Raw genomic sequence first — 56,254 nt, forward strand, 5'->3', positions numbered from 1 at the left:
GATGCGCACCCAGCGCTCCACGTTGCCCTCGTTGCCGTGCAGTCCGGGGATGCGCCAGTGGGAGTCCACCTCGGTGACCCGCGCGTCGGGGAACCGGGCGCTGATCTGACGCCCGCGCGGGGACGCGGCGGCCGCGGGCTCGGCGTAGATCTGCCGCACGGGCAGCAGCCGGCGGGCCGCGGCGGAGGTCCGGAAGGACGAGTCCGTGCCGGGAGCGGCGGGGGCGGCGGGGCCGGGGGTGAGGGCGTCGAGCCCGAACAGTGCGCCGGAGTCGTCGTCGGGGCTGCCGGACGGGTGGTGCATGGGTGCTCCCGTACGGATGCGTGGGGGACGGTGAGGCGCTCGCCGGGATCATCTCCGGGGCCGCCGCGGATTCCGCCCTGGCGGTGGTGGCCACCGATGTGCGGGGCCGGACCTGGCCTCCAGCTTACTGGCGCCACACCTGGTCGAGCCGGGTCCTGGGCGGGCAGCACGGCGGCGGGTTCGTCGTGCGATGCGGTTCATGGCGTCCTCAGGACGCAGGTCGCTCCGGCGTTCTCACCGAGCCGCGATGGACCTGCCGCCGGCGCCCCCGGGTCATCGACGCGTTGTATAAAAACCAGCGAGTTGGTTTCATTGCGTCGCCATCAGAGCCCTGCAGGGGAGCCACGGGTGACCAAACAGGACCGGGCCGTCCGGACCCGTCTCGCGCTGATCCGGTCGGCGGCCGCACAGTTCGAGGCCCATGGGTACGTCCGGGCAGGTCTGGCGCGGATCAGCGCGGGAGCCGGCGTCAGCTCCGGTGCGCTGCACTTCCACTTCGCCGACAAGGCCGCGGTCGCCGAGGCCGTCGAGGACGCTGCCGCCCGGGCCTTGCGCGAGGCCGCGGTCCGCGGCCACGGCGGCGACGTCTGCGCCCTGCAACGCCTCGTGGACGTCACGCACCGCGTCGCCCGGCTGCTGTGCGCAGACGTCGTGGTCCGGGCGGGGCTGAGGCTGAACGGGGAAGGGGCGGCCGGGCGGGTGCGGGACCTGCGCCGGGAGTGGCGGGAGTGCGTGCAGGGGCTGCTGGCCGAGGCGGAGCGCAGGGGGGAACTCGCCGCCGGTGTGACGCCGCAGCGCACCAGCGCCGTCGTCCTCGCCGCCACGACCGGCATCGAGGTGCTGGCCCGGGAGGACCACGAGTGGCTCGCCCGGCCTTCGCTGACCGACCTGTGGCGGTTACTGCTGCCGTGCCTGGCGGCGCCGCGGCTGGCCGGGGTGGTGGATCCGGCGGGGAGCGAACCGGTGAGAAGTGATCCTGCGGTCCGTGGACCGGTCGCCCGGGACGGGCAGGCAGAGGCCGAGGCGGGCAGGGCGGGGCTCGCGCTGCGATAGTCACCCACCCTTGGCCGACAGTGGGTGGAGCCAAGGCCCAAACAAACCGGATGCCAAGTTTTTTACGTCCCCGGATCGCACGATGGTCCCCCAGCCTCTGGACCGAGGAGCGATGAGCCATGGCAGAACAACAGGCCTGCCCCTTTTTGTCGATCGACCCGTCCGGTCAGGACCTCTACGGCGAGATATCCCGGATCCGTGCCCAGGGCCCGGCCGTGGAGGTCGAACTCCCGGGCGGCGTACGGGCGTGGTGGATCACCGGTCTGGAGCTGAACAAGCGGCTCCTGGCCGGCTCCGAGACGAGCAAGGACGCCTTCCAGCACTGGCCTGCCTGGATCAACGGGGACATCTCCCGCACCTGGCCGCTCGCCATCTGGGTCTCGGTGCGCAACATGGTCACCGCCTACGGCCCCGACCACACCCGGCTGCGCAAACCGATGGCCGCCGCCTTCACCAAGCGTCGCGTCGACGCGCTGCTGCCGCGCGTCCAGGAGATCGTCGACCGGGCACTGGACGCCCTGGAGCGGATCCCCGAGGGCGAAGTCGTCGACCTGCGGGCGGCGTTCGCGGCGCCCGTTCCGCACGAGGTCGTCTGCGAGCTCTTCGGCGTACCGCCCGGCCAGGACGGCCCCCGCGCGGCCCTCTACCGCATCATCAGCTGCTTCTTCGACACCGCGATCTCCCTGGAGGACGCCCAGGCCAACGCCGTCGACCTCTACGGCACGCTGGCCGCGTTCCTCCAGCACAAGCGCGAGCACCCGGCCGACGACCTGACGACGGCGCTCATCGCCGCGCGCGACGAAGGCAGCCTCAGCGAACAGGAGTTGATGGACAACCTGATCCTGCTGCTCACGGCGGGCTTCGAGACGACCGTCAACCTCATCGACAACACCGTGCACAGCCTGCTCGCCCATCCCGGGCAGCTCGACCTCGTCCGCTCCGGCCAGGTGACCTGGGAGGACGCCTTGGAGGAGTCGCTGCGCTTCGAGGCGCCGGGTGCCATGTCGGGCCTGCGCTACGCCGTGGAGGACATCGAGATCGAGCCGGGTCTGACCATCCCCGCGGGCGACCCCCTCGTAGTCTCCTTCGCCGGCGCCGGGCGCGACCCCGAGCGGCACGGGCCGGACGCCGAACGGTTCGACGTCACGCGCGCCACCAGCCGCGACCACGTGTCCTTCGGCCACGGCGTGCACCACTGCCTGGGCCGGCCCCTGGCGATGGCCGAGGCGACCGTGGCCCTGACCTCGCTGTTCGCGCGCTTCCCGCGGCTGGCCCTGGCCGATCCGTCGTGTCCGCCGAAGCGGCTGCGGTCCATCATCTCCACCGGCCACGAGGAGCTGCCGGTGCTGCTGCACGGCCGGGATCCGGGCTCGCGCCCGCGGGAGGCCTAGGGCGTGTCTGACAAATGATCACCTGGTCGATTCACGAAGCCAGAGAATCAGCGAGACCAGGATGACTCCGGCGCGGTAGCGAGTGGCGAGCTTGTCGAACCTGGTGGCGATCGCACGGAACTGCTTGAGACGGGAGAAGCATCGCTCGACCACGTTGCGGTCGCGGTAGACCTCTTTATCGAAGACGGGTGGGCGGCCGCCGAGGTTGCCGCGTCGACGGCGGTTGGCGATCTGGTCGCGGCGTTCGGGAATCGTGGCAGTGATGCCCCGACGCCGCAGCAGGTGGCGGATCGCCCGGCTGGAATAGGCCTTGTCGCCCAGCACCCGCGTCGGCGTCGTGCGCGGGCGGCCCGTGACGATGCGTGGGATGCAGATCTCGTCAAGGACCTGGGTGAACGCGGTGGCGTCGTTGACATTGCCGGGCGTGAGCACGCTCGACAATGGCAGGCCCCGGCCGTCGACGGCGAGGTGGACCTTGGTGGTCAGCCCGCCTCGGGAGCGACCAAGGGCCTGGCGTGCCTGTGAGCGGCCCGGATCTTCCAGATTGTCCCGGCCTGCTGCCCCCTTTTGCGTGCGCCGGCGGCGTGCTGATGGGCCCGGTTGATCGTGGAATCGACGGCGACTGTCCATTCCACCCGGTCCATCGCGTCGTCGCGGACCTGGACGTGCTCCAACAGTCTTGCCCAGGTGCCGTCCGCCTCCCAGCGGGCGAACCGCTCGTAAACGGTCTGCCACGGCCCGTACCGCTGGGGCAGGTCGCGCCAAGGAGCCCCAGTCCGCAGCCGCCACAACACACCATTGACCACCTGCCGGTGATCACGCCATGGACGGCCACGTCCGTCCGCCTGCGGCAGCAGGGGCTCTATCCGCTCCCACGCCGCGTCTGTCACCTCGCCTCGAGCTGCCACAAGATTGATTATCGGACCGGCTATAAGGTCCTCCCTGTGGCGAATCATCAGGACGAGACCAGGGCGGCCTACGACGGAGTCGTTGAGCTGTACGCATCGCTGTTCGCAGACCGGCTGGAGACGCAGCCGTTCGCCCGGGCCATGATCAGCACTTTCGCCGAACTGGTGCGCGCGACGGGCAACCTGCGGGCAGCGGACGTTGGATGCGGGCCCGGACATCTGACGGCCATGCTGCACGAATTGGGCCTGGACGCCTTCGGACTCGACCTGTCCCACGGCATGGTCGACCACGCTCGACGGGCCAACCCGGCGCTGCGCTTCCAGGAGGCGCGGATGGAGTCCTTGCCGATCGAGGACGGCGTGCTCGGCGGCGTACTGGCCCACTACTCAATGATCCACACCCCACCGGACGAACTGCCAGAGCTGCTCGCCGAGCAGGTCCGCGTCCTGGCGCCGGGTGGCGTGCTCCTGGTCTCCTTCTTCGGGACCGACGGACCGGAGCCGGTCCAGTTCGACCACAAGGTCGCACCTGCCTACAGCTGGCCGGCGGACCACCTCGCCGAACTGCTGACCGATGCCGGGCTCGTTCCTTTCGCTCGGCTGCTCCACGACCCGGCCTCCGAACGGGGCTTTCTCGACGCACACCTGCTGGCCCGCCGCCCATAGGTTCTGCCCGGCAAAAGGTGCGAGCTGGTCGGCGTGCCTCCGGACCGCCTACTCAATGGGCGCTCGCTGATTCGACAAGAATTGTCAGACAGGTCCTAGCAGGAGGAGGTCAGGAGACTTTCCGGCCGTCGAGGAACGCGCGGTACCAGGGCGCCGCGCGGGTGAACGCGGCCGCGAACCCCTCACCGGGCGAGCGGTCGAGGTCCTTCCAGAACGCGTCGTCCACGAACCAGTGGTCGACGGTGAGCATGCCGAGGTGATGGAGGGCGAGCGGTGACCCGGCGGCCCGGTCGAGGGCGGTCACGACGTCCACGGCCGCGCCGCCGCCGGGCTCCCCCAGTTCCCGGGACACGGCGGCCAGCAGGTCGGCGACCGCCACCGGCTCGGGGTGGTTGACGTGGTGCACACCGCCGCCGGGCGCGGGGGAGAGCGCGGCGGCCACCACGGCACGTCCCAGGGTGTCGACGTCGATCATGGACTGGAGCGCCTCGCAGCCGGTCAGGGTGGCGGACAGTTCCTTCATCAGCCACACCAACCCGGGGATCACCCAGCGGTCGCCCTCGCCGTACACGAGGTGCGGGCGCAGCACCAGGCCGCCCGCGTCGAGGACGTGCCGTTCGGCGGCGGCCCGGGTGCGGCTGGTGGGTGACGTGGGCGCGACCGGTACTTCCCCGGGGCGTACGCCGCGGAAGGGGCCCCGGCCGTGGACGGCGGCCGTACTGACGTACACGATCCGGTGCACTCCGGCGCGCACGGCCTCCTCGACCAGGGCACGGGTGCCGTGGTCGTTGACCGCCTGGACGGTCTCGGCGTCGCCGCCGACCCGCGTGGCGCAGTGCACCAGGACATCGGTGTCGGCGCAGGCCCCGCGCAGGGAGGGCGGGGCGCAGAGGTCGCCGTGGACGTACTCGGGGCCCTGTGGCGCGTGCCGGGACAACAGGCGTACGTGGACGCCGGGTTGCCGTTGTGCCGTGGCGGCGACCCGGCTACCGACGAAACCGCTCGCGCCCGTGATGAGGACCTTGACCGTCACGACGGGGACCGTACCGGCGCCGGGCGGGCGGAGGTCAGGCTGGCGGTGAAGACGGGCGCGCCGTCCTGCCGCCCCGAGACCCGTACGGTCACCTCCCCGGGGCGCTCGTCGACGACCTCGGTCTCGATCCGGCACGGGCTGTGCAGCTCCGCGTAGTGGGCGAACTCGGCCGTCAGGGTGCCCGGCAGGAAGGGGCGCACGCCGGACGCGGCGGTCGCGGCCTGGCGGGCCGCCTCGAACAGGACCATGCCGGGGACGTGGTCGTTGGGTCGCGGGAAGAGGACCGGGTGGCCGGTGTCGACGCGCAGGTTCCAGACGCCGGGGCGGTCGGCGGGGGCGAGGACGACGTCCTCGGCGCGGGCCCGTCCCGCGGACCGCGGGGCTATGCCCGCCAGGAGCGGAACCGGTGTGTCCAGGGCGTTCAACTTGCCTGCCCGCAGGCGGCGGTAGGCGCGCGGCGGGGTGCAGCCGGTGCTTCCGGTGCCGCGGGCGACCAACCGTCCGGCGCGGCGGAACTCCATCGTCGTCCGCATGCTGCGCAGCCCGCGGCCGCGACGGCGGATCTCGGAGCACACGACGTCGAACTCCACCGGCTCGGCGGCGTCCGCCAGCAGCAGCGCGTCCGGGTCGACGCGGACGGTCAGGTCCCACATGACGAAGTGGGTGTCGGCCGGGGCGCCGAACTCGGCGTGGGCCAGCACCATCGAGGCCTGCCGCAACGTTTCGCCCACGATCATCGGATCCTGGTGCCGGTCGTCGACGGGGCCGAAGAAGGGGTGGGCGGCCGGCCAGTGCGCGGTGAACCGGAAGCGGGTGTCGGAGATTCGGGTCCACCGGGCGGGGAAGACGTCCGTCTCGGTGGGGCGATGAGCGAGTTCCGTGGTGACGGCGGTGGTGTGCGAGTGGAGGGCGGGGCGGGCGGTGACGGGAGACGACGGCGCTGCGGGGTCGGCGGAGGGGGTCGCCGAGGACGCGGGTTCCTCGGCGGCGGTCGCAGCGGGCGCGGCTTCCTCGGCGGCGGGACTCGGGGGTGCCATGTCTCGGGGGAGGGCGTGGTGTGGCGGGTTCTCGACGGTCGTAGCGGTTCCGTTTGCCGGACGGCCCCCGCGTCCGGTCTGATCCTCCGTGAGTGCGCTTAAAGGCCCTGTCTGCGGCATGAGAACCCCCAGGATCGGCTGCCTGGCCGCGATCGACGCTTGACTAAGATACGGACGAGCCGGTTTTTTTCAAAGGGTGAGCCAAGCTGCCGGTACAGGCCCTCGCGCCCTCGCCACACAGCGACTTCACAGGGATCGACCAAGCTCAGGAGGCACCCGATGGCGCGACAGGAGCGCGCGATCCGCACCCGGCGGACCATCCTGGAGGCGGCGGCGGCCGTCTTCGACGAACGCGGCTACACCTCGGCGACCATCGGCGAGATCCTGGACCGGGCAGGCGTCACCAAAGGCGCGCTGTACTTCCACTTCGGCTCCAAGGAGGAGCTGGCGGTGGGGGTGTTCGAGGAGCAGCTCGCGATCGCGCTCCCGCCGCAGTCCAGCAAGCTCCAGGAACTCGTCGACTCCGGACTGGTGATGGCTCGCCGGCTGCGGTCCGAACCGCTGGTGCGGGCCAGTGTGGGGCTCGCTCTCGACCAGGGGGCCATGGACCTCGACCGCACCCCGGCCTTCCGGATGTGGATCGACCAGAACACGCAGTTGCTGACCGAGGCGAAGGCCCGCGGCGAGCTGCTGCAGCACGTCGACGTGGCGGAGACGGCGGAGCTGCTCGTCGGCAGCTTCTCCGGGGTGCAGCTGCTGTCCCAGCTGCGCTGCCAGCGGCAGGATCTGGAGCGCCGCGTCGTCGTGCTGTTCGAGCACTTCCTGCCCAGCATCACCGTGCCCGCGGTGCTGGCCCGGCTCGACATCTCCGTGGACCGGGCCGAGCGGCTGCTGGCGCAGGTGCGTCTGGAGGAGGAAGCGGCCGTGGCCGTGGAGGCCTCGGTGCCCTCGGGGGCGTAGCGCGCCACCACGGCACGGGCCCGGCACGGATTGTCCACAGCTGTGGACTTGTCCACAGGGTCTGACGCGTTTCGGCCGCCGGTTGTACGGTCGGCACGAGGTTGATGTTCGTGCGCGTGCGGGGGAGGCGGTCGGGATGACCAAAGCCGGTGCTCAGGACGAGAGCGGGGCCACGGCGAGGGACGGGGCGCAGCGCCGGCTGCCCAAGGTGCGTGGCTTCGCCGAGTGGCCCGCCGAGGGCTCGCCCAAGGACGAGGGCAAGGCCCTGCGCAAGCAGATCCCGCGCAGCGCACACGCCACGCTCGACCTGGACGCGCACCGGCCCGACGCGGTGAGCGCCGTCGAGGAGTCCGGCCGCGGTCGGCTGCCCGAGCTGGCCCCCATCCGGGTCGGCCGCATGACCGCCACCCCGTTCGCGTTCATGCGCGGCTCGGCGGGCCTCATGGCGTACGACCTGGCGCGCACGCCCATGACCAGGATCCGGGCCCAGCTGTGCGGCGACGCCCACGCGGCCAATTTCGGCCTGTACGGCGACGCCCGCGGCGGCCTGGTCATCGACCTGAACGACTTCGACGAAACGGTGCCCGGCCCCTGGGAGTGGGACCTCAAGCGTCTCGTGGCCTCCCTGGTGCTCGCGGGCCGGGTGGCGGGCGCCGACGAGGACCAGTGCCGCAAGGCGGCGTACGACGCGGCGGGCGCCTACCGCAGGACCATGCGGCTCCTGGCCAGGCTCCCGGTGCTGGACGCGTGGAACGCCATCGCGGACGAGGAGCTCGTCTCCCACACGGACGCCCACGATCTGCTCGGCACGCTGGAGCGGGTCTCCGAGAAGGCCCGCCACAACACCAGCGGCCGCTTCGCGGCCAAGTCGACCGAGACCACCGAAGACGGCGGGCGCCGCTTCGTCGACGCCCCGCCGGTGCTGCGGCGGGTCCCGGACGCCGAGGCCGCGGCGGTCGCGGCGTCCCTGGAGGAGTACGTCGGCACCCTGCAGGAGGACCGCCTGCCGTTGCTCGCCCGGTACGCGGTGCAGGACGTGGCCTTCCGCGTCGTCGGCACGGGCAGTGTCGGTACCCGGTCCTTCGTCGTACTGCTCCTGGACCACCGGGGCGAGCCGCTGGTGCTCCAGGTGAAGGAGGCGCGGGCGTCGGCGCTGGTGCCGCATCTGCTGACGGCCGGATTCGAGAAGCCGGAGCCCGGCCACGAGGGGCGGCGGGTCGTGATGGGCCAGAAGCGGATGCAGGTCGTGAGCGACAACCTGCTGGGCTGGACGACGGTCGACGGCCTGCCCTTCCAGGTCCGCCAGTTCCGCAACCGCAAGGGCAGCGTCGACCCGGCCGCACTGGCCGCCGACCAGATGGACGACTACGGCCGCATGACCGGTGCGCTCCTGGCCCGCGCCCACGCGCACAGCGCCGATCCGCGGCTCATCGCCGGGTACTGCGGGAAGAACGAGGAGCTGGACGAGGCGATGGCGGACTTCGCCGTGGCCTACGCCGACCGGACCGAGGCCGATCACGCGGAGCTGGTGGCCGGGGTGCGGGCGGGGAAGGTCGCGGCGGAGGTGGGGGTGTAGAGCCTGCGGGATCTCGGGTGTGGTGGCCGGCCTGCCCTTCGGGGAGGGGGCGGGGCCGGGCCGTCACCTAGGCTGGTCGGGTGACGACCCCGGAAGCTGAGCAGGATGGCGGCGACGCCGCGCGGCCCGAGGCGCGGCTGGAGCGGGCCGTGCGGGCCGCCGAGCAGGCGTTGATCGAGTACGAGATCGCGGTGGAGACCTTCCGCGTCGAGGTCGAGAACTTCTCCCGGCTGCACGAACAGAAGCTCGGCCCGCTCTACGCCCGGCTGGAGGAGCTGGACGCCCGGATCCTGGAGGCCAGAGCCGCCCGCAGCGGTGACCCCGCGGACCGGCAGCGGGCGGAGGAGGCCAGGGCGCGGCTCGCTCCCATCCCCGGTGTCGAGGATCTGCTGCACGGCTGGATGGACGGCAGCGGTCTGTTCCCGGAGGCCTCGGCGATGCTCACGGACCAGCCGGTCCGGCCCCCGCAGCGGGTCCGCCCCAGCGAGGAGGCCCGCAAGCTCTACCGCGACCTCGCCCGCAAGGCCCACCCGGACCTGGCGCAGGAGGAGAAGGAACGCGCGCGGCGCGAGGAGTTCATCACGCGGGTCAACGCCGCCTACGCCCGGGGCGACGAGGCCGAGCTGCGTGAACTCGCCGAGGAGTGGGCCAGGGGACCCGAGCTCAAGCAGGGCCCGAGCCGCGCCGAGGAGCTCTACGCCCGGCTCGAATGGCTCGCCCAGCGCAAGGAGCTGCTCGGTCTGCTCGCCAGGGAACTGGAGGACAGCGCCATCGGCCACATGCTCCAGCTGGCCCCGGACGACCCGGACCGGCTCCTGGACGAGATCGGGCAGGGGCTGCTCGCCCAGGTCGCCGAGCGGGAGACGGAGCTGGCCGCGCTGCTGGGCGAGGGAGATGGCCAGGGCGAGGACCAGGCCTGAGCCGTGCCCCGGCCGGCGTCCGGTGCGGTTCCGGTAGCGTCGGACGCATGAGTTTTGGAGCTGGTGTGCCCACGGTTGCGGTCGCGGACCTCAAGGACGGCGACTTCCTGCTGGACGTCCGGGAGGACGACGAGTGGAAGGCCGGACACGCCGAAGGGGCGCTGCACATCCCCATCAGCGAGTTCGTGGCCCGCTACGGCGAGCTGACCGAGGCCGCCCCGCAGGACGGCCGGGTCCACGTGATCTGCCGCTCCGGAGGCAGGTCCGCCCAGGTCACGATGTACCTGGCCCAGCAGGGCATCGACGCCGTGAACGTCGACGGCGGCATGCAGGTGTGGGAGGCGGCGGGCCGTCCCGTCGTGACGGACGACGGGCAGCAGGGGTTCGTCCTCTAGTTCCGCCCGGACCCGCTGGACCCGCCCGTTCCCGTCAGGACAGCGGGTGGGCCGCCAGGAGGTCGCCCAGGGCCTCTTCGTGTGCGGAGGCCGGGCCGAGTGACAGTTCCAGGTGCTTGGCCCAGGCGTGGTAGCGGTGCAGGGGGTAGTCGACGTCGGCGCCGAACCCGCCGTGCAGGTGCTGCGCGGTCTGCACGACCCGGCGTACGCCCTCCGATGCCCAGATCTTCGCGACGGCCACGTCCCCGGTGGCGGGCAGCGGGCCCGGCGCCCGGGAGGCGATCCGCCACGCGGCCTGCCACAGCGTGGCCTCCATCGCGCGCAGGTCGATGTAGCGGTCGGCGGCCTGCACGGCGACGGCTTGGAAGGTCGCGATCGGGAACCCGAACTGCTCCCGCTTGCCCGTGTAGTCCCCGGTCATCCGCAGCACGCGTTCCCCGAGGCCGAGCGCCAGCGCACACGTCCCGGTGGCCAGCAGATCCCGCAGCCACTCCCACGCCCCGTCGGCGTCGATCACGTCCCGGGCGGCGAGCCGTGCCGACTCCAGCCGCAGCTCGCCGAGCCGCTCGCCGCTGGTGGAGAACTGCTCGGCGAGAACGGTTCCCTCGTGGCCGCGCGGCACCAGGGCCAGTACGGTCCGGCCGGTCCCGGTGTGCGCGGGGACGAGGATGACGTCCGCGTCGTGGGCCCACGGCACCGCCGTCTGCACCCCGTCCAGCACCCAGGCCCCGTCGTCCTGCCGGCTGGTCACGGCCTGCTCGGCCGGGTCGTGGCCGGTGCGGCCGTGCGCGGCGACGGTCAGCACGGTCTCGCCCCGGCCGGCCCGGGCGAGCAGGTCCGCCTTGGCCTCTTCACCGCCGTAGGCCTGGACGGCCGCCGCTGCCGCGCTGCTCTCCAGCAGGGGCACCCTGGCCAGGACCCGCGCCGACTCCCGCAGCACCAGGCAGAGCGCGACGGCGTCCAGGCCGGCCCCGCCGTACCGGGTGTCGAGCAGGAGGCTCAGCAGGTCCGCGTCGGCGAGTGTGGCCCACAGGGCCCGGTCGTAGGTCTCGGCGACGGCGCCCGGGGTGAGGGCCGGGCTGGGTACGGCGTCGGGCGCGACCCCGGCGAACACGCCCCTCGCCGCCTCGGCCGCCGCCTGCTGCTCCTCGCTGAAGGTGAAGTCCACGGTGGCTGTCCTTCCGGCGATCCCGTTGAGCTGACGGGGCGTCAAGATAGAACAGGTTCTAGAAAAAGGGAATGGGTGTACGGGCGGGCGCCGTAGGGTGTCCCTCCCGTGGGACGACCGGCCGGGGCGCCCTGTGGATAACCTGCGGGGGTCTCCTGTGGACCAGGGGGACCGTGGTCTCGGGAGGTCGCGCTCGCCGTACGGTCGGCCTCCGCGGTGTGGCGACGGCCACGGCGGGAGCGGCGGACAGGGGCTGTGCCGGGGTGGGTGTCCTGAGTACCGTGCCCGTGCCGACGCCGCGCCTCGCCGCGCGGGCGGTACGACGCCCTCGCGGCCGGCCGGGCGGACGGAACGACGGACCGGGATCGTGGAACGGGGCGGAATGGACGCGAACGACGAGGGCTCGGACGCCCGGCACGACCCGGACGCGCCCAGCCGGCCGGCCCCGCCCGGGGAGCCGGGCGCACGGGTGGAGTCCCCCGATCCTGACGCCCCGACCGGGTCCCCCGATCCCGGCATGCGATCCGAGCCGGCCGGACCGTCCGGGCCGGCTGAGGCTGTCGGGCCGACTGAGCTTGTAGGGCCGCCCGAGCCGGCCGGTTCGCCCCGGTCGGCCGGTTCGCCCTGGCCGGCGGTGCGGTCACGGCCGTCGGAGCCGGTCGGGTCGCCCTGGCCGGCCGAGCCCTACCCGCCCGGCGAACCCCGTACCGGCGTCGCCGCGCTCTCCCTCCGTTACCGGATCGGGGTCGCCCTGGCGCTGGCGGTCGTCGCCGTCGGGGTGTGTGTGCATCTGGGGATGACCTTCCTGCACGTCGCTCCGGCCAACACGGTCACCAAGGCGCACGGCAAGGCCGTGGACGACTGGATCTATCCGGAGTTCGAGCAGAACTGGAAGCTCTTCGCGCCGAACCCGCTGCAGCAGAACATCTCGATCCAGGTCCGCGCCGGGATCCGGGGGCCGGACGGCATGACGGTGACCACCGGCTGGTACGACCTGTCCGCCGAGGACGGCCGCGCCATCGACGGCAACCTGCTGCCCAGCCACACCCAGCAGAACGAACTGCGCCGCGCCTGGGACTTCTACGTCGCGACGCACGACGGGGAGAACCGCCCGGTGGGCCTGCGCGGCTCGCTCTCGGAGTCGTATCTGCGCCGGATCATGGTGCTGCGCCTCGACCGTGACGACGCGGTACGGGCCGCGACCGGGGGTGCCGGTGTCATCGAGCGGGTGCAGGTGCGCTCCCGGACCAGCAACGTGCCGCCGCCCGAGTGGAGCCGGGAGAAAGTCTCCATGACGCCGTCGTACCGGGAGCTGCCGTGGTGGAAGGTCCCGCAGGACGAGGCCGCGGGAGGCGTGCGGTGAACCGCTTCTCGCTGGCCGTCTCGGGCGGTATCGCCCGTGTCACCGAGGCCGCCCTGGGCCCTTACCAGACGGCCGTCGTCCGTATCGGCTTCAGCGCCACCTGGCTGCTGTTCCTGCTCCGCGAGCTTCCCCACCGCCACGAGCTGTACGGTCCCGACGGCCCCTGGAGCTGGGATCTCGCCCAGCAGCTGATCGCGTCCAACGGTTCCTTCACCACGCTGATGTGGTCGGACGGCCGGGTCTGGTTCGAGGTCGTCTACGCGCTCGCCGTCCTCTCCAGCGCCCTGCTGATGCTGGGCTGGCGCACCCGCACCATGTCGGTGCTGTTCATGGTCGGCGTGCTGTCGCTGCAGAACCGCAGCGTCTTCATGGGCGACGGCGGCGACAACGTGCTGCACCTGATGTCGATCTACCTGGTGTTCACGCGGTGTGCCCAGGTGTGGTCGCTGGACGCCCGGCGGGCGGTGCGGGACCGGGCGGCGCGGGCGCGGGGCGAGCGGGTCACGGACCGGACGGGACCGGCCCTGTGGGGCGTGCTCGGGCTCGTGCTGGCCGCCGTCACCCTGGTCGGCCGCATGGAGGGCGACCGGCTGATACCCGCACTGCTGTGGACGGTGTGGGTGGCGCAGGGCCTGTGGTGGCTGGTCGGGCAGCGCGCCCGGACCGGTGAGCCGCGGATCATGCTGGACGTGATCGCCAACGTCGTGCACAACGGCGCCCTGCTCGTGATCATGGCCGAGGCGTGCCTGATCTACGCGACGGCCGGCTGGTACAAGGTGCAGGGCTCCCGCTGGCAGGACGGCACCGCCGTCTACTACCCGCTCCACCTGGAGTACTTCTCGCCCTGGCCGGCGCTCGCCGATCTGCTCTCCGCCAGCGGCACGATGGTGATGCTGGTGACCTACGGGACGGTCCTGGTGCAGGTCGCCTTCCCGTTCACCCTGTTCAACCGGCGGGTGAAGAACGTTCTGCTGGCGGTGATGATGACCGAGCACGCCGTGATCGCCGTGGTCCTCGGTCTGCCGTTCTTCTCGCTGGCGATGATCGCGGCGGACGCGGTGTTCCTGCCGACGGGCTTCCTGCGCCGCCTGGGCGGCCGGGCGGCACGCGCGCGGGACCGGCTCGCGCGCCGGGGCGGGCGTGCGTCCCTGCCCGGGCAGCGCACCCAGGAGAACCCCGAGGCCGAACACGTAGGCTCCGGGGCATGACCGACCCCGCGACCCTCTGGCACCGGCTCGCCGGCGACACCGTCCTGCTCGACGGGTTCCACGCCCTCAAGCACGCGCTGCGCTTCGGCGCCGAGGTGCCGGTGGCGGTCACCGCGGACCGGGCGGCCGCGCTCGCCCTCGCCGGCGAACTGGCCCCGGACGTACGGGACGCGCTGGCCGGGCTGCTGACGGAGGTGCCGTACGAGACGTACACGTCGTTCGTGCCCCGCCCGCACCCCACGGCGGTGGCGGCGCTGGCGGTACGGCCCTCCCGCGCCTCCAGCCTCGCGAAGCTGGCCCGCACGCCCCGTTCGGCCCCGGTCGTCGTCCTCGACAACCCGCGCAACCTGGGCAACGCGGGAGCGGTGATCCGACTGGCCGCCGGTTTCGGGGCGACCGGTGTGGTGACGACCGGGACGCTCGACCCCTGGCACCCGACGGTCGTGCGCGGCGGGGCGGGTCTGCACTTCGCGACGACGGTGGAGCCGCTGACCGCCGGTGAACTGCCGCCGGGCCCGCTGTTCGCCCTGGACCCGGAGGGCGACGACATCCGGGGCGTCAAGCTCCCGGACGACGCCGTCCTCGCGTTCGGCTCCGAGCGCACCGGCCTGTCGGCGGAACTCCGCGCCCGCGCGGACCACTTGCTGTCCCTGCCGATGCGCCCTCAGGTCTCCAGCTACAACCTCGCGACCAGTGTCGCGATGACCCTGTACCACTGGAGCTGCGGTGCGCCCCTTCAGGGGCGCGGGGAACTGCGCGGGTAACCACAACCGGCCGGTACCCGCGCGTCACGCGAACCCCCGAGCTCTCAGGCGTCCCGCCGCACCTCGACCACCCGGAACCGGTTGGCCACGAACGCCCCGTCACACAGCGCCGCGCTGGCCGCCGGATTGCCGCCGGACCCGTGGAAGTCGGAGAAGGCGGCCGTCTGGTTCACGTACACCCCGCCCGTGAGGTTCAGCGACAGCTGCGCCGCCTCCTCCAGGCAGACCTCCTGCACGGCCTGCTCGACCTCGGGGTCGGTCGTGTACGCCCCGACGGTCATCGCGCCCTTCTCGCGGACGGTCCGCCGCAGCAGCTCCGCGGCGTCCTCGGCGGAGTCGACCGCCACGGCGAAGGACACCGGCCCGAAGCACTCGCTCATGTACGCGGCCTCGTCGTCCGGCTTGGCACCGTCCAGCTTGACGATGACCGGTGTGCGGACGACCGCCCCCGGGAAGTCCGGGTTGGTGATCTCGCGGGAGGCCAGCGCGACCTCGCCCAGCCCCGCCGCGGCTTCCAGCCGGGCCTTCACGTCCGGGTTGACGATCGCGCCCAGCAGCGCGTTCGCCCGGGCGTCGTCGCCCAGCAGGCCGTCCACCGACTTGGCGAGGTCGGCGACCACCTCGTCGTAGGACTTGGGGCCCTGGTCCGTGGTGATGCCCTCGCGGGGGACCAGCAGGTTCTGCGGGGTCGTGCACATCTGGCCGCTGTACAGGGACAGCGAGAACGCCAGGTTGGAGAGCATGCCCTTGTAGTCGGACGTGGAGTGGACGACGACCGTGTTGACGCCGGCCTTCTCCGTGTAGACCTGCGCCTGGCGGGCGTTGGCCTCCAGCCAGTCGCCGAACTCGGTCGAGCCCGTGTAGTCGATGATCCGGATCTCCGGGCGCAGGGCGAGCGTCTTGGCGATGCCCTCGCCGGGCCGCTCGGCGGCCAGCGCCACCAGGTTCGGGTCGAAGCCGGCCTCGGTGAGCACCTCGCGCGCGACCTGCACGGTGAGCGCGAGCGGCAGCACCGCGCGCGGGTGGGGCTTGACCAGGACCGCGTTGCCGGTGGCGAGGGAGGCGAACAGGCCCGGGTAGCCGTTCCACGTCGGGAAGGTGTTGCAGCCGATCATCAGGGCGATGCCGCGCGGGACGGGCGTGAACTGCTTGTTCATCGCGAGCGGGTCGCGCTTGCCCTGGGGCTTGGTCCACTCGGCGTTGTCGGGCGTGCGCACCTGCTCCACGTACGCGTACGCCACGGCCTCCAGGCCGCGGTCCTGCGCGTGCGGCCCGCCCGCCTGGAACGCCATCATGAATGCCTGGCCGGAGGTGTGCATGACCGCGTGCGCGAACTCGTGCGTCCGGTCGCTGATGCGCTTGAGGATCTCCAGGCAGACCACCGCGCGCTGCTCCGCGCCCGCGTCCCGCCAGGCCCGCTGCCCGGCCTTCATGGCGGGCAGCAGCACGTCGAGGTCCGCGTGCGGGTACGTCACGCCGAGGTCGACGCCGTAGGGGGACGTCTCGCCGCCCACCCAGTCGTCCGTGCCCGGCTGGCCGAGGTCGAGGCGGGAGCCGAGCAGCGCGTCGAAGGCGGCCTTGCCCGCCGCCGCGTCCAGGCTGCCGTTCTCCCCGTAGGCCTTGGGGTGCTCGGGGTGCGGGGACCAGTACGCGCGTGTGCGGATCGCTTCCAGCGCCTGGTCGAGGGTGGACCGGTGCCGGGCGATCAGCTCGTGCGCCGAGAGTGCGGCGGTCATGGGTGACCAACTCCTCGTCTCAAGAACTCCTCGTCGAGTTCATGACCTGGGCAGAAACCTGGGCAGGAACACTCGGACAGAGCTAGAGTAACCGAACGATCGGTCGGTTCAAGGGGGTCCGCCGCATCTGTGGAAAACCCCGTGCGGGAGGATCGCGCACATGACAGCACTCGACCTCAGCAGCCCCGTGGCCGTCGTCGGCACCGGCACCATGGGCCAGGGGATCGCCCAGGTCGCGCTGGTCGCGGGCCATCCCGTACGGCTGTACGACACCGTCCCCGGGCGGGCCCGGAAGGCGGCCGAGGCGATCGGTACCCGGCTGGACCGGCTCGTCGAGAAGGACCGGCTCACCGGCCCCGACCGGGACGCCGCCCTCGCCCGGCTGCTGCCCGCGGAGAGCCTCGCCGAGCTCGCCGACTGCGCCCTGGTCGTCGAGGCGGTCCTGGAGCGGCTGGACGTCAAACAGGAGCTGTTCCGCGACCTGGAGGGCATCGTCTCCGACGACTGCCTGCTCGCCACCAACACCTCGTCGCTGTCCGTCACCGCCATCGGCGGCGCCCTGCGCGCCCCCGGCCGCTTCGTCGGCCTGCACTTCTTCAACCCCGCGCCGCTGCTGCCGCTGGTCGAGGTCGTCTCCGGGTTCGCCACCGACGTCACGTACGCCACGCGCGCGTACGAGACGGCCCGGGCCTGGGGCAAGACGCCGGTCGCGTGCGCGGACACCCCCGGCTTCATCGTCAACCGCATCGCCCGGCCCTTCTACGCCGAGGCCTTCGCGGTCTACGAGGCCCAGGGTGCCGACCCGGCCACCATCGACGCCGTGCTGCGCGAGTCGGGCGGCTTCCGGATGGGCGCGTTCGAGCTGACCGACCTGATCGGCCAGGACGTCAACGAGTCCGTCACGCAGTCGGTCTGGCGGTCCTTCTTCCAGGACGTGCGCTTCACGCCGTCCCTCGCCCAGCGGCGCCTGGTCGAGTCCGGGCGGCTGGGCCGCAAGACCGGCCACGGCTGGTACGACCACGGCGACGGGGCGGAGCGCCCCGAGCCGGACACCGCCGAGCGGCGGGAGCCGCCCGCGTACGTCGTCGTCGAGGGCGACCTGGGCCCGGCCGCCGAGCTGCTCGCGCTGATCCGCGAGGCGGGCATCCCGGTCCGCGACGAGGACGTCGACGAGGAACAGGGGGCGTGTCTGCTGCTCCCGAGCGGCGGCCGGCTCCTCCTCGCCGACGGGCAGACCGCCGTGGAGTTCCCGGACCTCGTCTACTTCGACCTCGCCCTGGACTACCGCCGGGCCACCCGCATCGCCCTGTCCGCCTCCCAGGACACCTCCGCGCAGACCCTCGCCGAGGCCACCGGCCTCTTCCAGGCGCTCGGCAAGCAGGTCAGCTTCATCGGCGACGTGCCCGGCATGATCGTCGCCCGCACGGTCGCGCGGATCATCGACCTGGCGTACGACGCGGTCGCCAAGGGCGTGGCCACCGAGGAGGACATCGACACCGCGATGCGCCTCGGCGTCAACTATCCCCTGGGCCCTTTCGAGTGGAGCCGCCGCCTCGGCCGCACCTGGGCCTACGTGCTCCTGGACGACCTGCACCGGCGCGACCCCTCGGGCCGCTATGCGCCGTCCCTGGCGCTGTACCGCCACGCCCACGCCCCCGACTCGCGGGAAGGCACCGCCTCATGACCACCGCCAAGCGCGACACCTACACCCCGGACACGCTGCTGTCCGTCGCCGTCCAGGTGTTCAACGAGCGTGGCTACGACGGCACCTCCATGGAGCACCTCTCCAAGGCGGCCGGCATCTCCAAGTCGTCGATCTACCACCACGTGGCCGGCAAGGAGGAGCTGCTGCGCCGGGCGGTGAGCCGGGCCCTGGACGGGCTCTTCGGGATCCTCGACGAGGAGCACGCGCGCGTGGGGCGGGCCGCCGACCGCCTGGAGTACGTCGTCCGGCGCATGGTCGAGGTGCTCATCACCGAACTGCCCTATGTGACCCTCCTGCTGCGGGTGCGGGGCAACACCGACACCGAGCGGTGGGCCCTGGAGCGGCGCCGCGACTTCGACCACCGCGTCGCCGACCTGCTCAAGGCCGCCGCGGCGGACGGGGACGTGCGCGCCGACATAGAGGTCCGGCTGGTGACCCGGCTGGTCTTCGGCATGATCAACTCGATCGTCGAGTGGTACCGGCCGGACGGCCGCGGCATGAACGAGCGCGAGGTGGCCGACGCGGTGGTGCAAGTGGCCTTCTCAGGGCTGCGCGAAGCCGCCTGACGGGGACCTCACCCCTGCGGCTCCAGGTCCTCCTCCTCGAACACCAGCAGTGTGCGCGTGCTGAGCACCTGCGGGATCGCCTGGAGCCGGGTCAGCACCAGCTCGCGCAGCGCCCGGTTGTCGGACACGTGCACCAGCAGCAGCACGTCGAAGTCGCCGCCCACCAGGGCGATGTGGGAGGCACCGGGCAGCTGTCTGAGCTCCTCGCGGACCGTGCGCCAGGAGTTCTGCACGATCTTCAGCGTGATGTACGCGGACGTGCCCTGCCCCGCCCGCTGGTGGTCGACGCGTGCGCCGAAGCCGCGGATCACGCCGTCCTCGACGAGCCGGTTGATGCGGGCGTAGGCGTTCGCGCGCGAGACGTGGACCCGGTCGGCGACGGACCTTATCGAGGCGCGGCCGTCCGCCTGGAGCATGCGCAGGATGTCCTGATCTATGGCGTCCAGAGGTCGCGGCGGCGGGAGCACGCCGCCGTCGTCCTGTCGCTCGGCCATTTGTTCAGATGCCACCTGCGCCGACCTCCCTACCATGGACGTACTGCGTCCATCTCAGGCTGTGGAGAACCGTTTGTCCACAGCCTGAGGCCACCCATAGCCAAATTGTGCCGTCGACCGAACAATCGGTAGGTGAGGCGGGTCACAGCCGACGCGTCTCTTCGAGCCGCTCCCACGAGGAGGTGCCGTCATGACGGTCATGGAGCAGCGGGGCGCGTACAAGCCGACCCCGCCGCCCGCCTGGCAGCCCCGGACGGATCCCGCGCCGTTGCTGCCCGACGCCGAGCCGTACCGCGTCCTCGGCACCGAGGCGGCCACGAAGGCCGACCCCGAGCTGCTGAGGACGCTGTACGCGCAGCTGGTGAAGGGCCGCCGCTACAACGCGCAGGCCACCGCCCTCACCAAGCAGGGCCGTCTCGCGGTCTACCCCTCCACCACCGGCCAGGAGGCCTGCGAGGTCGCCGCCGCGCTGGTGCTGAAGGAGCAGGACTGGCTCTTCCCCAGCTACCGCGACACCCTCGCCGTGGTCGCCCGGGGCGTGGACCCGGTCGAGGCGCTCACGCTGCTGCGCGGCGACTGGCACACCGGGTACGACCCCTACGAGCACCGGGTCGCCCCCCTGTGCACCCCGCTCGCCACCCAGCTGCCGCACGCCGTCGGTCTCGCGCACGCCGCCCGCCTCAAGGGCGACGACGTGGTCGCGCTGGCCATGGTCGGCGACGGCGGCACCAGCGAGGGCGACTTCCACGAGGCGCTGAACTTCGCCGCCGTCTGGCAGGCGCCGGTCGTCTTCCTCGTGCAGAACAACGGCTTCGCGATCTCCGTCCCGCTCGCCAAGCAGACCGCGGCCCCGTCGCTGGCCCACAAGGCCGTCGGCTACGGCATGCCCGGCCGCCTGGTCGACGGCAACGACGCCGCGGCGGTCCACGAGGTGCTCTCCGACGCCGTACGCCACGCCCGCGCGGGCGGCGGCCCCACCCTCGTCGAGGCGATCACCTACCGCGTCGACGCCCACACCAACGCCGACGACGCGACCCGCTACCGCGGCGACGCCGAGGTCGAGACCTGGCGCGAACACGACCCGATCCAGCTCCTGGAGCGCGAGCTGACCGGACGCGGCCTGCTCGACGAGGCCGGCATCGAGGCCGCCCGCCAGGACGCCGAGACCATGGCCGCGGCCCTGCGCGAGCACATGAACCAGGACCCGTCCCTCGACCCCATGGACCTCTTCACCCACGTCTACGCCGAGCCCACCGGGCAACTGCGCGAGCAGCGGGACCAGCTGCGGGCCGAGCTGGAGGCCGAGGCCGACACCGAGCCGGAAGGCGGCACGCACCGATGACCACCGTCGCCGTCAAGCCGGCCACCATGGCACAGGCCCTCACGCGCGCCCTGCGCGACGCCATGGCCGCCGACCCCGCCGTGCACGTCATGGGCGAGGACGTCGGCACCCTCGGCGGCGTCTTCCGCGTCACCGACGGACTCGCCAAGGAGTTCGGCGAGGACCGCTGCACGGACACCCCGCTCGCCGAGGCGGGCATCCTCGGCACCGCCGTCGGCATGGCCATGTACGGCCTGCGCCCGGTCGTCGAGATGCAGTTCGACGCGTTCGCCTACCCGGCGTTCGAGCAGCTCATCTCGCACGTGGCCCGGACCCGCAACCGCACCCGCGGCAAGATGCCCCTGCCGATCACCATCCGCGTCCCCTACGGCGGCGGCATCGGCGGCGTCGAGCACCACAGCGACTCCTCCGAGGCGTACTACATGGCGACTCCGGGGCTCCATGTCGTCACGCCCGCCACGGTCGCCGACGCCTACGGGCTGCTGCGCGCCGCCATCGCCTCCGACGACCCGGTCGTGGTCCTGGAGCCGAAGCGGCTGTACTGGTCGAAGGACTCCTGGAACCCCGACGAGCCGACGCCCGTTGAACCCATCGGCCGCGCGGTGGTGCGGCGCTCCGGCCGGAGCGCCACGCTCATCACGTACGGGCCGTCCGTGCCCGTCTGCATGGAGGCGGCCGAGGCGGCCCGGGCCGAGGGCTGGGACCTCGAAGTCGTCGATCTGCGCTCCCTGGTGCCGTTCGACGACGAGACGGTGTGCGCCTCGGTACGGCGGACGGGCCGCGCGGTCGTCGTCCACGAGTCGGGTTCCTTCGGCGGCCCGGGCGGGGAGATCGCGGCCCGGGTCACGGAGCGCTGCTTCCACCACCTGGAGGCGCCGGTGCTGCGCGTGGCCGGGTTCGACATCCCGTACCCGCCGCCGATGCTGGAGCGCCACCACCTGCCCGGCGTGGACCGGATCCTGGACGCCGTGGGGCGCCTGCAGTGGGAGGCCGAGAGCTGATGGCACAGGTGCTGGAGTTCAAGCTGCCCGACCTCGGGGAGGGGCTCACCGAGGCGGAAATCGTACGGTGGCTCGTCGAGGTCGGCGACGTGGTCGCGATCGACCAGCCGGTCGTCGAGGTCGAGACGGCCAAGGCGATGGTCGAGGTGCCGTGCCCCTACGGCGGCGTGGTCACGGCCCGCTTCGGCGAGGAGGGCACGGAACTGCCCGTCGGAGCACCGCTGATCACGGTGGCGGTGGGAGAGAAGCCCGCCGCCGGCACCGGCGGCACCGGTTCCGAGGGCTCGGGCAACGTCCTGGTCGGCTACGGCACCTCCGAGGCGCCCGCGCGGCGCCGCCGGGTCCGGCAGGAGCGGCCGGGGTCCGGCGCGTCCGCGGCAGCCGGGCGGGCCGGTGCCGCGGGGGCGGTGAGCGGACGGGCCGATGCCGCCGCCCCGGCAACGGTGAACGGGCAGGCGGGCGGCCTGGCGACGGAGGACGGACCCGTCCCCGTGATCTCGCCCCTGGTGCGCAGGCTGGCCCGGCAGAACGGCCTTGACCTGCGGGAGCTGACCGGGTCGGGCCCCGACGGGCTGATCCTGCGGGCGGACGTGGAGTACGCCCTGCGCGCCGCCGGCCGGGGGGCCGCGGCGGCTCCGGCGGCCGAGCCGCACCCGCGCGTGCCGCAGGCGCCGAGCCCGGCGCTCGTGCCGGGGTCCTCGGTGACAACGGCCCCCGCGGAGATCCGCACCCCGCTCAAGGGCATCCGGGGCGCCGTCGCCGACAAGCTGGCGCGCAGTCGCCGCGAGATCCCGGACGCCACCTGCTGGGTGGACGCCGACGCCACGGAGCTGATGCGGGCCCGCGCGGCCATGAACGCGGCCAGCGGACCGAAGATCTCCCTCCTCGCCCTGCTGGCCCGGATCTGCACCGCGGCCCTCGCCCGCTTCCCCGAGCTCAACTCCACGGTCGACGCCGAGGCCAGGGAGGTCGTCCGGTTCGGGCACGTTCACCTGGGCTTCGCGGCGCAGACCGACCGGGGCCTGGTCGTCCCGGTCGTACGGGACGCGCACGCGCGCGACGCCGAGTCGCTGACCGCCGAGTTCGCCCGGCTGACCGAGGCGGGCCGGACGGGGACGCTGACGCCGGGCGAACTCACCGGCGGCACGTTCACGCTGAACAACTACGGTGTCTTCGGCGTCGACGGCTCCACCCCGATCATCAACCACCCCGAGGCCGCCATGCTCGGCGTCGGCCGCATCGTCCCCAAGCCGTGGGTGCACGACGGCGAGCTCGCGGTGCGGCAGGTCGTCCAGCTCTCGCTCACCTTCGACCACCGGGTGTGCGACGGCGGCGTGGCGGGCGGCTTCCTGCGGTACGTCGCGGACTGTGTGGAACAGCCCGCCGTGCTGCTGCGGACGCTGTGATTCCTGTTCCTCGTCCGAGCCGGCGTTCGTGATCGCGTCGCTTCCCCCGCGTTCCGTGTGATCGCGGGGGCACGCATACTCGGGGGGTGACCGCCTACCAGCCCCCTGGTGAACCCGGCGCCGCCACCGGCCCCGCACACGGGTCCGGCCCCGCCCGGTACGACGCCGTCGTGCTCGCCGGCGGTGCCGCCCGGCGCCTCGGCGGCACCGACAAACCCGGCGTGCGGGTGGGCGGGCGGCCCCTGCTCGACCGGGTGCTCGCGGCCTGCGCCGGCGCTCGCACCACCGTCGTCGTCGCCGCGCCCCGCCCGACCGCACGGCCCGTGACCTGGGCCCGCGAGGAGCCGCCCGGCGGCGGACCGCTCGCCGCGCTGGACGCCGGGCTCCACCACACCACGGCCGAGCACGTCGTGGTGCTCTCCGCCGACCTGCCGTTCCTCCACGAGACGACCGTGGACCGCATGCTGGGCGCGTTGCGGACGAGCGGCCGCGACGGCGTGCTGCTGACCGACCCCGGCGGCCGCGACCAGCCACTCGTGGCCGCATACCGCGCGCCGCGGCTGCGCGAGGAACTCGCGCTCCTCGCCGGCCGGCACGGCGCCCTCGCCGGCCTGCCCCTGCGGCGCCTCACCGCCGAACTGGATCTCACCCGCATCTCCGACCCCGTCGCGTCCTTCGACTGCGACACCTGGGACGACATCGCCACCGCCAGGGCACGTATCAGGGAGCATGGGCACGTGTTGGATGAATGGATTTCCGCCGTCAAGGACGAACTGGGGATCGACCTCGATGTCGACACCCGCGGCCTGCTCGACCTCGCCCGCGACGCCGCCCACGGTGTGGCCCGGCCCGCGGCGCCGCTGACCACCTTCCTCGTCGGCTACGCGGCCGCGCAGGCCGGTGGCGGCCCCGAGGCCGTCGCCGAGGCCGCCCGCAAAGCTGTGGCCCTCGCCGCCCGCTGGGCGCAGGAGAGCACCTCGGAGGACCGGCCCTCCGCCGACGAGCAGCAGGCCCCCCAGGGTGACGTCGCCCCCGACGCCACCCCCGACACCCGCCCGGACGCCGGATGACCCCGCACGGCGCCCGTGCCGGTGAGGACGCCGAGGACCTCGACGTCGAGGAGGTGCTCGCCCTCGTGAAGAACAGCAACGGCAGCCACCTGCCCGACCCCGCGGCACGAGGCGGGACGGACAGCGCCCGCGCCTCCCACCAGCCGGATCCCTCCGCCCGGCCCGACACCCGCCACCGCGCCACTGCCTGGCCCGAGGCCCGGGCCCTCGCGGAACGCGCCGGCCGCCATGCCACCCGGGCCGCCCGCCGGGCCACCGTCTCCGTGCCCCTCGACACCGCCCTCGGCCTGACCCTCGCCGCCCCGCTCGACGCCCTCACCGACCTGCCCTCCTTCGACACCTCGGCGATGGACGGCTGGGCGGTCTGCGGCCCCGCTCCCTGGCACGTACGGGACGAGGGCGTCCTCGCCGGGCACGCCGCCCCCGTGTCCCTCACCGACGGCGAGGCCGTGCGGATCGCCACCGGCGCCCGCGTCCCCCCGGACACCACCGCCGTCCTGCGCAGCGAGCACGGCCGCACCGACGCAAAGGGCCGCCTGTACGCGACCAGGGACGTCGTCCCCGGCCAGGACATCCGCCCGCGCGGCCAGGAGTGCCGCACCGGCGACCAGCTCCTCGCCGCCGGCACCCTCGTCACCCCGGCCGTCCTCGGGCTCGCGGCGGCGGCCGGATACGACACCGTCACCGCCGTCCCCCGGGCCCGCGCCGAAGTCCTCGTCCTCGGTGACGAGTTGCTCACCCAGGGCCTGCCGCGCGACGGCCTGATCCGGGACGCGCTCGGCCCCATGCTGCCGCCGTGGCTGCGGGCGCTCGGCGCCGAGGTCAGCGCCGTCCGGCGCATCCGCGACGACGCCGACGCCCTGCACGAGGCCGTCACCGCCTGCGACGCCGACGTCATCCTCACCACCGGCGGCACCGCGGCGGGCCCCGTCGACCACGTCCACCCCACGCTGCGCAGGATCGGCGCCGAACTCCTCGTCGACGGCGTCATGGTGCGCCCGGGCCACCCCATGCTGCTGGCCCGCACCACGGAGACCCAGCACCTCGTCGGCCTGCCGGGCAATCCGCTCGCCGCCGTCTCCGGCCTGCTGACGCTCGCCGAGCCGCTGCTGCGGATCCTCGCGGCCCGCCCGGCCCCGGAGCCGTACACGCTGCCGCTCCGGGACGCCGTGCACGGGCACCCGCACGACACCCGTCTCGTCCCCGTCGTCCTGCGCGGCGACGAGTGCGTGCCGCTGCACTACAACGGCCCCGCCATGCTGCGCGGCATCGCGGCGGCCGACGCACTGGCCGTCGTACCGCCCGGCGGCGCACGTTCGGGGCAGGAGGCGGAACTGCTCGACCTCCCCTGGGCGTCCGGAGGAATCGGGGTGTGTTTCACGTGAAACTTCCGGGCCAGGACGCGATCGCCCGCCAGGCCGACGAGCATCTGGTGACCCATCGGGTGAAACTCCCGAGGAAGGTGGTGGAGCACCCGTTCCGCCAGGTCGCCAAGCGGCTCTCCATCGCCCTGCTGGTGCTCGTCGTGACCGCGCTGATCGTCTACGCCGACCGGGACGGCTACAACGACAACGCGGGCGGTGGCGTCGACCTTCTCGACGCCTTCTACTACGCGACCGTCACACTCTCCACCACCGGCTACGGTGACATCGCGCCGGCCAGCGACGCCGCTCGGCTCACCAACATCCTCCTCATCACGCCCCTGCGCGTGCTGTTCCTGATCATCCTGGTCGGCACCACCCTCGAAGCCCTCACCGAACGCACCCGGGAGGAGTGGCGACTGACCCGCTGGAGGTCCACGTTGCGCGATCACACCGTTGTCATCGGCTTCGGCACGAAGGGCAGGTCGGCGATCCGGACCGTCTGCGCGACGGGCCTGAGGAAGGAGCAGGTCGTCGTGGTCGACCCCAGTTCCAAGGTGGTCGACGCCGCGACCGCCGAGGGCTACGCGGGCATCGTCGGGGACGCGACCCGCAGCGAAGTGCTCAAGCAGGCCGAGGTGCACAAGGCGCGTCAGATCATCATCGCGACCCAGCGCGACGACACAGCGGTCCTGGTGACGCTGACGGCCCGGCAGCTCAACCGCGGGGCGAAGATCGTGGCGGCGGTGCGGGAGGAGGAGAACGCGCCGTTGCTCAAGCAGTCCGGGGCCGACGCGGTCATCACCAGCGCCAGCGCCGCCGGCCGGCTGCTCGGCCTCTCCGTCCTGAGCCCCTCCGCGGGCATGGTGCTGGAGGACCTCATCCAGCAGGGCAGCGGCCTCGACCTCGTCGAACGGCCGGTCGTCAAGGCCGAGGTGGGCAAGACGCCGCGGGAGGTCGCCGACCTGGTCGTGAGCGTCATACGCGGTCACCGGGTCCTCGGCTACGACGATCCGGCCGTCGGGAGACTGGAGCTGACCGACCGGCTCATCACGATCGTGCGGAAGACCCCGGCCACCCAGGTCGCGCCCGACATCCGGCCGATGCCCCCGATGCCCCGCAACAACTGAGAACCGGGCAGAAACACGCCGGCCGCCGCGCACCACCCGGTGCGGGACGGCCGGCGAGGCGCTTCAATGCGCTACTTCCGGTTGTACAGCCGCATCGTGACCGGCCCGAAGACCAGCACGAACAGCCCGGCCCAGCCCAGCGACCAGGCGACCTCGTCGGCCGGCCAGTCGCCGCCCATCAGACCGCGCACCGCCGACGCCAGATGGGTGATGGGGCTGTTGTTCACGAACGCCTGCAGCCAGCCCGGCATCGTCTTCGGGTCCACGAACACGTTGGACAGGAAGGTGAGCGGGAAGATCACCATCATGCTGACGCCCATTACCGACTTCTCGGTGCGCAGCATCAGCCCGAACATCGTCCAGATCCACGAGAAGGAGAACGAGAAGGCCACCAGCAGGGCGATCCCGGCGAGCACACCGGCCACTCCGCCGTCCGGCCGGTAGCCGAGGATCATGCCGACGGTGAGCATCACGATCGACGCGATCGTGTACCGCAGGGCGTCACCGAGGAGATAGCCGACCATCGTCGACGGCCGCCAGATCGGCAGGCTGCGGAACCGGTCGAACACGCCCTTCTCGATGTCGGTGTTCACGGAGACGCCCGTGTACATCGTGATCATCACGACCGACATCACGAGGATGCCCGGCAGCAGGAACTGGATGTACTCCTTCGGCGAGCCGGCCAGCGCCCCGCCGAACAGGTACGTGTACATCAGCACCATCATGATCGGGAACGCCGTGACGTCGAAGAGCTGCTCCGGCACGTGCTTGATCTTGAGCATCGCCCGCCAGCCGAAGGTCATCGAGGCCGACCACGCGCTGGGCCGCGACGGCCGCTCCTTGGAGACGAGCAGCGCGGCGAGGGACTCGGCACTGACCGGGGCGAGCTCTTTGCTCTCGGTGGTCGTCGCGGTGCTCATGCCGCCACCTCGTCCTTCGGGTTGTCGGAGCGGTCGGAGGACTCGTGCGTGTCGTGCCCGGTGAGGGCGAGGAACACCTCGTCGAGGCTGGGCTGGCCCAGCGAGAAGTTGTCGACGGTGATCCCGGCCCGGGCCAGCTCGCCCAGGGCGCGGGAGGCCTGCTCGGCGGCGGAGTCGTCGCCGGCCGCCGTGGCGAGGCGGGCGGTGAGGGCCACCGGGTCGGGCTCCGGCTGCACCTGCGCGTCGAGGGCGCGGCGCAGCAGGCCGGCCGCGAGATCGCGCTGCCCGGGATCGCGCAGGCGCAGATGGACGGATCCGGCGCCGACGGACGACTTCAGCTCGCCCTTGGTGCCCTCGGCGATCACCTTGCCGCGGTCGATAACGGCGATCCGGGACGCCAGCTGGTCGGCCTCGTCCAGATACTGCGTGGTCAGCAGGACGGTGGTGCCCTGCGCGACCACGGCCCGCACGATGTCCCAGACCTGGTTGCGGCTGCGCGGGTCCAGGCCGGTCGTCGGCTCGTCGAGGAAGAGCAGGTCGGGGGTGTTGAGGATGGACGCGGCGATGTCGATGCGGCGCCGCATGCCGCCGGAGTAGTGCTTGACCTGCTTGGCGGCCGCCTCCGAGAGCCCGAAGGCCTCCAGGAGCTGGCCGGCGCGTTCGCGGGCGGACTTCTTGTGGTGTCCGAGGAGCCGGCCGAGCAGGACCAGGTTCTCGGTGCCGGTGAGGTCCTCGTCGACCGACGCGTACTGGCCGGTGAGGCTCACCCGGCCGCGTACCTCGTCCGCCTCGCGGACGACGTCGTGGCCGAAGACGTGCGCCTCGCCGCCGTCCGGCCGCAGGAGTGTGGCGAGCATCTTCACGGTGGTGGTCTTGCCGGCGCCGTTCGGGCCGAGGACGCCGTAGACCGTGCCCGCGGGCACGGCCAGGTCGACTCCGTCGACGGCTCTCGTCTCGCCGAACGTTTTCACCAGGCCCGCGGTCTCGATCGCCAGGCCGGACTTCTGCGTGCTCATGCTTCGGGTCCTTCCGCGTGCTTGGGCTACGCATGGGGAGACCTTTACCGTCGCCCAAACTCATCGGTGACGCACATGGGTTTTCGCCGGAACCGGTCCAAGGGCGTAGGCGGAGAGGACCTCGGGACGGAGCGGACTCGGTCCGAGGACCGAGGGGTACGGTCCCTGGCATGCATGCGATCACGATTCCCGAACCTGGTGGGCCCGAGGCGCTGGTCTGGGACGAGGTCCCCGACCCCGTGCCCGGCGAGGGCGAGGTCCTGGTCGAGGTGGCGGCCGGCGCCGTCAACCGGGCCGACATACTGCAGCGGCAGGGCTTCTACGAGCCGCCGCCCGGCGCGTCCCCGTACCCCGGCCTGGAATGTTCCGGCCGGATCGCCGGGATCGGCTCCGGCGTCACCGGCTGGAACGTCGGCGACGAGGTGTGCGCGTTGCTCTCCGGCGGCGGCTACGCCGAGAAGGTGACCGTCCCGGCCGGGCAGCTGCTGCCCGTCCCCGAGGGGGTCGGCCTGACGCAGGCGGCGGCGCTGCCCGAGGTGGCCTGCACCGTCTGGTCGAACGTCTTCATGGTCGCCCACCTGCGGCCCGGCGAGACGCTCCTCGTGCACGGCGGGTCCAGCGGCATCGGCACGATGGCCATCCAGCTGGCCAAGGCCGTCGGTGCGCGGGTGGCCGTGACGGCCGGCACGAAGGAGAAGCTTCAGGCGTGCGCCGAGCTGGGCGCCGACATCCTGGTCAACTACCGCGAGCAGGACTTCGTCGAGGAGGTCAGGAAGGCGACGGACGGCGCCGGTGCCGACGTCATCCTCGACAACATGGGCGCCAAGTACCTGGAGCGCAACGTCAAGACCCTCGCCGTCAACGGCCGCCTCGCGATCATCGGCATGCAGGGCGGGGTCAAGGGCGAGCTGAACATCGGCGCCCTGCTGGCCAAGCGCGCCGCGATCAGCGCGACGTCCCTGCGTGCCCGGCCCCTGGAGGAGAAGGCCGCCATCGTCGCGGCCGTCCGCGAACACGTCTGGCCGCTGTTCGCGGACGGTCACCTGCGCCCGGTCGTCGACCGTGAGCTCCCGATGCGGGACGCCGCCGCCGCGCACCGGGTGGTGGAGGAGAGCGGCCACGTCGGCAAGGTCCTGCTGATCACCGCGCAGGGTGCCTGACACCCGTCGCCGCGGAGATCCGGCAAGCCCGCTAGACCCTTCGCAGCCGCAGCGCGAAGAACGCCAGGCCCAGTCCCAGTCCGATCAGGACCAGGCCGCTGCCCAGGGGCAGGATCCGCAGGACCTGGCCGACGGGGCGTTCGGCGGTCGCGGCCTCCCGCACGGGCTGCTCCACGGGGTCGGAGGGCACCGGGGCGGTCGGCCGCGGTTCCTCGGGGACGGCCGAGGCGTCCGCGACGCCCGGCCGGTCCCCGGCGTCCTCCGGCCGTCCCGGCCGCACCCGGCCCTCTCCGGCCCGGCTCCCGGCCCGCGAGGGCTCGCCGGAGGCGGAAGGAGCCGCCAGGGCGGACGGGGCCGACGAAACCGCCCGGGCGGACGGGGCCGCCAGGGGTGACGGAGCGGCCCGGGTTCCGGGCCCTGCCTCCCTCGCGGCCTCCTCGTACGCGAGGGAAGTCCCGGAGAAGGGAACGGCCCCATGGGACGGGACAGCCCCGTAGGACGGGGCGGATCCGCAGGGTGAGACGACCGCGCCCGCCCCCAGGGCGAGCACCAGTCCCGTCGCCCGCAGTGCGCGTAGCCATGGAGTCACGTGGGTGACCCCCTCCCGCCGTGCCCAGTGGGGCAGAAACGGCAAGTTCGGTCATATCGAGGCAATCAGCCTCACATCGCCTCAGACACCCGGCACTCCGGGTTCGGCCGACGGACGGAAATCGCCCCCGCCGGAGAAGGGGCGCCGGGGCCCGCCCGTCCCGTTTCACCCCCGAGGAAGAACCGCTCCCGCGGGAGCAACCCGGAGCCCGGCCGGTTCGTCTCCTCAAGCACGGTGGATCAGCCTCCCGTGGGGGCACCACGGAGGTGAGGTGCAGGCGTGCGACAGAATGGCGACATGGAGATGCCGAGGAACGAAAGGTCGCCGGAGAACCCGCAGATCCTGGTCGTGGGCCAGGACGGCATGGCGCTCGGTGGCGGCAGCGCAGACGAGGACTCCCGCGAGACCCCGGTCACGGAACAGGTGGAGCAGCCCGCGAAGGTCATGCGGATCGGCAGCATGATCAAGCAGCTGCTGGAGGAAGTGCGGGCGGCTCCCCTGGACGAGGCCAGCCGCGTGCGGCTCAAGGACATCCACGCCAGCTCGGTGAAGGAGCTGGAGGACGGCCTGGCACCCGAGCTGGTCGAGGAGCTGGAGCGGCTCTCGCTGCCCTTCACGGACGAGGCGACCCCCAGCGACTCGGAGCTGCGCATTGCGCAGGCCCAGCTGGTCGGCTGGCTGGAGGGGCTCTTCCACGGGATCCAGACGACACTGTTCGCCCAGCAGATGGCGGCCCGCGCCCAGCTGGAGCAGATGCGCCGCGCCCTCCCGCCGGGTGTCGGGGACGGCCTCGACGAGCAGCACCCGGGCGGCCGTACCGGCGGCCCCTACCTGTAGGCGGCCGCGGGCCGTACAGACCAGAGGGCCCGGCGGCCGAAGCTGCCGGGCCCCTTCCGTGTCGGAGGACCCGTCAGGAGGGCGGGTTGCCCGTGGAGACGCTGAGCTCGATCTCGGGCATGTCCTTCGGATCGACGTCGGTGTCGGCGGACGGGAACTGGTTCATGACCGTGCCGTCGCCGTAGGTGTTCTCGTCGACCTTCTTCTCGTCCACTTCCCAGCCGGCCGCCTGGAGACAGGCCTTGACCGACTTGATGTTCTTGAACTTGAAGTCCGGGATCTGGATCTTGTCGGGGTCGTTGTACGACTCCCGCGGCTCCGTGCACTCCTCGGTGTCGATCGTCTTCGTGGTGTCCGGCCCGCGGTAGCCGGGCTTCTTCTCCGCCGAGGCCGACGCGCTCGCGCTGCTGCTGCCGCCGCCTGTGTCGTCCCCGCCGCCGCCGTTCAGCAGCAGCGCTGTGACGAGGCCGCCCACCGCGACGACGGACACGATCACCGAGCCGATGATCACGGGCTTGTTGTTCCGGCCGCCGCCGGAGGAGGCCACCGCGGTCTGGGGCGTCAGGTTGTAGGGCGGCGGCGTCGACGGGCCCTGCTGCGGGGAGTAGCCCGCCGGGGACGGCGTCGGGTAGCCGCCCTGCTGCGGATAGCCGTACGCCGGGGACGGCCCCGTCGGCGCGGGCGTGCCGTAGGGGTTCGGGGGCGGGGTCGGCTGGTACGGCGTCTGGACCTGGCCCGAGGGCGCCGGGGTCGCCTGGTCGACCGGCGGGAACACGGCCGAGCCGACGCCCGCGCCGCTCGGGGCCTGTGTGCCCGGGACGATGCTCGGTGGCGCGGGCTGGAAGGACGCCGCCACGCGCAGGCACTCGTCGCGCATGGCCTCGGCACTGGGGAAGCGCTCGTTGGGGTTCTTCTTCAGCGCCCGGGCGATCAGCGCGTCCACGGCCGGGGGCAGCGCGCGGTTGATCGAGGACGGAACCGGCGGCTCCTCCTGCACGTGCGCGTAGGCGATGGCCAGCGGCGAGTCCGCCTCGAACGGCAGCCGCCCGGTCACCAGCTGGAACAGCATGATGCCGACCGAGTACAGGTCGGAGCGGGCGTCCACGCCGCGGCCGAGGGCCTGCTCCGGCGACAGGTACTGCGGGGTTCCGACGACCATGCCGGTCTGCGTCATCGACGTCACGCCGGACTGCATGGCGCGGGCGATGCCGAAGTCCATGACCTTGACCACGCCGCGCTTGGTCATCATCACGTTGCCGGGCTTGATGTCGCGGTGGACCAGGCCCATCTCGTGGCTGATCTCCAGGGCGGCCAGTACGTCCGCGGTGATCTTCAGCGCCTTGTCGGCGGGCATCGCGCCCTGCTGCCGCACGTCCTCGTCGAGGACCGAGCCGAGCGGGCGGCCCTCGACGTACTCCATGACGATGTACGGCGTCGTCATGCCGTCGAGGGTGTCCTCGCCGGTGTCGAAGACCGAGACGATGTTGGTGTGCGTGAGCTTGGCCACGGACTGGGCCTCGCGGCGGAACCGTTCGCGGAAGGCTTGTTCCCGACCGAGATCCGTGTGAAGTGTCTTGATCGCGACCTGCCGGTCGAGCACGCTGTCGTACGCGAGGTGCACCGAGGCCATGCCGCCCTGGCCGAGGAGGTCACGCAGTTGATAGCGGCCGCTGGCGAGCGCCCGCCCCGTGTGCTGGCCCTGTGCGCCGTCCTGGCTCATGTTCCCCGTCCCCCGTGGCCCCTGCGGACGCCGCCGACTGCCGCTGATCCGTCGATGATCCGTCGTTGATCCAAACCGCCATTCCCGGCCAAGTCTGCCCCAGGGCACGGACACGTCAAGCTCAGTGCCCGTTCCGTGACCGTACGCGAAAGAAGAGTCGCGGAAGCGTTACAGGGGGCGTACGGCCGGGACACAGAATTTGCACGAGAGTACGGAGTGAAGGTTTCATGGCCGGTCCGTCTCGTGCCGGTCCCGGCACCCCTTCTCGGACCGGAGGCTTGCGCGGAGGCTGTAGCGTGGCCGACGGAGACCGTAACAACACCGCGCGCACCGCGGGCAGAAACGACGGCGAGGACTGATGGCACAGCAGCAGCGCGCTCAGGGCCCGTCCGACCCCGAGGCGACTGGCAGCGGCATGTCGGACGCGCCGGAGTCCTGGGGGAACGGCGGGCTGGTCGGGGACGGCCGGTACCGGCTGACCCGCAGACTCGGCCGGGGCGGCATGGCCGAGGTGTTCGCAGCCGAGGACGTCCGCCTCGGACGCACCGTCGCCGTCAAGCTGCTCCGCTCCGACCTCGCCGAGGACCCGGTGTCCAAGGCGCGCTTCACGCGCGAGGCCCAGTCGGTGGCCGGGCTCAACCACCACGCGATCGTAGCCGTGTACGACTCCGGCGAAGACTTCGTCGGCGGCCAGTCGGTGCCGTACATCGTCATGGAGATCGTCGAGGGCCGCACCATCCGCGACCTCCTGCTGAACGCGGAGGCGCCCGGCCCCGAGCAGGCGCTCATCATCGTCTCGGGCGTCCTGGAGGCGCTCGCCTACTCGCACCAGCACGGCATCGTGCACCGCGACATCAAGCCCGCCAACGTCATCATCACGCACAACGGCGCCGTGAAGGTGATGGACTTCGGCATCGCCCGGGCCCTGCACGGCGCGTCCACGACGATGACGCAGACCGGCATGGTCATGGGCACCCCGCAGTACCTCTCCCCCGAGCAGGCGCTCGGCAAGGCCGTCGACCACCGCTCCGACCTGTACGCGACGGGCTGCCTGCTCTACGAACTCCTCTCGCTGCGCCCGCCGTTCACCGGCGAGACCCCGCTGTCGGTGGTCTACCAGCACGTCCAGGACATCCCGACGCCGCCGTCCGAGGCCTCCGACGCCTGCCCGCCGGAGCTGGACGGCCTGGTCATGCGCTCCCTCGCCAAGGAGCCCGACGACCGCTTCCAGACGGCCGAGGAGATGCGCGGGCTGGTCCAGTACGCGCTCCAGATGCTCTACGACCAGGGCGGCCACACCGGCACCTGGAACACCGGCCCGGTCGACATGCACGAGGGCCGGCACACCCCGTCGGGCGGCTTCGCCGGCGCGACGGCCGTGATGGGCCAGGCCGGGGACGCCTCCGGCACCACGCAGATCCCCTCGCCGATCCTGCCCGGCGGCTACGGCAACGGGGACGACGGCGGCTTCGAGGGCCACGGCAACAAGGGCAGCGGCCGCGGCAAGCTCTGGATCCTCGCCGTGCTCGCGGTGATCGCCATCGCCGCGGGCGTCGCCCTGGCGCTGCAGAACACCGGCGGCGACAAGGACGGCCCGAGCAAGGAGCAGAAGCCGACCACCTCGCAGACGACCGAGAAGAAGACGCCCAGCGAGACCCCGAGCAGCGAGGACACCGGCGAGCCGACCGACACGAGCACGGACGACGGCACCGGTACCGGCTCGGGCAACGGCAACTGGACGCCGTCGTACACGCCCTCCTACACGCCGTCGCAGAGCGCTCCCGAGTCGCCCACCGGTGAACCGACGGGCGAGCCGACCAGCGCGGAGCCGACCGGCGAGCCGACGGAGGAGGAGCCGACCGACCCAGGCACCCCGACCGACGACACCGGCGGTGCCGACGGCGGCAGCACGGCCGGCATCGTGGGGGGCGCGGGCGGCGGCGAGGGCTGATCCCGCTGCTCACAGCATGATCCACGCGCGCGTGGGGCCCGGAAACGGGGCCCGCGCGCGCGTGCCGTTTCGGGCACGCCCGAGGCACGCCGACAAGAGGACTCTTCCCGTGACCTGGGTCACCGGGTTAACGTGCGGTTGCTCCGGCCTCCTGCAAGGCTGTGACCTGGGACCCTTCACCGCCTTCCCGATTTACTTGGATATCCAAGCAAAATCGCAGGTCAGAAGGGGTTTCACAGAAATGTGGCGCACTGGGTAACGTGCTTTCTGCAGGGCGCTCGCCGGGGCACCTGTCACGCCTGTTCCCGGCCGAGTGGCACCCACCCCGTGCCCCGGTGGCGAGAACAGGTGAGCCGCACTGGCCTACCGGCAACCCCGGGGGCCGGACCGACGGAGGAGCACACGTGACCGTGGAGAGCACTGCCGCGCGCACACCGCGACGCAGCGCCGGAAGCAAGGCCGGCACCACCGGCACCAAGCGCACCACCCGCACGCCTGCCAAGAAGGACGCCAAGAGCAACGAGCCCCAGCTCGTGCAGCTGCTGACGCCCGAGGGCAAGCGCGTCAAGAACGCCGAGTACGACAAGTACGTCGCCGGTATCACCCCGGACGAGCTCCGCGGCCTCTACCGCGACATGGTGCTCACCCGCCGTTTCGACGCCGAGGCCACCTCGCTGCAGCGCCAGGGCGAGCTGGGCCTGTGGGCGTCGCTGCTCGGCCAGGAGGCCGCCCAGATCGGGTCCGGCCGGGCCACCCGGGAGGACGACTACGTCTTCCCGACCTACCGCGAGCACGGCGTGGCCTGGTGCCGCGGCGTCGACCCGGCCAACCTGCTCGGGATGTTCCGCGGCGTGAACAACGGCGGCTGGGACCCCAACAGCAACAACTTCCAGCTGTACACGATCGTCATCGGCTCCCAGACGCTGCACGCCACCGGCTACGCGATGGGCGTCGCCAAGGACGGCGCCGACAGCGCGGTGATCGCCTACTTCGGCGACGGCGCCTCCAGCCAGGGTGACGTGGCCGAGTCGTTCACCTTCTCCGCGGTCTACAACGCCCCGGTCGTGTTCTTCTGCCAGAACAACCAGTGGGCCATCTCCGAGCCCACCGAGAAGCAGTCCCGCGTGCCGATCTACCAGCGCGCCCAGGGCTTCGGCTTCCCGGGCGTCCGGGTGGACGGCAACGACGTGCTCGGTGTCCTCGCGGTCACCCGGTGGGCCCTGGAGCGGGCCCGCGGCGGCGAGGGCCCGACCCTCGTCGAGGCGTTCACCTACCGCATGGGCGCCCACACCACCTCCGACGACCCGACCCGCTACCGGGGCGACGAGGAGCGCCAGGCCTGGGAGGCCAAGGACCCGATCCTGCGCCTGCGCCGCTACCTGGAGGCCTCAAACCACGCGGACGAGGGATTCTTCGCGGAACTGGAGGCCGAGTCCGAGGCGTTGGGCAAACGAGTGCGCGAGGCGGTCCGTGCCATGCCGGACCCGGACCACTTCGCGATCTTCGAGAACGCCTACGCGGACGGACACGCGCTCGTCGACGAGGAGCGCGCCCAGTTCGCCGCGTACCAGGCGTCGTTCGCCGACGAGGGGGGTAACTGAGATGGCCGACAAGATGGCACTGGCCAAGGCGATCAACGAGTCGCTGCGCCGCGCTCTGGAGTCCGACCCCAAGGTCCTGATCATGGGCGAGGACGTCGGCAAGCTCGGCGGCGTCTTCCGCGTGACGGACGGCCTGCAGAAGGACTTCGGCGAGAGCCGCGTCATCGACACCCCCCTCGCCGAGTCGGGCATCGTCGGCACGGCGATCGGCCTGGCCCTGCGCGGCTACCGCCCGGTGGTGGAGATCCAGTTCGACGGCTTCGTCTTCCCGGCGTACGACCAGATCGTCACGCAGCTCGCGAAGATGCACGCCCGTTCGCTGGGCAAGGTCAAGCTCCCCGTCGTCGTGCGCATCCCGTACGGCGGCGGCATCGGCGCGGTGGAGCACCACTCCGAGTCGCCCGAGGCGCTCTTCGCGCACGTGGCGGGCCTGAAGATCGTCAGCCCGTCGAACGCGTCGGACGCGTACTGGATGATGCAGCAGGCCATCCAGAGCGACGACCCGGTGATCTTCTTCGAGCCCAAGCGCCGCTACTGGGACAAGGGCGAGGTCAACGCGGAGGCGATCCCGGGCCCGCTGCACAAGGCCCGCGTGGTCCGCGAGGGCACCGACCTCACCCTGGCCGCCTACGGCCCGATGGTGAAGCTCTGCCAGGAGGTCGCCGACGCGGCCGCCGAGGAGGGCAAGAACCTGGAGGTCCTGGACCTGCGCTCGGTCTCCCCGATCGACTTCGACTCGATCCAGGCCTCGGTGGAGAAGACGCGCCGCCTGGTCGTCGTCCACGAGGCCCCGGTGTTCTTCGGATCGGGCGCGGAGATCGCCGCCCGGATCACGGAGCGCAGCTTCTACCACCTGGAGGCCCCGGTGCTCCGGGTCGGCGGCTATCACGCCCCGTACCCGCCGGCCCGCCTGGAGGAGGAGTACCTGCCGAACCTGGACCGGGTACTGGACGCCGTCGACCGCTCGCTGGCGTACTGAGGAGAGGGTCGTGACGACGATGACGGAAGCGTCCGTGCGCGAGTTCAAGATGCCCGACGTGGGCGAGGGACTCACCGAGGCCGAGATCCTCAAGTGGTACGTCCAGCCCGGTGACACGGTCACCGACGGCCAGGTGGTCTGCGAGGTCGAGACGGCGAAGGCGGCCGTCGAGCTGCCCATCCCGTACGACGGCGTGGTCCGGGACCTGCACTTCCCCGAGGGCACCACGGTCGACGTGGGCACGGCGATCATCGCGGTGGACGTGGGCGGCGGCAGCGCCGCACCCGCGCCCGCCGCCGAGCGGCCCGCGGCGGCCGAGCCCGCCGAGGAGCCGAAGGCGGCGGGTTCGGGGCGCCAGCCGGTCCTGGTGGGCTACGGGGTGGCGACCTCCTCCACCCGCCGCCGCCCCCGCAAGGGCCCGGAGGTCCCGGTCCAGCAGGCCTCACCGGCGATCCAGACGGAGCTGAACGGCCACGCGCCTGCGGCCCCGGCCGCGACCCCCGCCGCCGCCCCGGCGGCACCGGCCGGCTCGGAACGCCCGCTGGCCAAGCCCCCTGTCCGCAAACTGGCCAAGGACCTGGGCGTCGACCTGACGACGGTCGTCCCGACCGGCCCGGACGGCATCATCACCCGCGAGGACGTGCACGCGGCGGTCGCCGCCGCCGTCCCGGCGGTCCCCGAGCCGCAGGCCGCGTCCGCCCCGGCAGCCGTCGAGGCACCGGCGTCCTACGACACCACGCGCGAGACCCGCATCCCGGTCAAGGGTGTCCGCAAGGCGACGGCGGCGGCCATGGTCGGCTCGGCGTTCACGGCGCCGCACGTCACGGAGTTCGTGACGGTCGACGTGACGCGCACGATGAAGCTGGTCGAGGAGCTGAAGGCGGACAAGGAGTTCGCGGGCCTGCGCGTGAACCCCCTGCTGCTGATCGCCAAGGCGCTGCTCGTCGCGATCCGCCGCAACCCGGACGTCAACGCGTCCTGGGACGAGGCCGCCCAGGAGATCGTGGTCAAGCACTACGTGAACCTGGGCATCGCGGCCGCGACCCCGCGCGGCCTGATCGTGCCGAACATCAAGGACGCCCACGCCAAGACCCTGCCGCAGCTGGCCGAGTCGCTGGGCGAGCTGGTGGCGACGGCGCGGGACGGCAAGACGTCCCCGGCGGCCATGCAGGGCGGCACGGTGACGATCACCAACGTCGGCGTCTTCGGCGTCGACACGGGCACGCCGATCCTCAACCCGGGCGAGTCCGCGATTCTCGCGGTCGGCGCGATCAAGCCGCAGCCGTGGGTCCACAAGGGCAAGGTGAAGCCCCGTCAGGTCACCACCCTGGCCCTGTCGTTCGACCACCGCCTGGTCGACGGCGAGCTGGGCTCGAAGGTCCTGGCCGACGTGGCCGCGATCCTGGAGCAGCCGAAGCGCCTCATCACCTGGGCGTGAGCCGACCGCGGCGGCCCCCTGCCCACGGGCTCGGGGGCCGCCGCGGTCTGTCCGGAGGGTGAACCGGTGGGTCACCGGGCATCACAACAACCTCCTGGAACCCGCCCAAGTACCGCACAGTAAGCGGTTTATCCGGACATACGATCAACCTCACCACGAGATCGACCACTCGCCCGGCGTCCCGGGGGAGTCCGGTTCCGGGCTGCGACGGGCGCGGTCACTCCCTCGAAAGTGAGTGAACCCCCGATGCGCGACGCGATGGTGCTCAAGGCCCAGAGATTCGTGAACTCCGTCTACGGCGGCCGTACCGGCACGACCGTGGAGGAGAGCGGCGAGGCCGACTGGGCGACCATGTACGCCCTGACCCGTGCCCTGCAGTACGAGCTGGGCATCACCGCCCTCTCCGACAGCTTCGGCCCCACCACGCTCAGCACCCTGGCGGCGAAGTACCCCGAGCTCGACGCGGACACCGTCCCCTCGCCGGACTTCTGTCGCATCATCCAGGCCGGCCTCTACTGCAAGGGCTACGACGGCGGCGACCTCGACGGCACCTACGGCACACGGGTGCGGGCTGCCGTCACCCGGCTCAAGACCGACATGGGCATCGAACAGGCCTTCCCCGGAGGCGCTTTGACACCCAAGGTCTTCAAGGCCCTGCTGACGATGGACTCCTACGTCCCCGGCGCCTCCGGCACCGGACAGGTCAGGGCCGTCCAGCAGTGGCTCAACGGCCGCTACCTGAAGCGGCAGGACTTCTTCGTCATCGCCTGCGACGGCCTCGTGTCCAAGAGCACGCTCAAGGCGCTGCTCCTCGGCGTGCAGTACGAGCTGGGCATGGCCGACGGCACCGCCAACGGCAACTTCGGGCCCGGTACCCAGTCGGGCCTGAAGTCGCACCCCGTGGCCCAGGGCGACCGGGGCGTCTTCGTCCAGCTGTTCTCCGCCGGGATGGTCGTCAACCGGCGGCCCGCGGCCCTCACCGACACCTTCGACTCCTCCCTCGCGGCCGCCGTCCGGGCCTTCCAGACCTTCGCCGCCCTCCCGGTCACGGGCGAGGGCGACTTCGCCACGTTCGCCTCCCTGCTGGCCTCCTTCGGCGACCCGTCACGCCCGGCCAGGGCCTGCGACACCATCGCGAAGGTCACCCCGGCCCGGGCCGCGTCGCTGAAGGCGGCCGGGATCACGTACGTCGGCCGCTACCTGACCAACCCGAGTGCCACCTCCCTGCCGGAGAAGGCCATCCAGCCAGGTGAGCTCGCCACCATCGCCCAGCAGGGCCTGCGCTGCTTCCCGATCTACCAGACCGTCAACAACGACGCCTCGGACTTCGACTACGTCGCCGGGCGGACCGCCGGCTACGCGGCGGTCAACGCCGCCCGCGACCACGGCTTCCGGCGGGGGACCCGGATCTTCTTCGCCGTCGACTTCGACGCGATCGACGCCGAGATCACCGCGAGCGTCCTGCCCCACTTCAAGGGCGTCAAGGAGGCGCTGGCGGACTCCGGCCACCCGTACGAGATCGGCGTCTACGGCTCCCGCAACGTGTGCGCGCAGGTCGGTGCCGCCGGCTACTCGACCGCGAGCTTCGTCGCCGACATGTCCCCGGGCTTCGACGGCAACGCCGGGCATCCGCTGCCCGCCGACTGGGCCTACGACCAGTTCGTCATCCGCACCCTCGGCTCCGGTGACGGGCAGCTGGAGATCGACGCCGACATCGCCTCGGGGCGGGACGCCGGGCAGGGCTCGTTCGACCGGCCGCGGCCCGCCGTCCCGGACGTCGCCTTCGACGCGCGCCAGGTGCCCGCGCTGCGGGCCGACCTCTCGCGCTACATGCGGTCGATCGGGCGCCCGGACACCGGCGGCATCGGCAGCGACGCACGGCTCTACACCAACGCGCAGGCCGTCGCGGCGATCCAGGAGCAGGACGGGCTGATCACCGAGCTGTCGACGACGTACACGATGCGCAAGGCGCTGATCCAGACGGTGGTGTACTGGGCCATGCGCGACTACGGCCTCGCCGGCCAGGCCACCGATCAGCAGGTCGCCGACCACCACCTCACGGGATCCGGCTCCGTGCGGGACTCGCACACCGGCATCGGCGAGATCAGCGCGGGCGACGCCATCCAGGCCTGGAACCACTGCATCGGCTGGGGCTTCACCACCGGAGACCACCGCGACCCGGCCAAGGACGCCGACCTGTGGACCGTGTGGCAGCGGCTGAACAAGGACAACGCGTTCAGTGTGCGCACCGCGGCCCTGATCCACCTGTGGGGCACCCGGGGCAGGCCCGGCGGCCAACTGCCCCCCGGTGACCGCGTCACCACCCCGCGGTCCATGCGCCTCGACCTCGCCGAGTTCGAGATCACCGAACTCCTGCGCCGCTACCGGGCCTGGGACCCCGACGTGGAGTCCCAGACGCACCAGAGCCTGGCCGTCTACCAGATCTTCGAGAAGTACAACAGCATCCTCCGCAATGCCTGAGCGCGTGCGCACAGAGGACCTCAGAGAGAACTTCAGAGAGAACTTCAGGAAGAGACTCCGTTGAAGCTCAGCCTCCCCCGCATCCCCCGCAGAACGTCGGCGCCCGGCGCCGCCCACCGCCGCGGCCTGTCCCGCCGTGCCCTGCTCGGCCGTGTCGCCGCCGTCGGCGGTGCCGTGGGCGTGGCCGCCCTGCCCCTGTCCCATTTCCTGTCCCAGGCGTACGCCGACGCGAACAACCCCATACCGGCCCGCGTACGGGACGCCCTGCGCAGCGCGCAGGACCGGACCCGGCGCGTGCTGGCGGGCTCGCGCTCCCACAACGGCTGGGAGATGGAGAACGTCGCCGACGACGGCGGCACCGTCTACACCCGCCCCGTCCCCGGCACCCCGCTCAAGGGGGTCGCCGTGCGCATGGGCGATGTGGAGACCGTTCTCGTCCACTTGGTGCGCAGGTTCCACTACGAGGTCGACCCGCTGCGCCGGGGCGACGTCGTGGGCTGGCACGCCCCCGCCGCTCTCGCCAGGAGCAGGCCCGAGTCCAATCTGGCGTCCGGCACGGCCATGCGGATCCGGCCCGGCTTCTACCCGCGCGGCGCCCGGGGCGGCTTCTTCCCGCAGCAGGAGGTCGTGATCCGCGACATCCTCGCCGAACTCGACGGCGTGGTCCGCTGGGGCGGCGACGACCGTACGCCCGACGAGTCGCTGTTCAGCGTCGACGTCCGGCCCGGTGACGAGAAGCTGGCCCGGGTCGCGGCACGGATCCGCGGCTGGCGGCTGGAGCCGGGCGCCGGTGCGGGCTCCGCGGTGAACGTGCTGTCGGGCGGCCGGCGCAAGGCGGCCCGGGCGCTGGAGCGCCGTCAGCGCAGCATGGCGTGAGAGACGTATGGCGAAGGGGGCCCTGCCGCACACCGCGGCAGGGCCCCCTCGACGCCGTCCTACCTGGTGAAGCCGTAGTTGAGCAGCTTCGTGGCGTCCGCCTTGCGGGCCTCCGGGCCGGTCGAGGCGAGGACCGTGCCGATGACCGTCTTGCCGCTGCGGGTGGCGGCGAAGACCAGGCAGTACTTGGCCTCCGGGCCGGAGCCCGTCTTCACGCCGATCGCGCCGCTGTAGCTGCTGAGCAGCGGGTTGGTGTTCTCCCACGCGGCCATCGTCCGCGTGCCGCCGGTCTTGGTGGTCGTCTTCGCCGTGTACTTCTTGGTCTTGACGATCGTGCGGAACGTGGAGTTCTTCATCGCGGCGCTGGCCAGCTTGGTCAGGTCGCGCGGCGTGGAGTAGTTGGCGCCGTGGCCGATGCCGTCGAACGAGTCGAAGTGGGTGTTCTTCAGACCCAGGTTCTTGGCGGTGGTGTTCATCTTGCCGATGAACGACTTCACGCGCGCCGCGCGCGTCGAGCCCGAGCCGAACTTGTCGGCGAGCGCGTACGCGGCGTCACAGCCGGACGGCAGCATCAGCCCGTACAGCAGCTGGCGGACGGTGACCTTGTCGCCGACGATCAGCTTCGCGTTGGACGCGTAGTTGTTGTCGACGATGTACTCGCTGTACGCCTTCTGGATCGTGACCTTGCTGTCCATGTTGAGGTTCGACTGCTTCAGCACCACCAGAGCGGTCATGATCTTGGTGGTCGAGCCGGTCGAGCGGCGGGTGTCGGCCGCCTTGGTGTAGAGCGACTTGCCGGTCGCGTTGTTCATCACGTAGCCGCCCTTGGCGGCGATGGAGGGTGCGGAGGCGGCCTGCGCCGGCGCGACGGTGAGGGCACCGGTCGCGAGCATGGCGCCGGTGGTCACGGCGACGGCCGCCGCTCTGCGGAGACGGGTGCCCTGAATGCGGGTTATCAAGTGAAGTACCCCGATTACGTCGAATGCCCCAACGATGCGGCCAAGTTGAGGACGAGGGGAAGGGGGCCGCACGTGTCTGACTCGTAACTAGCACACGAAGTTGCGCTGTTGCCGACCGGGGCCCCGGGTTTGCCACAGATGTGTGACATACAAGTCCGCATACTGGACGTATCTCTCCATGCGCCCCTGTTGTATCTATGCTGTCGGCATGACCTTGGCCGTGAAGCAACCGCCCGCCGCCGACCGCGTCTACGCCCATGTCAAACAGGGCGTCCTGGAGCGCCGCTACGAGGGCGGCACCCTCCTCACAGAGGGCGAGCTCGCCGAAGCCGTGGGAGTCTCCCGCACACCGGTCCGCGAGGCGCTGCTCCGGCTGGAGGCCGAGGGGCTGATCCGGCTCTACCCGAAGAAGGGTGCCCTCGTCCTGCCCGTCTCCGCGCAGGAGATCGCCGACGTCGTCGAGACGCGGCTGCTCGTCGAGGAGCACGCGGCGCGCAAGGCCGTACCCGCGCCGGCCGGGCTCATCGAGCGCCTGGAGGAGCTGCTGGCCCGGCAGAAGAAGCAGGCCGCCGCCGGAGACCTCGCCGGGGCCGCCGTCACCGACCGCTGCTTCCACGCCGAGATCGTCCGCAGCGGCGGCAACGAGATCCTCTCCCGCCTCTACGACCAGCTGCGCGACCGCCAGTTGCGCATGGGTGTCGCCGTCATGCACTCCCACCCCGACCGCATCGCCAAGACCCTCTCCGAGCACGAGGAGATCCTCGACGCCCTGCGCTCCGGTGACGCGGAGGCCGCCGTCGGCCTCGTCCACCGGCACGTCGGCTGGTTCTCGCACCTGGCCCGCGGGGAGGTCCGATGAGCGCCACCGCGATACCGGGCGACCCGCCGGGCGGGCGCAGGGCGCTGGCCGTCTGGGGCGTCGGCGTCTCGGTCTACTTCGTCGCGGTCATCTTCCGCACGTCCCTGGGCGTGGCCGGCCTCGACGCCGCCGACCGCTTCCATGTGAACGCCTCGGCCCTCTCCACCTTCTCCATCCTCCAGTTGCTGGTCTACGCGGGCATGCAGATCCCCGTCGGCCTGCTGGTCGACCGGCTCGGCACCAAGAAGGTGCTGGCGCTGGGCGCGGTGCTGTTCACGGCCGGGCAGCTGGGCTTCGCCTTCTCCCCCACGTACGGCACGGCCCTCGCCTCCCGCGCGCTGCTCGGCTGCGGTGACGCGCTGACGTTCATCAGCGTGCTGCGGCTCGGCAGCCGCTGGTTCCCGGTCCGCCGGGGGCCGCTGGTCGCCCAGTTCGCGGGACTGGTAGGCATGGCGGGCAACCTGGTCTCCACGCTCGTCCTGGCCCGGCTGCTGCACGGCATCGGCTGGACGGCGGCGTTCGCGGGCAGCGCGGTCGCCGGGGCCGTGGTGCTCGTCCTGGTGCTGCTGTTCCTCAAGGACCACCCGGAGGGCCACGAGCCGGAGCCGCTCCAGCACCAGGGCGCGGCCTACGTACGGCGGCAGATCGCCGCCTCCTGGCGCGAGCCCGGCACGCGGCTCGGCCTGTGGGTGCACTTCACCACCCAGTTCCCGGCGATGGTGTTCCTGCTGCTGTGGGGCCTGCCGTTCCTCGTCGAGGCGCAGGGGCTGTCCCGGGCGGCGGCCGGTGAACTCCTCACCCTCGTCGTCCTGTCGAACATGGTGGTGGGCCTGGTCTACGGCCAGATCGTCGCCCGGCACCACGGGGCGCGGCTCCCGCTCGCGCTCGGCACGGTCGGCACGACGGCGACCCTGTGGGCGGCGACCCTCGCCTACCCGGGGCCCCACGCCCCGATGTGGCTGCTGATCGTGCTGTGCACGGTGCTCGGGGCGTGCGGACCCGCGTCGATGATCGGCTTCGACTTCGCCCGCCCCGCCAACCCGCCCGAACGGCAGGGCACCGCCTCCGGCATCACCAACATGGGTGGCTTCGTGGCCTCCATGACCACGCTGTTCGCGATCGGTGTGCTCCTGGACGCCACCGGCGACGACTACTCCCTGGCCTTCTCGGTGGTGTTCGTGCTCCAGGCGGTCGGGGTCTCCCAGATCCTGCGGCTGCGCAGGCGGGCGGCCCGGCGGGAGCGGGAGCGGCTGGTGGCCAGCCGGGTGGAGACGGTGCACGTCCCCGTGTAGGTCAGCGGGCCGCCACCGGTACGAGGGTGAGGTACGCCAGCCCGAGGACGCCGCGGTAGGTGAGCCACCTGGCGCGGTGCCGGTCGACGCGCTCGCGGGTCTCGGCCGCCAGGGGGTGATCGGGGTGCTCGGCGAGCCACACCTCGGTGTCCGCGAGGTACCCCGACTCGAACTCCTCCCACTCGTCGAGGCTCGCGGTCTCCGTCCACTCCGGCCGGAACCCAGCGTCGACGGTCATCCCGATGAGCGTCGCCAGGTCGGGGTGGTCCGTCGCGGCGGCGTCCGGCCACATGCGGGACAGCTCGTCGGGAGTGGGGGTGCGCTCCCAGAATCCCTCGCCGAGCAGGACGCGGCCGTGGTCGGTGACCAGGCGGCGCAGTTCCCTGAGCGCGTCGGGGAGTCGGTCGCCGAGGGCCTGGCTCGACCCCACGCACAGCACGAGGTCGGCGGGGCCGTGGGTGGTTCCGGTGGCGGACTCCTCCACGAAGCGGGCCCGGGACGCCAGTCCGCGGTCCGCGGCGGCCTTCCTTCCTCGCGCCAGGTCGTCGGTGTCCAGGTCGATGCCGGTGCCGGTCGCCTCCGGCGCGGCGGCCAGGACGCGGAGCATCAACTCGCCCGAGCCGCAGCCGATGTCCAGGACGGTGGTGGGGCGGTGGCGGGTGAGGCGTTGTACGAGGGCGTCTGCGCGGGTCTGGGAGAGCGGGCCGTGGAAGGTGAGGCGGGTGCGGTGGGGTGGTGTGGTCATGGTCAGGGACGGTATGGGCTGGGGTTGGGCGACGGCATGGGGTTTTCGGGCCCTGGGCGTTGGTGGTGGGTCGGGTGGGTCCGCAGCCCGGCGTAGCGGGGTGCCTCCCCCAAGCTCTCGGCTTCGCTCGAGCAGGGGGACCCCCACGCCCACCCGTGCCGCCCTGGGGGCACCTCCCAGGCCCTTGAGGCACTGGGGGAGGCACGCATGCCCGCAGCTGGGGCGGCGCGCATGCCCGCCGCTGAGTGGGACTCCTACCGCGTCACCGTGAAGTTGCTCAGGATCGCCGCCGTCAGGTCCGGGTCGCCCTCCGTCTTCAGGCGGTCGGACACCGACTCCGGGGTCACGCGGCCGCAGGCCAGACGGACGTACGTCTCCCAGTCGAGGGTGAGGGTCGCGGCGGGGCCGAGGGCCGGGGCCGTCTCCAGCGTGCCGCGGCCCTGGATGTCGACGCGGATCGTGCGCAGGAACTCGACGGGCCCGTGCACGTCGAAGACGATCGCCGAGCTGCGCGGTGCCTGCGCGTCCTCGGCCACCACGCGCGGGAGTTCGCCGAGCAGCACGTCCCGGGCGACCAGCGCGCCGGGGGAGTCGAGGTTGCCGGGCCGGCCCAGAGCTGTTCGCAGGTCCTGCTCGTGCACCCACACGTCGAACGCGTGCCGCCGCATCGACTCCTCCAGGGTGAGCTCGCTGCCGAGCGGCCCCCGCACCTTCGTCCCCGGGTCACGCGACTCGTTCCGCAGCTGCCGGTTGCGGCGGATGATCACGTACTCCAGCTCGGAGGTCATCTCCGGCGCCGTGTGGTGGCGGCGGACGTCGACCTGCATCTCCATGTAGCGCTGGTGCTCGTTGGTGACGTGGAAGAGGTCGCGCGGCAGGCTGTGGATGGGGCGCGGGTCGCCGAGCATCTCGCAGTCCAGGCCGATGACGTGGGAGACCACGTCCCGCACCGACCACCCGGGGCACGGCGTCCGCCGGTTCCATTCGGCCTCCGCGAGCGGCTGGAGCAGCTCGGATATCGCTTCGATGGAGTGGGTCCAGGCGTCGGCGTAGGGCTGGAGGGTGGGATGCAGACTCACGGAACGGGACCCCTCGGCGGTTCGGTCACGGGCAGGTGGTGGCGGCGTTGCCAGTGGGAGGTGGCGGCTGTCGGCGGGCGTCTCGCGAGCTAAGTTACGCTGCTGTGAGGCACCCCGGCAGTGCTTTCGTGTGACGATCGTAGGCCCGTGTGGACGGCTCGAATGCCAGGACGGTGGTAGTGTGCGCGCCTCTGTGATCCAGATCGCCGTGAACGAGGACGAATCGGTCGAAGCGCGCCGCCGACGCGTGGCGGCGACGGTCCGGGAACAGGCCGGGGCCGACCTCGTTGTCCTGCCGGAGCTGTGGACCACGGGTGCCTTCGCCTACGAGGAGTTCGGGCGCGAGGCCGAGCCGCTCGAAGGGCCGACGTACGAGGCGATGGCGAAGGCCGCGAGCGACGCCGGCGTCTGGCTGCACGCCGGTTCCATCCCGGAGCGGGACCCCGACGGGCCGCTCTACAACACCTCACTCGTCTTCTCCCCCTCCGGCGATCTGGCCGCCGCCTACCGCAAGATCCACCGCTTCGGCTTCGACAAGGGCGAGGCCGTGCTGATGGGAGCGGGCTCCGAGCTGGTGACGGTGCGTCTGCCCGAGACGACCCTGGGCCTGTCCACCTGCTACGACCTCCGCTTCCCCGAGCTCTACCGCGGTCTCGTCGACGCCGGTGCCGAGACGCTGGTGGTGTCGGCGGGCTGGCCGGAGCGCCGCCGCTCCCACTGGACGCTGCTGGCCCAGGCACGGGCCGTGGAGAACCAGTCGTTCCTCCTCGCCTGCGCAACGGCCGGGACGCACGCCGGTGTTCCCCAGGCCGGTCACTCGATCGTGGTCGACCCGTGGGGCGAGGTGCTGGCGCAGGCCGGTGCCGGCGAGGAGGTCCTCACGGTGGAGTTCGACCCGGGGAAGGTCGCGGCGACCCGGGAGCAGTTCCCGGCCCTGAAGGACCGGATGCTGGGCCTCCAGCCTCCTCGCCGGCCCTGAGAACGGGCGGCGGCTCGGCGGCTCAGTCCTCCCGCTCCTTCTCCGCCAGGTGGATCACACACACGGCCACCGCGATCAGCAGCGCGGGATCCGCGTCCTCGCGGACGACGTCCACGCCGTAGGTGTCCCGTACGGTCAGCCACCGCCGGGAGATCACCGCCAGCAATTCGCCGTCGTACTCGACGGCGAACTCCCGGTCGAGGATCTTGCCGCTGACGTCCAGCTCGTTGCCGTCGGCGAGGGACACCCTGTAGTGGTTGCGCAGCAGGGACAGCCGTTTCCTGCGGATCGTCGCCAGCGGCTCCCCGCCCCGCTGGAGCACCATGGTGTCGCGCAGGGCGAGCATCTTCTGGTGGATGTCTACGAGGACGCGCCCCTGGGTGTCCTTCAGCTCCCAGGTGTCCCGCAGCCGCAGGGCCTTGCCGTCGACGAGGAACACCTTGCCGCCGTGGTCGTCCTCGATCCAGTAGTCGTCACCGAAGCCGAGGAGCCGGTCGTACACGAGGAATCTCATGACACCAGGGCTTCCCCGCCGCCGCTTCCGAAACGCCGCCTGTAGGCCGACGGGCTGAGCCCGGTCGCCTGCCGCAGCCGCGCCCGCAGGTTGGCGGCCGTACCGAGCCCGCTCCTGGCGGCCACCACGTCCAGCCGTTCCTCGCCGCGCTCGATGAGCCGGCAGGCCAGCGCCACGCGCTCGCGGCGCCAGGGACTCGTCCCGCACCTCGGGCACCGGCCGTTCGACGAACTGCCGCTGTCCGCCGTCCCGGTGCGCGGCGAAGACGAGCCGTCGGGAGACGTGGTTGGCGTACTCGGCGCCGTGATCACGCAAGTGTCTTCACGGTGCCGCGCGGCACCGATGACGAGGTGCCGGACCACGTGGACGCCACGACGGGAAGGCCCTACACCCCGTATCCGTCGCTGTAGCCGTCACGGCGGTGGTGGTGCACCGCCGGGTCGTCCACGACCGGGGTCGTGGGGGGCACCACCACGCGACGGCGCCTGGCGATGCTGCTGAACGTGGTGACGCCGATCAGTCCGACGATCATCAGAATGATGCCGACCAGGTCGAGGTTGACCCCCTGCATGTCCCAGTCGGTCGCGAACGTGAGGATGGCTCCCACGGCGATGAGGATGATGCATCCGCCGAGGCCCATGTGTGTCGCCTCCCTGTACGGTCCGGTCGTTCCGGTCCAGGAACACCGGGTACCCCCGAGGGGAACACCCATGCGGTGGCGGCCCGTTCTACCTCTCCAGGAACGCGGTCAGCGCGCCCGCGAGCAGGAACGGATCGTCGGCGCCGCACAGTTCGCGCACGCTGTGCATCGACAGGATGGCCACGCCGATGTCGACCGTCCTGATGCCGTGCCGTGCGGCGGTGATCGGGCCGATCGTGGTGCCGCAGGGCATGGAGTTGTTGGAGACGAACGACTGGAAGGGCACGTCGGCCGCCTCGCAGGCCGCCGTGAACTCCGCGCGGCCCGAACCGTCCGTGGCGTAGCGGTTGTTGACGTTGACCTTGAGGATCGGGCCGCCGTTGACGCGCGGGTGATGCGTCGGGTCGTGCCGCTCCGCGTAGTTGGGGTGCACGGCGTGCCCCGTGTCGGAGGACAGGCAGACCGTGCCGGCGAAGGCGCGGGCCCGGTCCTCGAAGGAGCCGCCGCGGGCGAAGACCGAGCGTTCCAGCACATTGCCGAGCAGCGGCCCGTCCGCGCCGGTGTCCGACTGGGAGCCGTTCTCCTCGTGGTCGAAGGCGGCCAGGACCGGGATGGAGGCCGGCTGCGAGGACGACGAGGCGACGGCGGCGAGCGCTGCCGTGCCGGCGTGCACCGACAGCAGATTGTCCATGCGCGGGCCGGCCAGCAGCTCGTGGTCGCGGCCCAGGTAGGCGGGCGGTTCCACGGAGTGCGTCATCAGGTCCCAGCCGGTGACCTCGCCCGCGGGGATGCCGGCCGTCTCCTCCAGGAAGGCGATCAGATCGCCGTCGCGGACGTCCCGCCCGAGGCCCCAGACCGGCTGCATGTGCCGCTGCTTGTCGAGCTTGAGGCCGTCGGCCGTCACGGAGCGGTCCAGGTGGATGGCGAGTTGCGGGACGCGCAGCAGCGGCCGGTCGACGTTGACCAGACGCGTCGAGCCGTCGCGCAGGGTCAGCCGGCCGGCCAGGCCCAGATCGCGGTCCAGCCAGGAGTTGAGCAGCGGTCCGCCGTAGATCTCCACGGCCACCTGCCGCCAGCCGTGCGCCCCGCTGTCGGGGAGCGGCTTGACGCGCAGGTTGGGCGAGTCGGTGTGGGCGCCGACGATCCGGAACGGCGTGTGGGGCGCCGCGCCCTCCGGCACGTACCAGGCGACGATCGCACCGCCGCGCAGCACGTACTTCCCGCCGCTCGTCCCGTCCCAGGCATCCGTCTCCGCGACCTGCCTGAAGCCGGCCTTCTCCAGCCGCTCGGCGGCGTTCGCCACGGCGTGGTACGGCGTGGGGCTCGCCGCCAGGAAGGTCATGAGGTCGTCGGTGTGGCCGCGGTCGAAAGCAAGAGGTGCGCGCGAAGCGCTCGCTGCAAGGGCGGCGGTGGGAGACGGGCGGGCTGGTTCGGTCATGGGTTCACCTTAACGACGGACGAGGGCCCGTTCCCGGCGTAGGGGAACAGGCCCTCGAACAGAGGACGTGAGAGATCTAGAACGCGGCCTCGTCCAGCTCCATCAGGTCCAGCTCGACACCCTCGGCGACCTTGCGGGCCAGGGTGACGCCCGGCAGGACGTTGGCGGCGAAGAACTTCGCGGCGGCGATCTTGCCGGTGTAGAAGGCCTTGTCCTTGGCGGACGCGGTCTGAAGCTTCTCGGCGGCGACCGCGGCGCCCTTGAGCAGCAGGTATCCGACGACGACGTCACCGGAGGCCATCAGCAGGCGGGTGGTGTTCAGGCCCACCTTGTAGATGTTCTTGACGTCCTGCTCGGTGGCGGCGAGGTCGGTGAGCATCAGGCCGACGATGGCCTCCAGCTCGACGGCGGCCTTGGCGAGGTGCTCGCGGGCGGCGCCGAGCTCCTCGCCGCCCTCACCGAGCGCCAGGAACTTCTTGATGTCCTCGGCGAGGGAGTTCAGCGCGGCGCCCTGGTTGCGGACGATCTTCCGGAAGAAGAAGTCCTGGCCCTGGATGGCCGTGGTGCCCTCGTAGAGGGTGTCGATCTTGGAGTCCCGGATGTACTGCTCGATCGGGTACTCCTGCAGGAAGCCCGAGCCGCCGAAGGTCTGGAGCGACTGGGCGAGCTGCTCGTAGCCCTTCTCGGAGCCGTAGCCCTTGACGATGGGCAGGAGCAGGTCGTTCAGGGCCTCCAGAGCGGAGACGTCCTCGCCCGCGGCCTCCTTGATCTGGATCTCGTCCTGGACGGAGGCCGTGTAGAGCACCAGGGCGCGCATGCCCTCCGCGTACGCCTTCTGCGTCATCAGCGAGCGGCGCACGTCGGGGTGGTGGGTGACGGTGACCTTGGGCGCGGTCTTGTCCATGAAGTTCGCCAGGTCGGGGCCCTGGACGCGCTCCTTGGCGTACTCCAGCGCGTTCAGGTAGCCCGTGGAGAGCGTGGAGATCGCCTTCGTGCCGACCATCATGCGGGCGAACTCGATGATGCGGAACATCTGGCGGATACCGTCGTGCTTGTCGCCGATCAGCCAGCCCTTGGCGGGGTGCTGGTCGCCGAAGGTCATCTCGCAGGTGTTGGAGGCCTTCAGGCCCATCTTGTGCTCGACGTTCGTGGCGTAGACGCCGTTGCGCTCGCCCAGCTCGCCGGTCTCGAAGTCGAAGAGGTACTTCGGGACGAGGAAGAGGGACAGGCCCTTGGTGCCGGGGCCGGCGCCCTCGGGGCGGGCCAGCACGTAGTGGAGGATGTTCTCCGACATGTCGTGCTCACCGGACGTGATGAAGCGCTTCACGCCCTCGATGTGCCAGGAGCCGTCCTCCTGCTGCACGGCCTTGGTGCGGCCGGCGCCCACGTCGGAGCCCGCGTCGGGCTCGGTGAGCACCATGGTGGAGCCCCACTGCTTCTCCGTGGCGACCTTGGCTATGTGCTTCTGGACCTCGTTGCCCTCCTCGAAGAGGATGCCGGCGAACGCCGGGCCCGAGGAGTACATCCACACGGCCGGGTTGGCGCCCAGGATCAGCTCGGCGTACGCCCAGATCAGGGAGCGGGGCGCGGTGGTGCCGCCGATCTCCTCGGGCAGGCCCAGGCGCCAGTACTCGGAGTCCATGAAGGCCTGGTAGCTCTTCTTGAAGGACGCGGGGACCGGCGCGGTGTTGGTCTCCGGGTCGAAGACCGGCGGGTTGCGGTCGGCGTCGATGAAGGATTCCGCCAGCTCGTTCTCCGAGAGGCGGGTCAGCTCCTCCAGGATGCTCTTCGCGGTCTCGACGTCCATCTCCCCGAACGGACCGGTGCCGTACACCTTGTCGCGCCCGAGTACCTCGAAGAGGTTGAACTCGATGTCGCGGAGATTCGACTTGTAGTGCCCCATGGTGACGGCTCCCGGCTCCGTAGAGAGATCGGCGAGGCACTGGATCCTCGCGCTAGTTCACGTACCAACAAGTAGCAAGTGGCTACGATGATGCTACCCGCCAGTAATAAGACGCAACCCCATCCGGTCATCTGTGACAGGTCACACCGGAACGGTCAAGGTCGCGGTGTAGCCGTCCCGCACGCTGCCGGTCATCGTGGCCAGCTGCCGCTCGTGGCCGTCGCCGAAGACGCCGTCGTCCTCCAGGGAGAGGCTGCTCAGGTTCCGTACGCTCCCGCTGTAGCCGTCCGTGGCGTACACCGCGTCGCACACGTCCTCGGGGAAGGCGAGCTGCGAGGTGCTGGTGATCGACGTGGCGGCGGTGGCGTCGGCCAGGGAGCCGTAGACCTCGAAGTGGGCGTGCGGCCAGCGGCCCGGGTAGCAGCCGGGGAAGACGCTCGTGAACGTGACCCGGCCCTTCCCGTCCGTCTCCTGGACTCCCCGCAGGTAGTTCTCCTCGGTGACGCCCTCGGAGTACAGGGAGTAGGCGCCGTCCCGGTCGCAGTGCCAGATGTAGACGGCGGCGCCCTTCTTCGGCGTCCCGCAGCCGGAGGCGGCGTCCACCAACGTGAGCGTGATCGTCAGCGGTACGCCCGCGGCGGTGCCGCCCGCGGAGTCGCCGAAGCTCCGGGTGATGTCGCTGCGCACGACCCCGCTCTCCTTCAGCACGTTCACGCCGTTGGAGCCGTCACCGGGGAAGGGCCCGGCCGTCTCCTCGGGGATCTCCGCGCACCTCGCGGACGAGGAATCCGCGGACGAGGAAGGGGACGCCGAGGGCTTCTCCTGCGACGTGCAGCCCGCCAGCGGGACCAGGCTCACTCCCGCCATCAGCCGGATCATCCGGCGGCGGGCGAGGACGGGGAGGTCGTGGGAGAGGCCTCCGTCGTGCTCGGGCGGGCTCTGGTCACGGCGTTCGTTCATGACACGACGCTACGAGCGGTGGCGGCGGCGATCCACACAGCGGGCGCTGTCAACTCGCTGTCGGTTTGCCGGGAGGGCCGTACCGGCCCGTGGGCCCGCCGGCTCTCGGTACGCTTGCGCTCATGTACGGCTACGACCAGACAGCGGGCCCGCAAGGGCAGTACGCCCCTCCGCAGCAGCCGATGTCCGGCGGGTACGGGCAGCAGCCGCCGCTGTACCCCGAGCCGTCCCCGCCCTCCCTCACGGACGCGGTGCGCGCCTTCACCACCGGGCAGATGGCCGCCGAGGACTTCCAGCAGGTCTTCGCGACGTCGAAGGTCTACTGCCCGCGCGGCGACAACCCCGGCTTCCTCGCGCTGCACAACACCCAGCAGCCGGTGATCCCGATGTTCAGCACGCTCAAGGAGCTGCGGCGGTACGCGGGCAAGGAGTCCAAGTACTTCGTGATCACCGGCGCGGAGGTGCTGGACCTGCTGCCGACCGGCTACGGCTTCGTCCTCGACATGGAGGGCGAGCACCGCATGGTGTTCGACGCGAAGGCCGTGGAGCAGATGGTCGAGTTCGCGATGCGCCGCATGTATGGCTAGACGCGCAGGCGGCGGCTGAGACCGGCCGTAGTCACTTCGGCAGGCGCAGCGCCAGGCCGTCCAGGACGACCTCCAGGCCGTAGGCGAACTTGTCGTCGCGCAGTTTCGCGGGGTCGGCGGCCTGCGCGCTGGTCTCGGGTCCGGCGGCCGCCAGGTGGTCGTAGCCGGCCGAGGCCTGCTGGGCCGCGGGCAGCAGGCGCGCGACGAAATCGGACTCCGTCTCGCCCGAGCGGGCGACGGTGGTGAGCCAGGCGGCCTCCGTGGTGGACATGCCGATGACGTACGAGAAGACGGCGTCGATCGCCCGGCTCGGCTCGGGGAACCCCGCGGCCGTGAACAGGGCCGCCAGCCGTTCCGAGAAGCTCATGTAGTTCGGCCCCAGGTAGGCGAGCCCGGCCTGGCCGAGGACCAGGGTCAGCCAGGGGTGCCGCAGCGCCGTCGTGCGGAAGGACCCGGCCGCCTCGGTCACGGCCGCGCGCCAGTCGGGGCCGCCGGCCGGCGGGACGTGGATCTCGGCGGCGACCTCGTCCACCGCGAGCTCCATCAGCTCGTCCTTCGTGGCGACGTGCCGGTACAGCGAGGTCGCGCCGGCGTTCAGGCGGGAGCCGAGCTTGCGCATGCTGAGCGCCTCGATGCCCTCGGCGTCGAGCATCGCGATCGCCTCGCGCACGATCGCCTCCCTGCTGAGCGCGGGCTGGTCGGTCCGGCGCTGCTCACGGGTCCACACGGACGGGATCGGGCTCTTGTCCGTCGTCCTGCTCCTGCTCATGGGCGGTCCTCCTGATGACCCTCTGCGTGCGAACAGCGTGCGCAATCAGCGTACAGAACTCAAGGGTTGCGCACACTGTTCCGCTGTGCGTACAGTGTTCGCATCGAAGGAACGGTGTTCGCAGGATGTTCGCAGGAGGGGAAGAGGAAATGGACGCTCGCAATCCACGGCGCTGGTGGATCCTGATCGTGCTGTGCCTCAGCACGCTGGTCCTGGTCGTCGACAACATGGCGCTGACGGTCGCGGTGCCCGCGCTGACCGAGGACCTCGGGGCGAGCGCCCAGGACATGCAGTGGATCCTCGACTCCTACACCCTGGTCTTCGCCGGACTGCTGCTGACCTCGGGCAGCCTGGGAGACCGCTTCGGGCGCCGCAGGGTGATGCTGATCGGCCTGCTGCTGTTCGGGGCGGCCTCACTGGGGGCGGTGTTCTGCTCCACTCCGGGCGAGCTCATCGCGCTGCGGATCACGATGGGGGTCGGCGGGGCGCTGATCATGCCCTCGACGCTGTCGATCCTGATCACGGTCTTCGACGAGGACGAGCGGCCCAAGGCGATGGCCGCGTGGGGCTCGGTGTCGATGCTGGGGCTGGTCGGCAGCCCCGTGCTCGGCGGGGTGCTGATCGACCACTTCGCCTGGCAGGCCATCTTCCTGATCAACGTCCCGATCGTCGGGCTCGCGCTGCTGGCCGGTGTCCTGCTGATGCCCGAGTCGAAGGCGCCGTGGCAGAAGCCGGACCCGCTGGGCGCGGTGCTGTCCGCGGTGGGCATGACGGCCCTGGTGTGGTGGATCATCGAGATTCCCCAGCACGGCGCGTTCGAAGGCCGCTCCCTCCTCGTCCTGGCCGTCGCGGTGATCGCCCTGGCCGGCTTCGTGACCTGGCAGAACGTGACCCCGTCGCCGATGGTGCCGCTGGTCCTCTTCAAGCACCGCAACTTCAGCGGCGGCTCGCTCTCCCTGGCGCTCGTCCAGATCGGCAACGCCGGCCTGCTGCTGGTGCTGACCCAGTACCTCCAGTTCGTCCTCGGCTGGTCCGCGGTCGAGGCGGGCCTCGCCTTCCTGCCGCTGGCGGTGGCCGCGCTGGCCGGCAACGCGGCCGGGGCGCAGCTCGCCGTGCGGATCGGCAACCGGTTCGTCATCCTCGGCGGGATGCTGCTGATGGCCGTGTCCTTCGGGCTGCTGACCACCCTCGGCGTCGACAGCGGGTTCACGGTCCCGGCCGTGGCGCTGGGGATCCTGGGGCTGGGAGCGGGCCTGGCCATGCCGGCCGCGGTGGCCGCGCTGATGGGCACCATCCCGGAGGACAAGGCGGGCGTCGGCTCGGCCCTCAACGACACCATCCAGCAGTCCGGCACCGCCCTCGGCATCGCGATCCTCGGCTCCCTGCTCACCTCCGGCTACGCCGAC

The 56,254-nt window shown here is 71.8% G+C and carries 51 protein-coding genes and 1 pseudogene (2 of these 52 running past the window's edge); 31 read left to right on the forward strand and 21 right to left on the reverse strand.

The window, feature by feature from the left end; all coding sequences use genetic code 11:
• On the reverse strand, positions 1-303 hold the start of the coding sequence (locus HNR57_RS15250; protein WP_184560545.1) for a spore photoproduct lyase family protein. 882 nt of this gene lie to the left of the window's left edge; 303 of the gene's 1,185 nt are visible here — the first part of the coding sequence; its start codon is at positions 301-303; its stop codon lies beyond the left edge, outside the window.
• Positions 304-651: 348 nt separating this feature from the next.
• Between HNR57_RS15250 and HNR57_RS15255 the strand changes: the two genes are divergently transcribed.
• Complete coding sequence (locus HNR57_RS15255) at positions 652-1,356, forward strand: ScbR family autoregulator-binding transcription factor (RefSeq protein WP_184560546.1); 705 nt, start codon at positions 652-654, stop codon at positions 1,354-1,356.
• Positions 1,357-1,475: 119 nt separating this feature from the next.
• Positions 1,476-2,747, forward strand: coding sequence for a cytochrome P450 family protein (locus tag HNR57_RS15260; RefSeq protein WP_184560547.1), 1,272 nt, complete (start codon positions 1,476-1,478; stop codon positions 2,745-2,747).
• A gap of 18 nt (positions 2,748-2,765) precedes the next feature.
• Here the strand turns inward: HNR57_RS15260 and HNR57_RS15265 are convergent.
• A protein-coding gene (locus tag HNR57_RS15265) for an IS5 family transposase (protein ID WP_221342560.1) occupies positions 2,766-3,703 on the reverse strand; the annotation gives its coding sequence in 2 pieces (ribosomal slippage) (positions 2,766-3,298 and positions 3,298-3,703; 939 coding nt in all).
• On the opposite strand from HNR57_RS15265, the gene HNR57_RS15270 reads away from it, so the two are divergent.
• Positions 3,692-4,321 carry a class I SAM-dependent methyltransferase gene (locus HNR57_RS15270; protein ID WP_184560548.1) on the forward strand — a complete coding sequence of 210 codons (630 nt, stop codon included), beginning with the start codon at positions 3,692-3,694 and terminating at the stop codon, positions 4,319-4,321. The genes HNR57_RS15265 and HNR57_RS15270 overlap by 12 nt on opposite strands.
• Positions 4,322-4,430: 109 nt before the next feature.
• Here the strand turns inward: HNR57_RS15270 and HNR57_RS15275 are convergent, their stop codons facing one another.
• Together HNR57_RS15275 and HNR57_RS15280 are read right to left on the reverse strand one after the other, a co-directional pair.
• A complete protein-coding gene (locus HNR57_RS15275; protein ID WP_184560549.1) occupies positions 4,431-5,354 on the reverse strand; it encodes an NAD-dependent epimerase/dehydratase family protein in 924 nt (307 codons plus the stop codon).
• On the reverse strand, positions 5,351-6,391 hold the full coding sequence (locus tag HNR57_RS15280; protein ID WP_246554634.1) for a ScbA/BarX family gamma-butyrolactone biosynthesis protein: 1,041 nt from the start codon (positions 6,389-6,391) through the stop codon (positions 5,351-5,353). Before HNR57_RS15280 ends, HNR57_RS15275 begins: the two co-directional genes overlap by 4 nt.
• A 279-nt stretch (positions 6,392-6,670) precedes the next feature.
• On the opposite strand from HNR57_RS15280, the gene HNR57_RS15285 reads away from it, so the two are divergent.
• The 4 genes from HNR57_RS15285 to HNR57_RS15300 all read left to right on the forward strand — a co-directional run bounded on the left by HNR57_RS15285 (position 6,671) and on the right by HNR57_RS15300 (position 10,242).
• Entirely contained in the window at positions 6,671-7,351 is a 681-nt protein-coding gene (locus HNR57_RS15285) for a ScbR family autoregulator-binding transcription factor (protein ID WP_184560551.1), read from the forward strand.
• Positions 7,352-7,487: 136 nt separating this feature from the next.
• Positions 7,488-8,927 (forward strand): DUF2252 domain-containing protein, encoded by a 1,440-nt coding sequence (locus HNR57_RS15290; protein WP_184560552.1) that lies wholly within the window; start codon positions 7,488-7,490, stop codon positions 8,925-8,927.
• 80 nt (positions 8,928-9,007) lie between these two features.
• Complete coding sequence (locus HNR57_RS15295) at positions 9,008-9,847, forward strand: hypothetical protein (RefSeq protein ID WP_184560553.1); 840 nt, start codon at positions 9,008-9,010, stop codon at positions 9,845-9,847.
• A gap of 65 nt (positions 9,848-9,912) precedes the next feature.
• Positions 9,913-10,242, forward strand: coding sequence for a rhodanese-like domain-containing protein (locus HNR57_RS15300; protein ID WP_033309945.1), 330 nt, complete (start codon positions 9,913-9,915; stop codon positions 10,240-10,242).
• A gap of 34 nt (positions 10,243-10,276) precedes the next feature.
• Here HNR57_RS15300 and HNR57_RS15305 read toward each other — a convergent pair whose 3' ends face one another.
• Positions 10,277-11,410 carry an acyl-CoA dehydrogenase family protein gene (locus tag HNR57_RS15305; protein WP_184560554.1) on the reverse strand — a complete coding sequence of 378 codons (1,134 nt, stop codon included), beginning with the start codon at positions 11,408-11,410 and terminating at the stop codon, positions 10,277-10,279.
• Positions 11,411-11,792: 382 nt separating this feature from the next.
• Here HNR57_RS15305 and HNR57_RS15310 point away from each other — a divergent pair, with 382 nt between their 5' ends.
• Genes HNR57_RS15310 through HNR57_RS15320 form a run of 3 tightly spaced genes read left to right on the forward strand, consistent with a single transcriptional unit; the run spans position 11,793 to position 14,745 of the window.
• Positions 11,793-12,773: a DUF5819 family protein gene (locus tag HNR57_RS15310; protein ID WP_184560555.1), complete on the forward strand. Its 981-nt coding sequence runs from the start codon at positions 11,793-11,795 to the stop codon at positions 12,771-12,773.
• Positions 12,770-13,981, forward strand: coding sequence for an HTTM domain-containing protein (locus HNR57_RS15315; RefSeq protein WP_184560556.1), 1,212 nt, complete (start codon positions 12,770-12,772; stop codon positions 13,979-13,981). Before HNR57_RS15310 ends, HNR57_RS15315 begins: the two co-directional genes overlap by 4 nt.
• Positions 13,978-14,745: a TrmH family RNA methyltransferase gene (locus HNR57_RS15320; protein ID WP_184560557.1), complete on the forward strand. Its 768-nt coding sequence runs from the start codon at positions 13,978-13,980 to the stop codon at positions 14,743-14,745. The genes HNR57_RS15315 and HNR57_RS15320 overlap by 4 nt, the downstream gene beginning before the upstream one ends.
• Before the next feature lie 44 nt (positions 14,746-14,789).
• Here HNR57_RS15320 and paaN read toward each other — a convergent pair whose 3' ends face one another.
• Positions 14,790-16,481: a phenylacetic acid degradation protein PaaN gene (gene paaN, locus HNR57_RS15325; RefSeq protein WP_184560558.1), complete on the reverse strand. Its 1,692-nt coding sequence runs from the start codon at positions 16,479-16,481 to the stop codon at positions 14,790-14,792.
• Positions 16,482-16,641: 160 nt separating this feature from the next.
• Here paaN and HNR57_RS15330 point away from each other — a divergent pair, with 160 nt between their 5' ends.
• Entirely contained in the window at positions 16,642-18,165 is a 1,524-nt protein-coding gene (locus HNR57_RS15330; RefSeq protein ID WP_184560559.1) for a 3-hydroxyacyl-CoA dehydrogenase, read from the forward strand.
• Complete coding sequence (locus tag HNR57_RS15335; RefSeq protein WP_184560560.1) at positions 18,162-18,752, forward strand: TetR/AcrR family transcriptional regulator; 591 nt, start codon at positions 18,162-18,164, stop codon at positions 18,750-18,752. Before HNR57_RS15330 ends, HNR57_RS15335 begins: the two co-directional genes overlap by 4 nt.
• 8 nt (positions 18,753-18,760) lie before the next feature.
• Here HNR57_RS15335 and HNR57_RS15340 read toward each other — a convergent pair whose 3' ends face one another.
• Positions 18,761-19,246: an Lrp/AsnC family transcriptional regulator gene (locus tag HNR57_RS15340; RefSeq protein ID WP_184560561.1), complete on the reverse strand. Its 486-nt coding sequence runs from the start codon at positions 19,244-19,246 to the stop codon at positions 18,761-18,763.
• 190 nt (positions 19,247-19,436) lie between these two features.
• On the opposite strand from HNR57_RS15340, the gene pdhA (HNR57_RS15345) reads away from it, so the two are divergent.
• The 6 genes from pdhA (HNR57_RS15345) (at position 19,437) to HNR57_RS15370 (ending at position 26,556) form a co-directional block, all read left to right on the forward strand.
• The gene (gene pdhA / locus HNR57_RS15345; protein WP_184560562.1) at positions 19,437-20,588 is read left to right on the forward strand and encodes a pyruvate dehydrogenase (acetyl-transferring) E1 component subunit alpha; all 1,152 of its coding nucleotides are present in this window, start codon (positions 19,437-19,439) and stop codon (positions 20,586-20,588) included.
• The gene (locus HNR57_RS15350) at positions 20,585-21,589 is read left to right on the forward strand and encodes an alpha-ketoacid dehydrogenase subunit beta (RefSeq protein WP_184560563.1); all 1,005 of its coding nucleotides are present in this window, start codon (positions 20,585-20,587) and stop codon (positions 21,587-21,589) included. Before pdhA (HNR57_RS15345) ends, HNR57_RS15350 begins: the two co-directional genes overlap by 4 nt.
• A complete protein-coding gene (locus tag HNR57_RS15355; protein ID WP_184560564.1) occupies positions 21,589-22,995 on the forward strand; it encodes a dihydrolipoamide acetyltransferase family protein in 1,407 nt (468 codons plus the stop codon). The genes HNR57_RS15350 and HNR57_RS15355 overlap by 1 nt, the downstream gene beginning before the upstream one ends.
• Positions 22,996-23,081: 86 nt before the next feature.
• On the forward strand, positions 23,082-24,065 hold the full coding sequence (locus tag HNR57_RS15360; protein WP_184560565.1) for an NTP transferase domain-containing protein: 984 nt from the start codon (positions 23,082-23,084) through the stop codon (positions 24,063-24,065).
• The gene (locus HNR57_RS15365) at positions 24,062-25,450 is read left to right on the forward strand and encodes a molybdopterin molybdotransferase MoeA (protein ID WP_184560566.1); all 1,389 of its coding nucleotides are present in this window, start codon (positions 24,062-24,064) and stop codon (positions 25,448-25,450) included. The genes HNR57_RS15360 and HNR57_RS15365 overlap by 4 nt, the downstream gene beginning before the upstream one ends.
• On the forward strand, positions 25,447-26,556 hold the full coding sequence (locus tag HNR57_RS15370; protein WP_184560567.1) for a potassium channel family protein: 1,110 nt from the start codon (positions 25,447-25,449) through the stop codon (positions 26,554-26,556). Before HNR57_RS15365 ends, HNR57_RS15370 begins: the two co-directional genes overlap by 4 nt.
• A 71-nt stretch (positions 26,557-26,627) precedes the next feature.
• Here the strand turns inward: HNR57_RS15370 and HNR57_RS15375 are convergent, their stop codons facing one another.
• Together HNR57_RS15375 and HNR57_RS15380 are read right to left on the reverse strand one after the other, a co-directional pair.
• Complete coding sequence (locus tag HNR57_RS15375; RefSeq protein WP_184560568.1) at positions 26,628-27,476, reverse strand: ABC transporter permease; 849 nt, start codon at positions 27,474-27,476, stop codon at positions 26,628-26,630.
• Positions 27,473-28,492 (reverse strand): efflux ABC transporter ATPase subunit, DrrA-related, encoded by a 1,020-nt coding sequence (locus HNR57_RS15380; protein WP_184560569.1) that lies wholly within the window; start codon positions 28,490-28,492, stop codon positions 27,473-27,475. The genes HNR57_RS15375 and HNR57_RS15380 overlap by 4 nt, the downstream gene beginning before the upstream one ends.
• Before the next feature lie 170 nt (positions 28,493-28,662).
• Between HNR57_RS15380 and HNR57_RS15385 the strand changes: the two genes are divergently transcribed.
• Complete coding sequence (locus HNR57_RS15385; protein WP_184560570.1) at positions 28,663-29,652, forward strand: NAD(P)H-quinone oxidoreductase; 990 nt, start codon at positions 28,663-28,665, stop codon at positions 29,650-29,652.
• 31 nt (positions 29,653-29,683) lie between these two features.
• Here the strand turns inward: HNR57_RS15385 and HNR57_RS15390 are convergent, their stop codons facing one another.
• Positions 29,684-30,241: a hypothetical protein gene (locus tag HNR57_RS15390; protein WP_313673772.1), complete on the reverse strand. Its 558-nt coding sequence runs from the start codon at positions 30,239-30,241 to the stop codon at positions 29,684-29,686.
• Positions 30,242-30,538: 297 nt separating this feature from the next.
• Between HNR57_RS15390 and HNR57_RS15395 the strand changes: the two genes are divergently transcribed.
• Positions 30,539-31,078, forward strand: a complete 540-nt coding sequence (locus tag HNR57_RS15395; RefSeq protein WP_031137512.1) for a bacterial proteasome activator family protein — start codon at positions 30,539-30,541, stop codon at positions 31,076-31,078.
• A 73-nt stretch (positions 31,079-31,151) separates the two neighbouring features.
• Here the strand turns inward: HNR57_RS15395 and HNR57_RS15400 are convergent, their stop codons facing one another.
• Positions 31,152-32,798, reverse strand: a complete 1,647-nt coding sequence (locus HNR57_RS15400) for a protein kinase domain-containing protein (RefSeq protein WP_184560571.1) — start codon at positions 32,796-32,798, stop codon at positions 31,152-31,154.
• Positions 32,799-33,156: 358 nt separating this feature from the next.
• Between HNR57_RS15400 and HNR57_RS15405 the strand changes: the two genes are divergently transcribed.
• The 6 genes from HNR57_RS15405 (at position 33,157) to HNR57_RS15430 (ending at position 42,124) form a co-directional block, all read left to right on the forward strand.
• Complete coding sequence (locus HNR57_RS15405; protein ID WP_184560572.1) at positions 33,157-34,749, forward strand: protein kinase domain-containing protein; 1,593 nt, start codon at positions 33,157-33,159, stop codon at positions 34,747-34,749.
• Positions 34,750-35,153: 404 nt separating this feature from the next.
• The gene (pdhA, locus tag HNR57_RS15410) at positions 35,154-36,350 is read left to right on the forward strand and encodes a pyruvate dehydrogenase (acetyl-transferring) E1 component subunit alpha (protein ID WP_184560573.1); all 1,197 of its coding nucleotides are present in this window, start codon (positions 35,154-35,156) and stop codon (positions 36,348-36,350) included.
• A gap of 1 nt (position 36,351) precedes the next feature.
• On the forward strand, positions 36,352-37,329 hold the full coding sequence (locus tag HNR57_RS15415; RefSeq protein WP_184560574.1) for an alpha-ketoacid dehydrogenase subunit beta: 978 nt from the start codon (positions 36,352-36,354) through the stop codon (positions 37,327-37,329).
• 10 nt (positions 37,330-37,339) lie between these two features.
• The gene (locus tag HNR57_RS15420) at positions 37,340-38,767 is read left to right on the forward strand and encodes a dihydrolipoamide acetyltransferase family protein (protein WP_184560575.1); all 1,428 of its coding nucleotides are present in this window, start codon (positions 37,340-37,342) and stop codon (positions 38,765-38,767) included.
• Positions 38,768-39,013: 246 nt separating this feature from the next.
• Complete coding sequence (locus tag HNR57_RS15425) at positions 39,014-41,248, forward strand: glycoside hydrolase domain-containing protein (RefSeq protein ID WP_184560929.1); 2,235 nt, start codon at positions 39,014-39,016, stop codon at positions 41,246-41,248.
• Positions 41,249-41,308: 60 nt separating this feature from the next.
• On the forward strand, positions 41,309-42,124 hold the full coding sequence (locus HNR57_RS15430; RefSeq protein ID WP_246554636.1) for a twin-arginine translocation signal domain-containing protein: 816 nt from the start codon (positions 41,309-41,311) through the stop codon (positions 42,122-42,124).
• Positions 42,125-42,183: 59 nt separating this feature from the next.
• Here the strand turns inward: HNR57_RS15430 and HNR57_RS15435 are convergent, their stop codons facing one another.
• Positions 42,184-43,083 carry a D-alanyl-D-alanine carboxypeptidase family protein gene (locus HNR57_RS15435; RefSeq protein WP_184560576.1) on the reverse strand — a complete coding sequence of 300 codons (900 nt, stop codon included), beginning with the start codon at positions 43,081-43,083 and terminating at the stop codon, positions 42,184-42,186.
• Between the two features lie 208 nt (positions 43,084-43,291).
• Here HNR57_RS15435 and HNR57_RS15440 point away from each other — a divergent pair, with 208 nt between their 5' ends.
• Positions 43,292-43,942, forward strand: coding sequence for a GntR family transcriptional regulator (locus HNR57_RS15440; RefSeq protein WP_184560577.1), 651 nt, complete (start codon positions 43,292-43,294; stop codon positions 43,940-43,942).
• Positions 43,939-45,234 carry an MFS transporter gene (locus tag HNR57_RS15445; protein ID WP_184560578.1) on the forward strand — a complete coding sequence of 432 codons (1,296 nt, stop codon included), beginning with the start codon at positions 43,939-43,941 and terminating at the stop codon, positions 45,232-45,234. Before HNR57_RS15440 ends, HNR57_RS15445 begins: the two co-directional genes overlap by 4 nt.
• Before the next feature lies 1 nt (position 45,235).
• Here the strand turns inward: HNR57_RS15445 and HNR57_RS15450 are convergent, their stop codons facing one another.
• Together HNR57_RS15450 and HNR57_RS15455 are read right to left on the reverse strand one after the other, a co-directional pair.
• Complete coding sequence (locus HNR57_RS15450) at positions 45,236-45,979, reverse strand: SAM-dependent methyltransferase (RefSeq protein ID WP_184560579.1); 744 nt, start codon at positions 45,977-45,979, stop codon at positions 45,236-45,238.
• A 254-nt stretch (positions 45,980-46,233) separates the two neighbouring features.
• On the reverse strand, positions 46,234-47,058 hold the full coding sequence (locus HNR57_RS15455) for a maleylpyruvate isomerase family mycothiol-dependent enzyme (protein WP_184560580.1): 825 nt from the start codon (positions 47,056-47,058) through the stop codon (positions 46,234-46,236).
• A gap of 181 nt (positions 47,059-47,239) precedes the next feature.
• On the opposite strand from HNR57_RS15455, the gene HNR57_RS15460 reads away from it, so the two are divergent.
• On the forward strand, positions 47,240-48,037 hold the full coding sequence (locus HNR57_RS15460; RefSeq protein WP_184560581.1) for a carbon-nitrogen family hydrolase: 798 nt from the start codon (positions 47,240-47,242) through the stop codon (positions 48,035-48,037).
• Between the two features lie 22 nt (positions 48,038-48,059).
• Here the strand turns inward: HNR57_RS15460 and HNR57_RS15465 are convergent, their stop codons facing one another.
• The 6 genes and pseudogenes from HNR57_RS15465 to HNR57_RS15490 all read right to left on the reverse strand — a co-directional run bounded on the left by HNR57_RS15465 (position 48,060) and on the right by HNR57_RS15490 (position 53,492).
• Positions 48,060-48,551, reverse strand: coding sequence for an LURP-one-related/scramblase family protein (locus tag HNR57_RS15465; protein WP_184560582.1), 492 nt, complete (start codon positions 48,549-48,551; stop codon positions 48,060-48,062).
• Positions 48,548-48,863 (reverse strand): annotated as a pseudogene (locus tag HNR57_RS15470) (AraC family transcriptional regulator); the annotation flags it as partial. The pseudogene HNR57_RS15470 and the gene HNR57_RS15465, both read right to left, overlap by 4 nt.
• Before the next feature lie 73 nt (positions 48,864-48,936).
• Positions 48,937-49,191, reverse strand: coding sequence for a DUF6458 family protein (locus HNR57_RS15475; protein ID WP_031118113.1), 255 nt, complete (start codon positions 49,189-49,191; stop codon positions 48,937-48,939).
• An 88-nt stretch (positions 49,192-49,279) separates the two neighbouring features.
• The gene (locus HNR57_RS15480; RefSeq protein ID WP_281403890.1) at positions 49,280-50,629 is read right to left on the reverse strand and encodes a M18 family aminopeptidase; all 1,350 of its coding nucleotides are present in this window, start codon (positions 50,627-50,629) and stop codon (positions 49,280-49,282) included.
• 76 nt (positions 50,630-50,705) lie between these two features.
• Positions 50,706-52,532: an acyl-CoA dehydrogenase gene (locus tag HNR57_RS15485; RefSeq protein WP_184560583.1), complete on the reverse strand. Its 1,827-nt coding sequence runs from the start codon at positions 52,530-52,532 to the stop codon at positions 50,706-50,708.
• Positions 52,533-52,673: 141 nt separating this feature from the next.
• Positions 52,674-53,492 carry an intradiol ring-cleavage dioxygenase gene (locus HNR57_RS15490; RefSeq protein WP_184560584.1) on the reverse strand — a complete coding sequence of 273 codons (819 nt, stop codon included), beginning with the start codon at positions 53,490-53,492 and terminating at the stop codon, positions 52,674-52,676.
• Positions 53,493-53,614: 122 nt separating this feature from the next.
• Here HNR57_RS15490 and HNR57_RS15495 point away from each other — a divergent pair, with 122 nt between their 5' ends.
• Positions 53,615-54,079, forward strand: coding sequence for an SseB family protein (locus tag HNR57_RS15495; RefSeq protein ID WP_030846788.1), 465 nt, complete (start codon positions 53,615-53,617; stop codon positions 54,077-54,079).
• Positions 54,080-54,110: 31 nt separating this feature from the next.
• Here the strand turns inward: HNR57_RS15495 and HNR57_RS15500 are convergent, their stop codons facing one another.
• Positions 54,111-54,848, reverse strand: a complete 738-nt coding sequence (locus tag HNR57_RS15500; RefSeq protein ID WP_184560585.1) for a TetR/AcrR family transcriptional regulator C-terminal domain-containing protein — start codon at positions 54,846-54,848, stop codon at positions 54,111-54,113.
• A gap of 149 nt (positions 54,849-54,997) precedes the next feature.
• On the opposite strand from HNR57_RS15500, the gene HNR57_RS15505 reads away from it, so the two are divergent.
• Positions 54,998-56,254: the 5' portion of an MFS transporter gene (locus HNR57_RS15505; RefSeq protein WP_184560586.1), read on the forward strand. The gene runs 243 nt beyond the window's last position; the window shows 1,257 of its 1,500 coding nt (coding positions 1-1,257); its start codon is at positions 54,998-55,000; the stop codon falls past the right edge of the window.

Source organism: Streptomyces paradoxus, assembly GCF_014202475.1.
Taxonomy (GTDB): domain Bacteria; phylum Actinomycetota; class Actinomycetes; order Streptomycetales; family Streptomycetaceae; genus Streptomyces; species Streptomyces paradoxus.

Excerpts from the sequence above, each read along its gene's own strand:
- HNR57_RS15260 (WP_184560547.1), top strand. The coding sequence starts at position 1,476 with ATGGCAGAACAACAGGCCTGCCCCTTTTTGTCGATCGACCCGTCCGGT.
- HNR57_RS15280 (WP_246554634.1), bottom strand. The coding sequence starts at position 6,391 with ATGGCACCCCCGAGTCCCGCCGCCGAGGAAGCCGCGCCCGCTGCGACC.
- HNR57_RS15285 (WP_184560551.1), top strand. The coding sequence starts at position 6,671 with ATGGCGCGACAGGAGCGCGCGATCCGCACCCGGCGGACCATCCTGGAG.
- HNR57_RS15290 (WP_184560552.1), top strand. The coding sequence starts at position 7,488 with ATGACCAAAGCCGGTGCTCAGGACGAGAGCGGGGCCACGGCGAGGGAC.
- HNR57_RS15310 (WP_184560555.1), top strand. The coding sequence starts at position 11,793 with ATGGACGCGAACGACGAGGGCTCGGACGCCCGGCACGACCCGGACGCG.
- HNR57_RS15320 (WP_184560557.1), top strand. The coding sequence starts at position 13,978 with ATGACCGACCCCGCGACCCTCTGGCACCGGCTCGCCGGCGACACCGTC.
- paaN (WP_184560558.1), bottom strand. The coding sequence starts at position 16,481 with ATGACCGCCGCACTCTCGGCGCACGAGCTGATCGCCCGGCACCGGTCC.
- HNR57_RS15330 (WP_184560559.1), top strand. The coding sequence starts at position 16,642 with ATGACAGCACTCGACCTCAGCAGCCCCGTGGCCGTCGTCGGCACCGGC.
- HNR57_RS15335 (WP_184560560.1), top strand. The coding sequence starts at position 18,162 with ATGACCACCGCCAAGCGCGACACCTACACCCCGGACACGCTGCTGTCC.
- HNR57_RS15340 (WP_184560561.1), bottom strand. The coding sequence starts at position 19,246 with ATGGCCGAGCGACAGGACGACGGCGGCGTGCTCCCGCCGCCGCGACCT.
- pdhA (WP_184560562.1), top strand. The coding sequence starts at position 19,437 with ATGACGGTCATGGAGCAGCGGGGCGCGTACAAGCCGACCCCGCCGCCC.
- HNR57_RS15350 (WP_184560563.1), top strand. The coding sequence starts at position 20,585 with ATGACCACCGTCGCCGTCAAGCCGGCCACCATGGCACAGGCCCTCACG.
- HNR57_RS15355 (WP_184560564.1), top strand. The coding sequence starts at position 21,589 with ATGGCACAGGTGCTGGAGTTCAAGCTGCCCGACCTCGGGGAGGGGCTC.
- HNR57_RS15365 (WP_184560566.1), top strand. The coding sequence starts at position 24,062 with ATGACCCCGCACGGCGCCCGTGCCGGTGAGGACGCCGAGGACCTCGAC.
- HNR57_RS15375 (WP_184560568.1), bottom strand. The coding sequence starts at position 27,476 with ATGAGCACCGCGACGACCACCGAGAGCAAAGAGCTCGCCCCGGTCAGT.
- HNR57_RS15380 (WP_184560569.1), bottom strand. The coding sequence starts at position 28,492 with ATGAGCACGCAGAAGTCCGGCCTGGCGATCGAGACCGCGGGCCTGGTG.
- HNR57_RS15385 (WP_184560570.1), top strand. The coding sequence starts at position 28,663 with ATGCATGCGATCACGATTCCCGAACCTGGTGGGCCCGAGGCGCTGGTC.
- HNR57_RS15395 (WP_031137512.1), top strand. The coding sequence starts at position 30,539 with ATGGAGATGCCGAGGAACGAAAGGTCGCCGGAGAACCCGCAGATCCTG.
- HNR57_RS15400 (WP_184560571.1), bottom strand. The coding sequence starts at position 32,798 with ATGAGCCAGGACGGCGCACAGGGCCAGCACACGGGGCGGGCGCTCGCC.
- HNR57_RS15405 (WP_184560572.1), top strand. The coding sequence starts at position 33,157 with ATGGCACAGCAGCAGCGCGCTCAGGGCCCGTCCGACCCCGAGGCGACT.
- HNR57_RS15415 (WP_184560574.1), top strand. The coding sequence starts at position 36,352 with ATGGCCGACAAGATGGCACTGGCCAAGGCGATCAACGAGTCGCTGCGC.
- HNR57_RS15425 (WP_184560929.1), top strand. The coding sequence starts at position 39,014 with ATGCGCGACGCGATGGTGCTCAAGGCCCAGAGATTCGTGAACTCCGTC.
- HNR57_RS15440 (WP_184560577.1), top strand. The coding sequence starts at position 43,292 with ATGACCTTGGCCGTGAAGCAACCGCCCGCCGCCGACCGCGTCTACGCC.
- HNR57_RS15445 (WP_184560578.1), top strand. The coding sequence starts at position 43,939 with ATGAGCGCCACCGCGATACCGGGCGACCCGCCGGGCGGGCGCAGGGCG.
- HNR57_RS15450 (WP_184560579.1), bottom strand. The coding sequence starts at position 45,979 with ATGACCACACCACCCCACCGCACCCGCCTCACCTTCCACGGCCCGCTC.
- HNR57_RS15465 (WP_184560582.1), bottom strand. The coding sequence starts at position 48,551 with ATGAGATTCCTCGTGTACGACCGGCTCCTCGGCTTCGGTGACGACTAC.
- HNR57_RS15475 (WP_031118113.1), bottom strand. The coding sequence starts at position 49,191 with ATGGGCCTCGGCGGATGCATCATCCTCATCGCCGTGGGAGCCATCCTC.
- HNR57_RS15480 (WP_281403890.1), bottom strand. The coding sequence starts at position 50,629 with ATGACCGAACCAGCCCGCCCGTCTCCCACCGCCGCCCTTGCAGCGAGC.
- HNR57_RS15485 (WP_184560583.1), bottom strand. The coding sequence starts at position 52,532 with ATGGGGCACTACAAGTCGAATCTCCGCGACATCGAGTTCAACCTCTTC.
- HNR57_RS15490 (WP_184560584.1), bottom strand. The coding sequence starts at position 53,492 with ATGAACGAACGCCGTGACCAGAGCCCGCCCGAGCACGACGGAGGCCTC.
- HNR57_RS15495 (WP_030846788.1), top strand. The coding sequence starts at position 53,615 with ATGTACGGCTACGACCAGACAGCGGGCCCGCAAGGGCAGTACGCCCCT.
- HNR57_RS15500 (WP_184560585.1), bottom strand. The coding sequence starts at position 54,848 with ATGAGCAGGAGCAGGACGACGGACAAGAGCCCGATCCCGTCCGTGTGG.